The 57,671-nt window shown below is 70.7% G+C and carries 39 protein-coding genes, 1 tRNA gene, 1 pseudogene and 1 riboswitch; of the genes and pseudogenes, 27 read left to right on the top strand and 14 right to left on the bottom strand.

Annotated elements, in window-relative coordinates:
- Positions 1–135: 135 nt before the first annotated feature.
- Both KF823_06355 and KF823_06350 read right to left on the bottom strand, forming a co-directional pair.
- Complete coding sequence (locus KF823_06355) at positions 136–855, bottom strand: nucleotidyltransferase family protein (GenBank protein ID MBX3725523.1); 720 nt, start codon at positions 853–855, stop codon at positions 136–138.
- Positions 852–1,880: a phosphotransferase gene (locus tag KF823_06350; protein ID MBX3725522.1), complete on the bottom strand. Its 1,029-nt coding sequence runs from the start codon at positions 1,878–1,880 to the stop codon at positions 852–854. Before KF823_06350 ends, KF823_06355 begins: the two co-directional genes overlap by 4 nt.
- Before the next feature lie 240 nt (positions 1,881–2,120).
- Between KF823_06350 and KF823_06345 the strand changes: the two genes are divergently transcribed.
- Both KF823_06345 and KF823_06340 read left to right on the top strand, forming a co-directional pair.
- Entirely contained in the window at positions 2,121–3,050 is a 930-nt protein-coding gene (locus KF823_06345) for a hypothetical protein (GenBank protein MBX3725521.1), read from the top strand.
- Positions 3,051–3,459: 409 nt separating this feature from the next.
- Complete coding sequence (locus KF823_06340; GenBank protein ID MBX3725520.1) at positions 3,460–4,800, top strand: hypothetical protein; 1,341 nt, start codon at positions 3,460–3,462, stop codon at positions 4,798–4,800.
- A 98-nt stretch (positions 4,801–4,898) separates the two neighbouring features.
- Here the strand turns inward: KF823_06340 and KF823_06335 are convergent, their stop codons facing one another.
- A complete protein-coding gene (locus KF823_06335) occupies positions 4,899–5,105 on the bottom strand; it encodes a DUF3185 family protein (GenBank protein MBX3725519.1) in 207 nt (68 codons plus the stop codon).
- 364 nt (positions 5,106–5,469) lie between these two features.
- On the opposite strand from KF823_06335, the gene KF823_06330 reads away from it, so the two are divergent.
- The 7 genes from KF823_06330 to KF823_06300 are packed head-to-tail and all read left to right on the top strand — an operon-like array spanning position 5,470 to position 12,082.
- Positions 5,470–5,919, top strand: coding sequence for an SUF system Fe-S cluster assembly regulator (locus KF823_06330; protein MBX3725518.1), 450 nt, complete (start codon positions 5,470–5,472; stop codon positions 5,917–5,919).
- Between the two features lie 21 nt (positions 5,920–5,940).
- A complete protein-coding gene (sufB, locus tag KF823_06325) occupies positions 5,941–7,386 on the top strand; it encodes a Fe-S cluster assembly protein SufB (GenBank protein ID MBX3725517.1) in 1,446 nt (481 codons plus the stop codon).
- Positions 7,383–7,724: a DUF3703 domain-containing protein gene (locus KF823_06320; protein ID MBX3725516.1), complete on the top strand. Its 342-nt coding sequence runs from the start codon at positions 7,383–7,385 to the stop codon at positions 7,722–7,724. The genes sufB and KF823_06320 overlap by 4 nt, the downstream gene beginning before the upstream one ends.
- Positions 7,725–7,738: 14 nt before the next feature.
- On the top strand, positions 7,739–8,500 hold the full coding sequence (gene sufC / locus KF823_06315; protein ID MBX3725515.1) for a Fe-S cluster assembly ATPase SufC: 762 nt from the start codon (positions 7,739–7,741) through the stop codon (positions 8,498–8,500).
- On the top strand, positions 8,500–9,696 hold the full coding sequence (gene sufD, locus KF823_06310; protein ID MBX3725514.1) for a Fe-S cluster assembly protein SufD: 1,197 nt from the start codon (positions 8,500–8,502) through the stop codon (positions 9,694–9,696). Before sufC ends, sufD begins: the two co-directional genes overlap by 1 nt.
- Positions 9,693–10,940: a cysteine desulfurase gene (locus KF823_06305; protein MBX3725513.1), complete on the top strand. Its 1,248-nt coding sequence runs from the start codon at positions 9,693–9,695 to the stop codon at positions 10,938–10,940. Before sufD ends, KF823_06305 begins: the two co-directional genes overlap by 4 nt.
- Positions 10,937–12,082 (top strand): GNAT family N-acetyltransferase, encoded by a 1,146-nt coding sequence (locus tag KF823_06300; protein MBX3725512.1) that lies wholly within the window; start codon positions 10,937–10,939, stop codon positions 12,080–12,082. Before KF823_06305 ends, KF823_06300 begins: the two co-directional genes overlap by 4 nt.
- Positions 12,083–12,268: 186 nt before the next feature.
- On the opposite strand, the gene KF823_06295 is transcribed toward KF823_06300, so the two are convergent.
- Positions 12,269–14,974 carry a serine/threonine protein kinase gene (locus KF823_06295; GenBank protein ID MBX3725511.1) on the bottom strand — a complete coding sequence of 902 codons (2,706 nt, stop codon included), beginning with the start codon at positions 14,972–14,974 and terminating at the stop codon, positions 12,269–12,271.
- A complete protein-coding gene (locus KF823_06290) occupies positions 14,964–16,652 on the bottom strand; it encodes a sigma 54-interacting transcriptional regulator (GenBank protein ID MBX3725510.1) in 1,689 nt (562 codons plus the stop codon). Before KF823_06290 ends, KF823_06295 begins: the two co-directional genes overlap by 11 nt.
- A 752-nt stretch (positions 16,653–17,404) precedes the next feature.
- Here KF823_06290 and KF823_06285 point away from each other — a divergent pair.
- The 10 genes and pseudogenes from KF823_06285 (at position 17,405) to KF823_06240 (ending at position 29,506) form a co-directional block, all read left to right on the top strand.
- The gene (locus KF823_06285) at positions 17,405–19,201 is read left to right on the top strand and encodes a PKD domain-containing protein (GenBank protein ID MBX3725509.1); all 1,797 of its coding nucleotides are present in this window, start codon (positions 17,405–17,407) and stop codon (positions 19,199–19,201) included.
- A 136-nt stretch (positions 19,202–19,337) separates the two neighbouring features.
- A complete protein-coding gene (locus KF823_06280; protein ID MBX3725508.1) occupies positions 19,338–21,506 on the top strand; it encodes a S46 family peptidase in 2,169 nt (722 codons plus the stop codon).
- 31 nt (positions 21,507–21,537) lie between these two features.
- Positions 21,538–22,536: a tRNA (adenosine(37)-N6)-dimethylallyltransferase MiaA gene (gene miaA / locus KF823_06275; protein ID MBX3725507.1), complete on the top strand. Its 999-nt coding sequence runs from the start codon at positions 21,538–21,540 to the stop codon at positions 22,534–22,536.
- Positions 22,537–23,046: 510 nt separating this feature from the next.
- Positions 23,047–23,256 (top strand): annotated as a pseudogene (gene hfq, locus KF823_06270) (RNA chaperone Hfq).
- 80 nt (positions 23,257–23,336) lie between these two features.
- Positions 23,337–24,689, top strand: a complete 1,353-nt coding sequence (gene hflX / locus KF823_06265) for a GTPase HflX (protein MBX3725506.1) — start codon at positions 23,337–23,339, stop codon at positions 24,687–24,689.
- A gap of 142 nt (positions 24,690–24,831) precedes the next feature.
- On the top strand, positions 24,832–26,019 hold the full coding sequence (hflK, locus tag KF823_06260; GenBank protein MBX3725505.1) for an FtsH protease activity modulator HflK: 1,188 nt from the start codon (positions 24,832–24,834) through the stop codon (positions 26,017–26,019).
- On the top strand, positions 26,016–26,885 hold the full coding sequence (gene hflC / locus KF823_06255; protein MBX3725504.1) for a protease modulator HflC: 870 nt from the start codon (positions 26,016–26,018) through the stop codon (positions 26,883–26,885). The genes hflK and hflC overlap by 4 nt, the downstream gene beginning before the upstream one ends.
- 9 nt (positions 26,886–26,894) lie before the next feature.
- A complete protein-coding gene (locus KF823_06250; protein MBX3725503.1) occupies positions 26,895–27,080 on the top strand; it encodes a DUF2065 domain-containing protein in 186 nt (61 codons plus the stop codon).
- A gap of 261 nt (positions 27,081–27,341) precedes the next feature.
- Positions 27,342–28,634 carry an adenylosuccinate synthase gene (locus KF823_06245; GenBank protein MBX3725502.1) on the top strand — a complete coding sequence of 431 codons (1,293 nt, stop codon included), beginning with the start codon at positions 27,342–27,344 and terminating at the stop codon, positions 28,632–28,634.
- Positions 28,635–28,669: 35 nt separating this feature from the next.
- Positions 28,670–29,506, top strand: a complete 837-nt coding sequence (locus tag KF823_06240; GenBank protein MBX3725501.1) for a TlpA family protein disulfide reductase — start codon at positions 28,670–28,672, stop codon at positions 29,504–29,506.
- A 62-nt stretch (positions 29,507–29,568) separates the two neighbouring features.
- Here the strand turns inward: KF823_06240 and KF823_06235 are convergent, their stop codons facing one another.
- The 4 genes from KF823_06235 to KF823_06220 form a co-directional block, all read right to left on the bottom strand.
- Positions 29,569–30,333 carry an alpha/beta hydrolase gene (locus tag KF823_06235; GenBank protein MBX3725500.1) on the bottom strand — a complete coding sequence of 255 codons (765 nt, stop codon included), beginning with the start codon at positions 30,331–30,333 and terminating at the stop codon, positions 29,569–29,571.
- A gap of 241 nt (positions 30,334–30,574) precedes the next feature.
- Positions 30,575–33,478, bottom strand: a complete 2,904-nt coding sequence (gene gcvP, locus KF823_06230; protein ID MBX3725499.1) for an aminomethyl-transferring glycine dehydrogenase — start codon at positions 33,476–33,478, stop codon at positions 30,575–30,577.
- 334 nt (positions 33,479–33,812) lie between these two features.
- A riboswitch (glycine riboswitch) is annotated at positions 33,813–33,904 on the bottom strand.
- 201 nt (positions 33,905–34,105) lie between these two features.
- Positions 34,106–35,905, bottom strand: a complete 1,800-nt coding sequence (locus KF823_06225; GenBank protein ID MBX3725498.1) for a potassium/proton antiporter — start codon at positions 35,903–35,905, stop codon at positions 34,106–34,108.
- Positions 35,906–36,070: 165 nt separating this feature from the next.
- Positions 36,071–36,155, bottom strand: a tRNA-Leu gene (locus KF823_06220).
- Between the two features lie 138 nt (positions 36,156–36,293).
- Here KF823_06220 and rnr point away from each other — a divergent pair.
- Complete coding sequence (rnr, locus tag KF823_06215; GenBank protein ID MBX3725497.1) at positions 36,294–38,828, top strand: ribonuclease R; 2,535 nt, start codon at positions 36,294–36,296, stop codon at positions 38,826–38,828.
- The gene (gene rlmB, locus KF823_06210) at positions 38,825–39,565 is read left to right on the top strand and encodes a 23S rRNA (guanosine(2251)-2'-O)-methyltransferase RlmB (GenBank protein MBX3725496.1); all 741 of its coding nucleotides are present in this window, start codon (positions 38,825–38,827) and stop codon (positions 39,563–39,565) included. Before rnr ends, rlmB begins: the two co-directional genes overlap by 4 nt.
- Before the next feature lie 250 nt (positions 39,566–39,815).
- Here rlmB and KF823_06205 read toward each other — a convergent pair whose 3' ends face one another.
- The 4 genes from KF823_06205 to rnt form a co-directional block, all read right to left on the bottom strand.
- Positions 39,816–40,508, bottom strand: coding sequence for a hemerythrin domain-containing protein (locus KF823_06205; GenBank protein MBX3725495.1), 693 nt, complete (start codon positions 40,506–40,508; stop codon positions 39,816–39,818).
- 119 nt (positions 40,509–40,627) lie between these two features.
- Positions 40,628–42,808, bottom strand: a complete 2,181-nt coding sequence (locus KF823_06200; protein MBX3725494.1) for a S9 family peptidase — start codon at positions 42,806–42,808, stop codon at positions 40,628–40,630.
- A gap of 57 nt (positions 42,809–42,865) precedes the next feature.
- Positions 42,866–43,150 (bottom strand): zinc ribbon domain-containing protein, encoded by a 285-nt coding sequence (locus KF823_06195; GenBank protein MBX3725493.1) that lies wholly within the window; start codon positions 43,148–43,150, stop codon positions 42,866–42,868.
- 163 nt (positions 43,151–43,313) lie between these two features.
- Positions 43,314–43,979, bottom strand: coding sequence for a ribonuclease T (rnt, locus tag KF823_06190; GenBank protein MBX3725492.1), 666 nt, complete (start codon positions 43,977–43,979; stop codon positions 43,314–43,316).
- A gap of 267 nt (positions 43,980–44,246) precedes the next feature.
- Here rnt and mutL point away from each other — a divergent pair, with 267 nt between their 5' ends.
- From mutL to tsaB, 5 genes are all read left to right on the top strand, one after another.
- The gene (mutL, locus tag KF823_06185; GenBank protein MBX3725491.1) at positions 44,247–46,022 is read left to right on the top strand and encodes a DNA mismatch repair endonuclease MutL; all 1,776 of its coding nucleotides are present in this window, start codon (positions 44,247–44,249) and stop codon (positions 46,020–46,022) included.
- A gap of 44 nt (positions 46,023–46,066) precedes the next feature.
- Entirely contained in the window at positions 46,067–46,981 is a 915-nt protein-coding gene (locus KF823_06180; GenBank protein MBX3725490.1) for a DUF1684 domain-containing protein, read from the top strand.
- Positions 46,982–46,988: 7 nt separating this feature from the next.
- The gene (locus tag KF823_06175; GenBank protein MBX3725489.1) at positions 46,989–48,983 is read left to right on the top strand and encodes a hypothetical protein; all 1,995 of its coding nucleotides are present in this window, start codon (positions 46,989–46,991) and stop codon (positions 48,981–48,983) included.
- 398 nt (positions 48,984–49,381) lie between these two features.
- The gene (locus KF823_06170; GenBank protein MBX3725488.1) at positions 49,382–53,764 is read left to right on the top strand and encodes a choice-of-anchor J domain-containing protein; all 4,383 of its coding nucleotides are present in this window, start codon (positions 49,382–49,384) and stop codon (positions 53,762–53,764) included.
- A gap of 349 nt (positions 53,765–54,113) precedes the next feature.
- Positions 54,114–54,770: a tRNA (adenosine(37)-N6)-threonylcarbamoyltransferase complex dimerization subunit type 1 TsaB gene (gene tsaB, locus KF823_06165; GenBank protein ID MBX3725487.1), complete on the top strand. Its 657-nt coding sequence runs from the start codon at positions 54,114–54,116 to the stop codon at positions 54,768–54,770.
- 289 nt (positions 54,771–55,059) lie between these two features.
- On the opposite strand, the gene KF823_06160 is transcribed toward tsaB, so the two are convergent.
- Positions 55,060–55,974: a DMT family transporter gene (locus KF823_06160; protein MBX3725486.1), complete on the bottom strand. Its 915-nt coding sequence runs from the start codon at positions 55,972–55,974 to the stop codon at positions 55,060–55,062.
- A gap of 231 nt (positions 55,975–56,205) precedes the next feature.
- Between KF823_06160 and KF823_06155 the strand changes: the two genes are divergently transcribed.
- Positions 56,206–57,420: a threonine/serine exporter family protein gene (locus tag KF823_06155; GenBank protein ID MBX3725485.1), complete on the top strand. Its 1,215-nt coding sequence runs from the start codon at positions 56,206–56,208 to the stop codon at positions 57,418–57,420.
- Positions 57,421–57,671: the final 251 nt, after the last annotated feature.

Genomic DNA, 57,671 nt, shown 5'->3' with positions numbered 1-57,671 from the left:
TTAAAAACTGCGGGTTCCGGTAATTCACACCTGCCGGTCAATGGTCTCGAGCCCGCAGCGGGCTGGCCACGAACACACGATCGCCAGCGTTGCGGACGGCGCCCCGGGGATGAAACCCCGCCGGGGGCAGAGGCGTCAGGACAGGCCTGTCAGCAGCCGGTCCAGGCTGGCCAGGCGACCGGGGGTGCCGACATCGCACCAGCGGCCGGCATGGTGGCGGCCCGATACCTGGCCCTTGCGCATCGCCGCGCGCAGCAACGGCGCGAGCGGAAACCTCGGCGGCATGTCGCGCGCCCCGGGCGCGTGGCCGATCACGGCGCGCCAACCCTGCAGGATCTCCGGCCGGTAGACGCCCACCCCGGCGTAGGTGAGGCGCTTCGCGCCCTCGGGCGGGGAGTCGTCCAGAACCTGGTCATCCGCGGTCAGCCAGAAGTCGCCTGCGGCGTGGTGATCCGGATTGTCGACCAGGACCAGGTTGGCCAATCCGGAGGGTTCGTCCGGAAGGCTGCCGTAATCGACGTCGCTCCAGACATCGGCGTTGACCAACAAGAAGGGTTCGCCACCGAGCATCGGAAGGGCCTGCAGAAGACCGCCACCGGTCTCGAGCGGCAGGGGTCCCTCATCGCTGTAGGCGATTCTCAGTCCCCAACGGCCGCCGTCGCCCAGCGCCGTGCGTACCACGGATGCCAGATGCGACAGGTTGATAACCACGTCCCGGATGCCTCGTGCGGCCAGCTTCTCCAGATGCCAGACGACCAGCGGCCTGCCGGCTACCGCGAGCAGCGGCTTGGGCACCGTGTCGGTGAGCGGTCGCATGCGCTCGCCACGACCGGCGGCGAACACCATCGCCTTCATGGCGATGGCGATTGCGGGGGCGAAGACGCGGGCCGGGTCAGGTCTCGGCGGCCGATGGCGCCGGCCATCTGCTCGCGAAGCTCCGCGAACTCGGGGTACTGGTCCATGACGTCCAGGCAATAGCGCCAGACCAGGGGCAGGTCGCCGAGGTAGCCGGACTTGCCGTCCCGGTACCACAGACGGCAGAAGATGCCGAGAACCTTCAGATGCCGTTGCAGGCCCATGAGGTCGAACCAGCGCCGGAAGCGCCGCGGATCCGCGTCCGTCGCTCCGCCCTCGACCAGTCGTTGCCGGTACTGTTCCACCCAGGCATCGACCCGCTGCGCCGGCCATGCCACGTAGCAATCGCGCAGCAGAGAGACCAGGTCGTAGGTGATCGGACCGCGTACGGCGTCCTGGAAATCGATGACGCCCGGGTTGTCCTGGCCGGTCACCAGCAGGTTGCGGGAGTGGAAGTCGCGGTGCACGAACACCTGGGGCTGGTCCAGGGCATTGCCCGCCAGGCGCGCGAAGGCATCGTCGATCGCCTTGTGGTCGAAGCCGTCCGGATCGGCGCCGAGGTGGCGGTGCAGGAACCACGTCGGCATCAGCGCCATCTCGGCCACCAGCCGTGTCTCGTCGTAGTCGGACAGCCCGTGGGTGGCGCCGCCGCGCTGCATCCGCCACAGCGCCTCGAGTGCGTCGCCGTAGAGCCTGCCTACGGTGGCATCGGTCAAGGCCGCCAGGTAGAGGCGCTCGCCCAGGTCCTCCAGCAGCAGGAAGCCAAGCTCGACATCCTGGGCGTGCACCGTGGGCGCATGGACGCCAGCGGCGCGCAGTCGGCGGGCGACGTCGAGCCATGGGCGGACATCCTCCTGCGGGGGGGGCGCGTCCATCAGGATCCGGCTGCCGCCGGCCGCGCCCTGGACCCTCCAGTAGCTGCGGAAGCTGGCATCCGAGGACGCCGGCTCCACGCGCGCGGCATCGCCACAGTGGCGATGCACGAACTGCAGGCGGGCCTCGGCGCGATCGGGGGACTCTGGCATGGATGCGGGATTGTCGGCGACCACAGGGCGGGGCGGCAGTCTAGCCCGGATGCCGGGTCGGGTCGTGCCCCCGGTCGTGGGGCGTGCAGGGCGTCGCGGCATGCCCCGGATCCTGCGACGTTCCCGCAGCGATCCGGATGCACCGGGCCGGACGGTCGTCTCGGCCGCCGGCACGGCTGGATCCGGTGGTTTCGGATCCACATGACCACTACCATGCATGGGTCCGCATGGGAGGAGAACATGGCCCGACGCCGCATGTCGATCGCGTTGCTTGCCGCGCTCTGGCTGGTTGCGCCTGGCCTGCGGGCCTTCCAGCTGCATCCTGACTTTCACTACAGCACCAGCGAAACCGCGATCAATGCCTACGACGACGCGGGCGTCCTGGTCGCGAGTCTGCCCTGGGGCAGCAACCACGACGTCCGTGGCCTGGCGATCGGTCCGGACGGCCTGTTGTACGTCGTAAGAGCGGGCACGCAGGGCCCCTTGCTGACCACGGTCGAGGTGCTGGGGCCGGATGGCCAGTTGATGGCGCGGTTCGGAAACGGCGCCTGGAGCGCCGGCAACCTCAGTCTCGGCAAGATCGCGTTCGCGCCGGACCGCCACGTCTTCTACGTCGGAACGTCCGGTGGCATCTACGAGTTCAACCAGACGACCCGATCTGGGCGACGCCTGGTCGCCGATCCGGCATATGGCCTCGATGTCCTGCCCAACGGTGAACTCCTGGTCGGTGCGGATTCCACGCTCTACCGCCGGACGCCCGGTGGCGCATTCATCCACGCGTTCACGAACATAGACGATCCGGATGGGCTCACGGGTGTCGTCAACCCAAGGATGGTCGGCATCCGCGACGTGGCCTACTCGGCAGCCACCGACCGCACCTACGTGACCATGGGCGGCTACTCGGGCTTCTTCTTCCGTCTGCTCGCCTTCCAGGGCACCAGCAACCGGTTGGTCGCACAGACCTATTTCTGGTACGGCGACGACATTCATGTCGACGACGCAGGAAATCTCCTGGTCGGCAGCCGAACCCAGGCGCCGGCCTGGTTCACGCCCGAGCTGGAGCTGATCGGCCAGTTGGACGGCCCTGCCGCCCGGTTCGTCACCGGGTTCAGGGCGCTGTACTACGAATCCGCGAGGCCGACCCGCCAAGACCGGCAGGCTGTCGAATGACAGCTGGCCGGTTGCGGCCAGAGCTGGTCGGCCGGCGCAGCGGCTGGGAACGCGCTCGACCGGCCGGTCGCCCCTCCGGGCGAGTGCCGGAAGGGCCGACTTGACGATCGGCCGCGACGGTCGTGATTCCACAGGCCGCAGGCGCAGGGCGAAACCGGCCCCGGAGGCTGGCGGGTCCGCCCGCGTCAGGCCAGGGGGCGACACCTGGGTTCCGACGGGATCGCCTGGTCCTGTGAGGAGCGTGCGCTTGCTTCGGCGGGGCGTGTCCTTGCCCTCGGCCCGGTCGCCGCGCAGCTGCGCTGTGGGCGCTCCCGCCCGGAATGCCGGGCGCCGATCATGACCGCTGTCGCGGAAATCCGGCCGCACCGGGGCTAGGGTGGCGGTCCACAATGGACACAGGGGGTGTCTGATGTCGATCCGCTTGCTGGCGGCGGTGGCCGTCCTTGCGCTGTGCGCTCCGGCCCGGGCGGCCGATTTCCACGTCGGGCCGGGACGGCCGTATGCCACGCTCCAGGCGCTCACCGCCGCGGTGACCCTGCAGCCAGGCGACCGCGTGCTGGTCGATCCGGGCAGCTATTCCGGCGGCGTGATCCTGCGCCAGTCCGGCACCGCCGCAGCGCCGATCCGGGTGATCGGGTTGCGCGGCGCCGGTGGCCAGCGGGCGGTGCTCGCCGGCGGCGGCAACAGCATCGAGTTCCGGCGCGCCGACCATGTCGTCCTTGAGGGCTTCGAGATCACCGGCGGCACCTCCAGGTGCGTGTTCGTGAACGCCCGGGACGTGGTGTTGCGCGATCTGCTGGTCCGCGACTGCCCGGCCCAGGGCATCCTCAGCAGCGACCTGTATTCGGGCAACCTGACTCTTGAGTACAGCGAAATCCGCAACGCCGGTGCCGGTTCCAGCCAGCACGCCCTCTACATCCAGAGCGACGAGGTGAGCAATCCGGGCAGCGTGTTCCGGATGCGCTTCAACTACGTGCATTCGGGCAACGGCGGCAACCTGCTCAAGAGCCGGCACGAGCGCAACGAGATCCACTACAACTGGTTCGAGGGCGCCTGGTTCCACGAGATCGAGCTGATCGGGCCCGACCAGTTCACGCAGTTGCCGGGCTGGAGCGTCGGTCTGGTGCGCGAGGATTCCGAGGTGCTTGGCAACGTCATCGTCCATTCCTCGCCGCTGAATCCTTTCGGCGCTGTGATCCGCCTCGGCGGCGACGGCACCGGCGAGAGCCGGGGCCGCTACCGGCTGGTCAACAACACCATCGTGGTGACCGGCAGCAGCAACCCGACCACGGTGCTCCGGCTCTTCGAGGGCATCGAGTCGGTGGAGGCGCACAACAACGTGATCTGGCGCAGCAGCCCGGGCGAGCTGCGTATCGAGCGCACTGTCGAGGCGGTGTGGGCGGCCGGCGGGCGCAGGGTGGCGGGCAGCAACAACTGGATCAATGCAGCCGCGACGGTGGTGCCACCGGAGTGGACGGGCATGCTGACCGGCGCCTCGCCGGGATTCGTCGCGCCGGCGGCGCACGACTACCGCCCAGGGGCGGCAAGCCCCCTGAATGGCGCCGGCAACGGCAACCCGACCAGTCCACCCGCCTGGCCGTTCCCCGCGCCGACCCTGCTGCCGCAGTTCCTGCCGCCGCAGCGGGCGGCGATGGCGCCGGGCAGCGAACGGACGCGGCCCGGACAGGCCCCGCCGACGATCGGCGCCGTGGTGGACGCCGATCCGCTGTTCGCGAACGGCTTCCAGTAACGCGCCCCGGAGGCCGGCCGCCGCTCCGTGCCCGGCTGGCGGGCCGGGCCTCCGATCGCGTGCGTATCGCGGCCCGGCGGACGCCCCGGCGCAAGAACCTACTTGCGGCCGAACAACAGCAGGCCGAGGCCCGCCGCCGCGCTGACGCCGCCACCGATCAGGTACCACATGGTCTGATCGGTGTAGCGCCCGGTGACGCCCTCGACGACCCGCTCCCCGATGCTCTCGGTGGCGGTGAAGCCGAAATACAGCAGGATTCCGCCCAGCACGAGCAGTACCAGTCCCACAAGCTTGGATGCGGCCATCGGTTCCCTCCTGGAAAGTTGTCTGTGGTCGATGTCGTCCGGCCAGCCGCACCTGATGGCGCGGTGGCGGGCCGATCCTAACAGCATGGGGAAAAGGACGATTCAGGTGGTCGCCGGAGTCGCCCGTCCGACGCATCTACGCACGGGCTCGCGGCAAATCAATGGCGTGTGCAGTCGCATCGCCGAGCGGCCGTCCATCGCCGCTGATTGCGGCCAGCGCTCCAACGGTGGCCGCCAGCCCGGCGCAGACGCTGTCCTGGCTGCGCCGCGATGCCGTTCAGGCTGGCCGCTGGCGGGCCGGCCGGTCAATCAGTACAATTCCGGTCCGATTTGCGGTTTTCGCCCCAGCGTCGAGGCGCCAGCCATGCTCAGGGTAAGCAAGCTCACCGACTACGCGACCGTGCTGCTCGGCCTGATGGCCGACGCGCCGGAACGCCTGCGGACGGCTGGCGAACTGGCCGAGGCCGCGCGCCTGGAGTTGCCGACCGCCAGCAAGGTGCTGAAGATGCTGGCCGGCGCCGGCCTGGTCGAGTCCCAGCGCGGCGCAGCAGGTGGCTATCGCCTGGCCCTGCCGCCGGAGCGCATCGCCGTGGCGCGCATCGTCGAGGCCATCGACGGTCCGATCGGGGTGACCGAATGCGCGGTCCACGCCGGGCAGTGCAGCCACGAGGCGCATTGCGGGGTCCGTGGGCCCTGGCAGCGCGTTTCCGACGCGATCGAGCGTGGGCTGCGCGAGCTCAGTCTTGCGCAGATGCTTGCCATGCCTGCACCCGGCGCACGGCACTCCCGCGAAATCTCCATCCGCCTCGCCTGACCGCGCGCCCAGGAACCCACGATGGCAGCCACCCCCCAACAGATCGCCGACCGGCTTGGCCAGCGCTACAGCGCCGGCTTCGTCACCGACATCGAGTCCGACATCGTCCCCCCGGGGCTCGACGAGGACGTGGTGCGCCTGATCTCGGCCAAGAAGGGCGAGCCGGAGTGGCTGACGCAGTGGCGGCTGCAGGCTTTCCGCCACTGGCTGATGCTGCCGATGCCCGACTGGGCCAAGCTGGACATCGCGCCCATCGATTTCCAGGCGGTCAGCTACTACGCGGCGCCGAACCTCAAGAACCGGCCCAAGTCGCTGGACGAGGTCGATCCCAAGCTGCTGGAGACCTTCGACAAGCTCGGCGTGCCCCTGCACGAGCGGGCGCGGCTGGCGGGCGTTGCGGTCGACGCCGTGTTCGATTCGGTCTCGGTCGGCACCACGTTCCGCAAGGAACTCGCCGAGGCAGGCGTGATCTTCTGCTCGTTCTCGGAGGCCGTTCGCGAACATCCGGAACTGGTCCGCAGCTACCTGGGCACCGTGGTGCCGCACACCGACAACTACTTCGCCGCGCTCAACTCGGCGGTGTTCTCGGATGGCAGCTTCGTGTTCATTCCGCGCGGCGTGCGCTGCCCGATGGAGCTGTCCACGTACTTCCGCATCAACGCCCGCGACACCGGCCAGTTCGAGCGCACCCTGATCATCGCGGAGGAAGACAGCCACGTCTCCTATCTCGAGGGTTGCACGGCGCCGATGCGCGACGAGAACCAGCTGCACGCCGCCGTTGTCGAACTGGTCGCCCTGGACCGCGCGCAGATCAAGTACTCGACCGTGCAGAACTGGTATCCCGGCGACGAGAACGGCGTCGGCGGCATCTACAACTTCGTCACCAAGCGCGGTGCCTGCCGCGGCGTGCGCTCGAAGATCTCCTGGACCCAGGTGGAGACCGGCTCGGCGATCACCTGGAAGTACCCCAGTTGCGTGCTGCTCGGCGAGGAGTCGGTGGGCGAGTTCTACTCGGTGGCCCTGACCCACCACCGTCAGCAGGCCGATACCGGTACCAAGATGATCCACCTGGGCCGCAACACGCGCAGCAAGATCGTCGCCAAGGGCATCTCCGCCGGGCGCGGCCAGCAGACCTACCGCGGACTCGTGAAGGTCCAGCCGACTGCGGCCGGCGCCCGCAACCATACGCAGTGCGACTCGCTGCTGATCGGCAAGCAGTGCGGCGCACACACCTTCCCGTACATCGAGGTCCGCCACCCGGACGCGATCGTCGAGCATGAGGCGACCACCTCGAAGATCTCGGAGGACCAGCTGTTCTACTGTCGCGCGCGCGGCATCGGCGAGGAGGACGCGGTGTCGATGATCGTCGACGGCTTCTGTCGCGAGGTGTTCCGGGAGCTGCCGATGGAGTTCGCGGTCGAGGCCAAGCGCCTGCTCGAGGTGTCGCTGGAAGGGGCGGTGGGGTGAGGCTGCGCCCCGACGCCCGCCGCGCCTGGCAGTCCGAGATGGCGGCCGGCCGTGCCGCTTCGACCGCCGGCGACCTCGACGTCGCCTTCCGCCATTTCGAACGCGCCCACGTGATCGGGCAGCGCAACACCTGGGCGCATACCCGCGCGCATCTGGCCATGTTCGCCATCGGCTGGCGTCGCCGCGACCCGCGCGAACTGCTCGGACAGGCCATGCGCATCCCGGCGGCGCTCACCAAGACCCTGCTGTGGGTGCCGCGCGGCAACACCGGCGGTGCCGACGTAGGCGCCTTGCGTTCGCTGCCCGTACCCGCCGACCTCGCCTGCTACCTCGACTGAAAGCCCGGACAGACATGCTGAAGATCGACAACCTGCACGTTTCGGTGGCCGGCAAGGCCATCCTCAAGGGCCTGGACCTCGTCGTCCTGCCGGGCGAGGTGCACGCCATCATGGGCCCGAACGGCGCCGGCAAGAGCACCCTGGCGGCAGTGCTGGCCGGTCGGGAGGGGTATGAGGTGACCGCCGGTTCGGTGCGCTTCAACGGCGTCGACCTGCTGGAAATGCCGCCGGAAGCGCGCGCCGCGGCGGGCGTGTTCCTGGCCTTCCAGTACCCGGTGGAGATTCCGGGCGTCAACAACACCTATTTCCTGCGCGCCGCCTACAACGCCCAGCGAAAGGCGCGCGGCGAGCCGGAACTCGACTCGGTGCAGTTCCTCAAGCGCGTGCGCGACCGCCTCAAGATCCTGTCGTTGCCGGACGACCTGCTGCACCGCGGCGTCAACAGCGGCTTCTCCGGCGGCGAGAAGAAGCGCAACGAGATCTTCCAGATGGCGGTGCTGGAGCCGGCGCTGGCGATCCTTGACGAGACCGACTCCGGGCTCGACATCGATGCCCTGCGGCAGGTGGCCGAGGGCGTCAATGCCCTGCGGTCGCCGGCGCGCGGCTTCGTGCTGATCACCCACTACCAGCGTCTGCTGGACTACGTGGTGCCCGACCGGGTGCATGTGCTGGCCGATGGCCGCATCGTCGAATCCGGCGATCACACGCTGGCCGGCGAACTCGAGGCGCACGGCTACGCCTGGGTCGCCGAGCGCAAGGTTCGCGGGGCTGCCTGATGGCCACGCCGCTGCAGCAGGCGCTCGATTCCGCCGACCTGCCGGCCGACCAGCCGGCCAGGCGCCAGGCGCTGGAAGCGGCGCGCGCCGCCGCCTGGCCGGCGCGCCGCCAGGAACACTGGCGCTACACCTCCCTGCATGCCCTGGGTGAGCGCACGCCACGCCCGGCCTCGCTCGCCCCCCCGGAGCCGGTGCCGGCCAGGACCCTGCTGTTCCGCGATGGCCGGTGCACAGGAAACGGCGTGTCCGGAGCGCAACCGGGCTTCCGGGTGGACACCGGCGCGCCGCCGCCAGGAGATGCAGCCGCCGACGTCTTCGACCATCTCAATCGGGCTTTCGCCATCGACGGCGCCGACCTGCGGCTCGACGCCGACGGCGATGCCGGCGACTGGCTGGTGATCGCGCACCGGTCGGGCGCCGGTGCGGACGATCGCGCCTGGCACCTGCGGCACCGCATCGAGCTTGGCGCCGGGTCCAGGGCGCGCATCCTCTTCGATTTCGACGGCGCCGGCACGCCGGCCCTGGCCACGGTGGCGAGCGCCATTTCGCTGGCGCAGGGCGCCGAACTGGACCTTGCGTTCGTGAACGCGCCGGCGCCGGGCCTGTCGCTGCTGTTGCGCACCGGGATCACGCTGGCCGCTGGTGCCCGCCTGCGCCTGCAGGCGCTCGACGCCGGCGCGGCGCCGTCCCGCCATGAGCTGGCCGTCGATCTCGCGGGTGCGGGCGCCAGTGCCGAACTGGGTGGCGCCTTCGTGCTTGCCGGCCGCCAGCACGCCGACGTGCAAATGCGCCTGCGCCACCTCGCGCCGGACTGTTCCAGCACCACCACCTGGCGTGCGCTGGCCGACGACCGCGCGCGCGCAGTGTTCGACGGCCAGATCCTGGTCGCCACCGGTGCCGATGGCACCGACGCGCGGCTGGAGTGCAAGAGCCTGCTGGGCTCGTCCCAGGCGGAGATCGACGTCAAGCCGGTCCTGGAAATCCACGCCGACGATGTGCGCTGCGCGCACGGCGCCACCATCGGCCAGCTCGATCCCCTGGCACTGTTCTACCTGCGCAGCCGAGGCATCGACGCCGAGGCCGCGCGCGCCCTGCTGGTCCGTGCCTTCGCCGCTGAAGCGCTGGCCGGTTTCGCCGGCGACTGGCCGGTGCCGGGGCGCCTGGCTGCCCTGACCGGCCAGGCGGCGGCTGCATGAGCGCGAACCCGGCAGTCGCCACGGGGCCCGACTGGCGACGGCTGCGCGCCGACTTCCCCGCGCTGGGCCGCCGGGTCCACGGCAAGCCGCTGGTCTATCTGGACAATGCCAACACCGCGCAGCGCCCGGAGCCGGTGCTGGTGGCCATGGACCGCTACTACCGGGAGTACAACGCCAACGTCTCGCGTGCCGTGCACACGCTCGGCAGCGAGGCCACCGCCGCCTACGAGGCCGTCCGCGACGTCCTGGCAGCGTTCCTCAACGCGCCCTCGCGCGAGGGCGTCGTGCTGACCCGCGGCACCACCGAGGCGATCAACCTGGTGGCGCACAGCTGGGGCAGCAGCCACCTGCGGCCTGGCGACGCCGTGCTGCTGACCGGCATGGAGCACCACGCCAACATCGTGCCCTGGCAGTTGGCCTGCGAGCGCGCCGGAGCGCACCTGAAGGTGGTGCCGGTGACCGATGCCGGCGAACTCGACATGGACGCGCTGCCGGCGCTCCTGACCCCGGACGTCCGGCTGTTCGCGTTCGTGCATGTCTCCAACGCCCTGGGCACCGTCAACCCGGCGCGGGCGCTGTGCGCGATGGCACGCGAGCGCGGCGTGCCGACGCTGGTCGACGGCTCCCAGGCGGCGCCGCATCTGCCGGTCGACGTCCAGGCGATCGGCTGCGATTTCTACGTCATCACCGGCCACAAGATGTTCGGCCCCACCGGCAGCGGCGCCCTTTGGGGGCGCCCGGAGCTGCTCGCCGCGATGCCACCGTTCATGGGCGGCGGCGAAATGATCCGCGAGGTGCGCTTCGAGGGCAGCACCTACGCCGATCCGCCCCACCGGTTCGAGGCAGGCACCCCGAACATCGCCGGGCTGATCGGTCTTGGCGCGGCGGCCGGCTACCTGGCGGGCATCGGCATGGAGGCCATCGCCGATCGCGAGCGCGAACTCGGCGCCCATGCCCGACGTTGCCTGTCCCGGGTTCCCGGCCTGCGCCTGATCGGGGCCGATGCCGCCGAGCGGGTGCCGGTATTCTCCTTCGTCGTGGACGGCGCCCAGGCCCAGGATGTCGCCACCCTGATCGACCTCGACGGCATCGCGGTGCGCTCCGGGCACCACTGCACGCACCCGCTCATGCGGCGTTTCGGGGTTCCGGCCACCTGCCGTGCCTCGCTGGCCTTCTACAACACCGAGGCCGAGGTCGACGCCCTGGCCGAGGCCCTGGAACGGGCGCGATCGCTGCTGGCATGAGGCGGCGCGTCGCCCTGCTGGTCTATCCAGACGTCGAGGTGCTCGACTTTGCCGGGCCGTTCGAGGTGTTCTCGGTGGCTTCGGAACTGCACGGACACGACCTGTTCGAGGTGCGGCTGGTGGCGGAGCGGCCCGGCCCGGTGATCGCCGTCAACGGCCTGCAGGTGTTCGCCGACGCCGGCCGGGACGAGGTATCGCCTGCCCAGGTGCTGATCGTGCCGGGCGGCAGCGGCAGCCGCCGGGTCGCGGGCGATCCGGCCTGGCTGGACTGGCTGCGCGCCCGCGCAGGCACTGCCGAGGCGGTGTTGTCGGTCTGCACGGGCGCGCGCGCGATGGCTGCCGCCGGACTGCTGGCGGGTCGGCGCTTCACCACCCATCACCAGGCCTGGGACGAGCTGGGCCAGGTCGCCGGGGCGACCCTGGTGCGCGGCGTGCGCTACACCAGCGACGGTCCGCTGGTCTGCGCGGCCGGAATCAGCGCCGGTATCGACGCCGCCCTGCACGTGGTGGCGCGCCTGGCCGGCGAGACGGTGGCCGCGGCGACCGCCTGCTACATGGAGTACGACTGGCGGTACCGATTGCCCGAGTGGCTTCCGCAGGTCGGCGGCCTGGATGTCCGATACGCGACGCCCGATGACATCGGGGCCGTCGTCGCGCTGGCGCATTCGGCCTATCGCGGCGAGGCCAGCCGCGCAGGCTGGACCACCGAAGCCGACTTCCTCGATGGCCAGCGCACCGACGCCGAGGCGGTCGCGGCGATGCTGGCGGGCGGGCAGGCCGTGCTGCTCGCGCACCGGCAGGGCATGCCGGTCGGCTGTTGCCACATCGCGCGCGAGGGCGATGACTGCTGGTTCGGTCTGTTCGCGGTGGCGCCGGGACTGCAGGGCCAGGGCATCGGCGACGCCCTGCTGGCGGAGGCGGAGCGGCGCGCCTGGCAGGATTTCGATGCCCGGCGCATGCGTATGAAGGTGATCTGGCTGCGCGACAGCCTGATCTCCTGGTATCTGCGCCGCGGCTACGCAGACACTGGGCGCAGCCATCCCTTCCCCTACGGGCAGGCGCGTTTCGGCGTGCCGCTTCGCGACGACCTGCACTTCATCGAGCTGGAGAAGGGCCTGCCGGACAGGGCGGCCGGCCCCTGATCCGGTAGCGCTCGCAGCCGGCTGTTTCCTGGGGCCGCTGCTGCGGCTGCCGATCTGCGCGCCATGGCGCGGTCTGCCGCCGTCGGCCGGATCGACGCTGACTCGAATGCGCCTTCATTGCCCAACGGTCCGCTGCCCGCACCACGATGCGATCCTGGCGGCCTCGCGAGATATCCGGGGCGAGGCTCAACGGCGGGCGAGATCCCGGCGGATGGCGTCCAGCGCCCGCGCCTCGTCGTTGCCGAACTCGCGCGCATCGAGCCGGTCCAGCGCCGGGCGCAGGCTGGTGTCGCGCAGGCGATCCGCCTCGGCGCTGCGACCACCGCCCTGCAGTGCCTGGACGAGCAGCCAGTCCGCCAACAGCCGATAGACGTGCCCTTCGGCGAACACGCGATGGGCGTCGCCGCGCAAGGTCGACAGTTGCTCCAGCGGCACCGAGGTCGGGTCGGCCTCGAACGCCTTCTGCAGGCGCGCCAGGCGGAATCCCAGGCAGGTGGAGTTGTCCTGGCCGTGGGCCTGTTCGCAGGTGGCCTCGGCCTCGGCCAGCGCGCCGGATCCTGCAGATGCCCGATCCGCCCGGAACAGGGCGGTGCCCTGGTAGGCCTGACTGAGGTAGCGAACTGCGCCGCGCACATCGTCGCCGCCGAGGCGCGTGGCCAGTTCCTCGTGGCCGGCCAGGGCGAGCGTGTGTTCGCCGCGGCGCGAATGCAGCTCCGCCAGCCCGATCCGGGGCAGCACCGCGAACACCGTGGTCGGACCGGTCAGGCGCTCGCCGCGCTCGGCGGCGTCGGCCAGCGCCGCCTGGACGGCATCATCCAGGCGGCCCGACTCGACCGCCAGGAACAGGGCGGTGGCGCGCATGTACTGGGTGTTGGGATCGTCCTCGCCGCTGTGCTCGCGGATCGCCTGGTAGGCGGCCTCGAAGCTGGTCGCCGCGCTGCGCGAGGCGCCCCTGGACAGGTCGCAGTTGCCCAGGGCCTGGTAGGTGAGCGCACGCTGCCGGGGCGGCAGTCCCGCGGTTTCGGCCTCCGCCATGGAGTCGTGCATGCGTTTCCGCAGGTCCAGATCGCAGCGTCCCTGCAGGGTGATCTCGTTGAGCAGGAGGTGGGCCTCGGTCTGCAGGGCGCGACCGAGTTCGCCGACCTCCCGGAAGCGGGCCGCTGCCTGCTCGGCGTGGCCGCGCGCCTCGTCGAGCCGGTTCAGGTCGCTGAGGACGGCCGACAGCATCAGCTCGGTTTCCGGCAACAGGGTGTCGGGCGGTCCGGGGGGCAGGGCGGCAACCTGGGCCGGGAGCGGCAGCAGGCGCGACAGCGCCTGCTGGAGGTCGCCGCGGCCGCGCTCCGCGGAGGCGCGATCGAGCTCGATCCGCAGTCGTTGCCGGCTGTTGCCGGCGCCATCGGCGTCCAGCTGCGCGGCGGCGAGTTCGAGCTGCTCCAGGGACTGGGAGAACAGGGCGAGATCCAGCAGGGTCCGACCCAGCGACGCGCGCAGGGCCGCCTGCACCCGCGGCTGATCCGCGTACTGCCCGGCGATGACCTCGGCCGCCGGTTGCAGCACCGCCTGCAGCAGGGTCTGGCGCGACACGTCGACGACCGGCAGGGCAGCCAGCGCCGCACGCAGATCCTCCGGCGCGATCCGCCGCTCGTCGCTGGCGGCCTGCGCCGCGCGTTCGACCAGGCCCTCAACCCAACCGGACGCGAACCGTCGCACGTCCAGGCCGCCCAGGAGGCGCTGCTGGAACGCCACCACCTGCTCGAGATCCTGTCCCCGCGCGCTGGCCACGGCTGCCTGGCGCTCCGCTTCGCGCAGGCCGCCATACAGGCCGGCGACGCCCAGCGCCAGGGCCAGCGTGGCGAGCACCGCCAGCGTCGTCGCCAACGCGTTGCGCCGCGCCAGGCAGCGCAGCCTGTAGAGCGCGCCGCCGGCCATCGCCTCGACCGGCGCATGCTCCAACCAGCGCTGCAGGTCGGCGGCGAGCGCCTCGGCGCCCTGATAGCGCTGCTCCGGCGCGGTCGCCGTGGCCCGCGCGATGATTTCGCCCAGCTCGCGCGCGCGCACGGCGGGCAAGTGCGGGCGGTTCCCGGCGGCGGCCAGTCGTGCCGGACCGGCCGCCTCGATGCGTCGACGCATGTCGTCGGTGCCGAGCCCTGTCAGGCCCTCGACATCGTGCCAGCGCCGGCCGGCGATGGCCTCATAGAGGACCAGACCCAGGCTGTAGACGTCGCTGCGGGTATCGATGCGGCGGGAATCGCCGGCCTGCTCCGGGCTCATGTAACCCGGGGTACCGCTGCCGTCGCCCGCCAGCGAAACATGGCCGGGGCCGCGGGCGATGCCGAAATCGATGATCTTCGGGCGTGGCTGGCCGTCGATGCGGGTGACCAGGATGTTTCCGGGCTTGAGGTCGCAGTGGACGATGCCGCGACGGTGGGCGTGCGCGACGCCCAGGCAGGCGTCGCGCAGCAGGGCGACGCACTGCGGAATCGACGGCCGTTCGCGGACCAGCCAGTCCGACAGGGTCTGGCCCTCGACGAACTCCATCACCAGGTAGGGCACGCCAGTGGCGGTGGCGCCAGCGTCGAACACCTGGGCGATCGCCGGATGCGCCATGTGCGCCAACGCCTGGCGCTCGAGCGCGAACAGCGCCAGCCGATCGCCGTCCAGACGGCGTCCGGCGACCAGCTTGATGGCGACCCGACGCTGCACCGGCTCGGTCTGTTCGGCCAGGTAGACGGCGCCCATGCCGCCACTGCCGAGCAGGCCAAGCACGCGGTAGCGACCGAACCGGCTGCCGACCATCTGCGACGGATCGCCGGAAAGGCCGGATGCCAGTCCTTCGGCGAGCTGGGTCAGCGCCTGCCGCTCGAGTCGCTCGGTCGGCTGCTCAGTCGTCATCGGGGTCCCCCTGTCGCGACAGGCCGTGACTGCGCAGCAGCTTGTAGAACGTGGTCTTGCCGATGCCCAGGAGATCGCGGGCACGACGGTGGTCGCCGCCGGCCACCGCCAATGCCTGCAACAGAGCGCCGTGCTCGGCGCGGGCGAGTGCCGCTGCCAGGGTCAGGTCGCTGGCCCGCGGCCCCTCGCCGCGCAGTGCCGTGGGCAGATGCTGGCGGCTGAGCGCCTCGCCCGGTGCCAGCATGGCGACCGCGCCCTCGATGGCCTGGCGCAGCTCCCGGACGTTTCCCGGCCAGTGCCACCGCTGCAGGCACAGCAGCGCTTCGGCACCGATGCCCGGACTGCGGACCGTCGCGGCCCGGACCGCGCGTGCGAAGAAGCCGATCGCAAGCGTGGCGATGTCCTCCGGTCGCTCGCGCAGGGGCGGGATCTGCAGTTCGATGCCGGCGACGCGATGGTAGAGATCGAGCCGGAACCGCCGCTCGGCTATGGCCTGGGCCAGGTCCTGATGGGTGGCCGCCAGCAGGCGGACATCGACCTCGACCTGTTGCCGGCCGCCGACCCGCATCACCCGACCGTCCTCGAGCGCGCGCAACAGCCGGACCTGGGTTTCCAGGGGCATGTCGCCCAGCTCATCCAGGAACAGGGTGCCACCGTCGGCCCGTTCGAGCAGGCCTGGCCGGGCCTCGACGCCGGTCGCAGCGCCCTTCTCGACGCCGAACAGTTCCGCCTCCAGCAGGTCCCGGGGCAGGGCGGCGCAGTTGACCGCCACGAAGGCGCCCGCGCCTCGCGGCGACGCGGAATGGATCCAGCGCGCCAGCACCTCCTTGCCCACGCCGGTTTCGCCACGCAGCAGGATCGCCACCCGGCTGCGTGCGGCGCGCGCAGCGGTCTCCAGCACGGTACGCATCGCCGGATTGGCCGTGCCCGGCGCGCCCGACAACGCGTCCGCCGCCGATGCCGGACCTGCGGCGCCGACGCCACAGGCGGCCGGCAACCAGGACAGCACGGCGACCAGGCGCGTCGACACCGTTCGCAGGCGGGCCGCGGATCCGGCATCGGCGGCGAGTTGCCAGTCACCGGTCATGACCACGACCTCCCATGTCGCGGCCTCGCCCGCCTGGGCCAGGACCCTGCCCTCGCTGTCGGCGAGGCGCAGGCCGCTGGCCGACAGGGGGGACAACCATTCCTGCAGCACCCGGGAAAGCGGACCGGCCAGCAGCATGCCGTCCGGCAGGGCGGCCAGTGCAGCCTCGCGAAGCTGGTCGAACAGGGCGAGTGCGCGGGTCTGCCCCGGGGCAAGCGTGGCCGGCCGGGGGGCGGTCTGCTCGTCTTCGCCCGGCATGACGAAGGCCAATGCATCGATGCCGGGGGTGTGCTCCCGCAGGCGCAGCCGCGCGGCGCCGAGGTCGAGTTCGAAATCGCCGGCCAGGGCCAGCGCCGAGACCGGCCGGCCATCGACGCGACAACCGTTGGTCGATCCCAGGTCGCGCAGCGCGAGGCCGCCATCGGGGAACACCTCGATCTCCAGGTGCTGGCGCGAAATGCCGGCGATGTCCAGGCGGATCTCGCACTCGGCGGAGCGCCCCAGCCGGTAGCGGCCGACATCCAACTGGGTGCGGGACAGGATGTCCGCGCTGCCATCCAGGCGTTCGATGCTGTAGCGCAGGCGCTCCATGGCTGCGTCGCTGGCCGGGCCCGGCAGTCGTTCGCCCCACGCCGGGGCTGCGTCGCCGGGTCCGCCATTCCCTCCCGAGATCTGGCTGCGCCCAGCATAGCCCAGGTCCGCGTTCGCGAACCCGGCCCGGCCGGGGTGGGCCAGATCGGACCGGCCGGTGCGTTTCGTGAGGCCTGGTCGGCGCCTGCGAAGCCGATGCGCGCAGGCGCGGCTTGCCGTGGCGCGCCGTTCGGTCCACAGGCTGTGAAGGAACAACCTGCTGGCTGCGGCCATGGACGGCCGCTCGTCGAATCAACTGTGCAAGCAGTTGATTCGACGGGAGCGCGTCCTGACCTGCGCCGGACGGGCGACTGGAAGAGCGACCAGGACGGTCGTTTTTCAACAAGTTGCCAGGTGCCGGTCGGATGCGGGTCCAGCGGCTGGGACCGGCCCGACGGTCGTCGAGGAATAGCCCGCTGGCAGCGGCCTTGGGGGCCGTTCGGCGAATGGGCTGCGCAACCGCATGATTGTTCAAGTACCGTCCGGACATGTGCCAGGAGAGCGAACTGCTTGGTCGTCGGTCGTTGGTCGTCGCAGCTCCTCGTCTTCCCGGCCTTTGCCCCGCGGGCCAAGCGATGTGGTAAATGTCGGGCTTCGCATCGACAGTCCGGCCCTTGTCCACGACGCCCGCACTCCGGACGCTGTCCGGTCGTTTCCCCAGTCTGGCAGCGCTCGTCCTGGCTGCGAGCATTGCCTGCGCCTGGGCTGGGCCCGTGTTCGCCGGTACCGGGCTGGTAGCCCGGATCGAGCCATCGCGCAGCCAGTGCGTCGCGCCCTGCGCGATCCTGCTCGATGCCAGTTCGAGCAGCAGTCCGTCGCCGGACATCGACGCGTTCACCGATCTCGAATACCTGTGGGATTTCGGGGATCCCGACGCCGGCACGTGGTCGCTGGGGGCCTGGCCGATGCCGAAGAACCGGGCCATCGGTCCGATCGCCGGCCATGTCTTCGAGCGCGCCGGCACCTTCCAGGTGGCGGTTCGGGTCTCGACCCCCGACGGTGCCTCGGCGATCGCCACCCGGGTCGTTCAGGTCGCCGACCCCGACCTGGTGTTTGCGGGCCTGGCGACCACCTGCGTGGCCATCGGCGGTGGCGACTGGCAGGGATGTCCGGCAGGCGCAGGGCAGGTCATCGCGCAGGACGCGACCAGTGCCTGGAATGCGCATGGCGGGCCGGGGCGGCGTGTACTGCTGCGTCGTGGCGACCAGTTCGAGGCGCCGGCGCCGATCACCGCCGCAGGCCAGGGCCCGGGCCAGCTCGGCGCGTTCGGCAGCGGCCCGCGACCGATCCTTTCGCAGGGACTGGGCGCCACCTGCCTGAGGGTGGGCTCGACCGGCCAGCCCACCTCGGACTTCAGCTTCCGGCACCTGCACTGCCGCAAGCCGGCTGCGGCATCCGCCGACTTCAGTGGCGCACTCACAACCCACCCGTTCAGCACGGTGCAGGCGATCGAGCACATCCTGTTCGCCGACATCGATGCGCAGTCCTACGGCAGCCTGCAGGGCTGGCCCCTGGACGGGGCGTTGCCGCGCGAGCACGTCAGCCACCTGTTCCTGTACGAGGTCCGCGACCTGCCGCCGCACACGCCGGGTCAGTTCATCATCAACTTCCCGTTCGGGCGCGGCCTGGCCTGGCTGGGGGTGCGCATCGACAGGCAGGCGCAGACCGATTGCACCGGCACGACCTCGGCGTTCCGGACCTCGACGATCCAGCGCTCCGTGATCTCGCAGGCGGAGTTCATGCATACCTGCACGGGTCCGTTGCGTATCCACAGCGCACCCTCGGCGGACCCCGACCGGATGCGGCCGGAAAAGATCGTCGTCACCGGCTCCCGGATCGGTCCGCTGAACATCGCGGGAGCCTTCGGCAGCAACGGCGGGCCGGTCTCGCTGGACCCGGGCGTCGGCCCGGGCGACCAGGTCCGCGACTTCGTGTTCGAGGGCAACCTGGTCCTGTACTCGGCCAACAACAACAACGGCTTCGACTGGAGCGGCCGCAACTTCGTGGCCCGCAACAACGTGTTCGACCTGCGCGGCACGCCCGGCGGCGGCGGCGCGTACGCGGTATTCGTCAAGAACGGCGGCGACCACGGCAACACCAGCCGCATCCGCTTCCTTCACAACACCGTGTACCAGCTGCAGGGCCAGGCCGGGAGCTGGCATGGCGCGTTCACCAGCAGCGAAGGCGCCAGCGATGTGGCGGTGATCAACAACGCCCTGCGAACCACGGGAGGCGCGGCCAGCGGCCAGCTCGCCGCGGGCGACATCGCCTGGTCGCTCGGCAACGTGGTGGCAGGGCCCGCGGTGCCGGAGCCCCTGCTGGCTGCCGTCCCCTCCACGGCGGCCATGGAGGGATTCTGTCCGCGTCAGGGCGGCATGTTCGACGGTGGGGCGGGCGCCGCCCAGGGTGTGAGCGATTTCTTCCAGAGGCCCCGCGACGGCGCCTCGCCCAGCCCCGGGGCATGCGAGGTGCGGGTCGACACGGTGTTCGCGGACGGTTTCGAGGGCTGACCCCGCCGCCCGGCTCGGCAGGGTGCTGCCTGCGACGGGCGGCAGGCGGCGCTGGCCGACCGGAACGCGACGCCCATGCCGGCGGGGGGGAGGGGCTGCGATAATCCCTGCTCCGCCCGACACCGACGATCCGCCGATGACCCGATCCAATGCGCTGCTGTCCGCCCTCGTGCTTGCAGGCCTGTGTTGCCTGGCCCACGCCGACGAAGGCATGTGGCAGCCCGCCCAGCTCCCCGACATCTCCGCGCAGCTGCAGGCCCGCGGTCTGCAGATGGCGCCGGAGGACCTGGCACGCCTGACCGAACACCCGCTCGGTGCCGTGGTCGGCTTCGGATTCTGCACGGCCTCCTTCGTCTCGCCGGAGGGCCTGGTGGTGACCAACCACCACTGCGCCTACGGCGCCATCCAGTACAACTCCACGGCGCAGCGCAACCTGCTCACCGAAGGCTTCCTGGCGGCGACCCCGGCCGATGAGCTGCCCGCCGAGCCCAACATGCGCATCTTCGTCACCGAGTCGATCGAGGATGTCACCGCGCGCGTCAACGCCGGGTTGCGCCGCGGCATGGACGGAGCGGCGCGCTTCGATGCGGTCGACCGCGCCAGCAAGGCCATCGTCGCGGAGTGCGAAGCCACGCCAGGCTATCGCTGCGACGTCTACGTCTTCCACCAGGGGCTGTCGTTCCAGCTCGTGCGTCAGCTCGAGATCCGGGACGTTCGGCTGGTCCATGCACCGAAAGAGGCGATCGGCAAGTTCGGCGGCGACATCGACAACTGGATGTGGCCTCGCCATACCGGCGACTACACCTTCTTCCGGGCCTACGTCGGGCCGGATGGCCGGCCGGCCGCGTTCGCGGCCGAGAACGTGCCGTATCGCCCGCGTCACCACCTGAAGCTGCAGCCCGGCGGCGTCCGCGCCGGCGAATTCGTGATGGTGACGGGCTATCCCGGTACCACCAACCGGTATCGGCTCGGCGAAGAGGTCGGCGACGCGATCGACTGGCGCTATCCGACCATGACTTCGCTTTTCCAGCGCTACGTGGAGATCGTCGAGGCCCATCCCGATGAGGCGACGCGGCTCAAGTACGCGGGCTCGATCGCTTCGTGGAACAACGCGCTCAAGAATTACGGCGGCCAGGTGGAGGGTCTGGCGCGAGCCGGCGCGCTCGACCTCAAGGCGAGCACCGAGTCCGCATTGTCGGACTGGCTCGACGCACAGGGCCGGGCCGGGCGGGAGCAGTCCCGTGCGATCGCGTCCCTGCGCGGCCACCTGGCGGTGGCGCGGGCCAGCCGGGACCGCAACCTGCTGGTCGGACAGCTCGCCAACCTCGGCCTGTTCCGGGGTGCCCGCGACATCTACCGGCTGGCCCTGGAGCGCGAGAAGCCGGACCTGGAGCGGGAATTCGGCTACCAGGCGCGCGACGAGGTGCGCATCGAGGGCAACCTGCGGCAGATCGAGCGCCGGGTCGATCCGGCCATCGAGCAGCAGCTGGTCACCGAGCTGCTCGTCCGGCATGGCGCTTTGCCGCGCGAGCAGCGCCTGCCCGAACTCGACGCCTGGCTGGACGGTGCCGCAAGCCGCCAGGCCATCGCCGCCCGGGTCGCGACCCTCTACCAGGACACGACGCTGACCGACACCGAGGAGCGCCTGAAGTGGTTCGCCGCCGATCGCGCCGCGATCGAGGCGTCCGACGATCCGTACCTGCGCCTGGCCGTCGCCTTCATGCCGGGCTGGCTGCGCATGGAAGCCGAGCGCAAGGAGTTCGACGGGCGGGGCTTCGAGCTCCGGCCGCAATACATGCAGGCGATGATCGATTTCAATCGCGCCCAGGGCCGGGCGATCTACCCCGACGCCAACAATTCCCTGCGCGTGAGCTATGGCCAGGTGATCGGCTACTCCCCCCGCGACGGCGTCCGCTACGAGCCCTTCACCCGACTGGAGGGGCTGGCCGCCAAGCACACCGGGGAGGATCCGTTCGACGCCACCCAGGGCCAGCTCGAGCTGATCGCCGGGCGCCGCCACGGTCCCTACCGGGACGCCGGACTCGACTCGGTGCCGGTCAACTTCCTCGCGGACCTGGACATCACCGGCGGCAACTCCGGGTCGCCGACCCTCAACGGCAGTGGCGAACTGGTCGGACTCGCGTTCGACGGCAATATCGAGTCGGTGAGCGCGGACTGGGTCTTCGAGGAGCCGATCACACGTTCCATCCATGTCGACGTTCGCTACATGCTGTGGGTCATGGACTACCTGGACGGTGCCGGCCACCTGATCCGCGAGATGGGCCTGACGCCGGCCGCCGACTGACCGGCGCCGGCAACGCAGGGGTCTTGGCGCGATGGCCGCGGCGGGCAGGTGGGCACAGTCGCCGAACGTGGCCGCTGCCGTGGACCGCCGGCCGCCGGCCGTGCTGCTGATGGGTCCGACCGCGTCCGGCAAGACCGACCTCGCGATCGCGCTGGCCCGACGCTTCCCGCTCGGCCTGGTCAGCGCCGATTCCGCCCTGGTCTACCGGGGCCTGGACATCGGTGCGGCGAAGCCCGACCGCGCGACGTTGGCCCGTTGGCCGCATGCGCTGGTCGACATCCGCGATCCCGACCAGCCGTTTTCCGCCGGCGAGTTCCGCCACGCCGCGTTGTCCGAGATGGCGCGGATCAGCGCGGCGGGCGACATTCCCCTGCTGGTGGGCGGGACGGGGCTGTATTTCCGCGCCCTGACACGGGGCCTGGCGGACCTGCCGGCCGCCGATCCCGCGTTGCGCGAGCGTCTCGCCGAAGAGGGTGAGCGCCTAGGCTGGCCGGCTCTGCACGCCCGGCTGGCCAGGGTCGATCCGTCGGCCGCGCACCGGATCAGGCCCTCCGACCCGCAGCGCATCCAGCGCGCACTGGAAGTCTGGCACCTGACCGGGCAGCCGATCAGCACCTTGCAGCAGGCCCGGCCCGCCGCCGTGCCGTACCGGCTGCTCAGAGTGGCGCTGCTGCCGGCCGACCGTGCCGCGCTGCACAGGCGCATCGCCACGCGCTGCGACCTGATGCTGGAAGCAGGCCTGCTGGACGAAGTACGGCGGTTGCGCGCCGACCCCACCCTGCACCCGGATCTTCCCGCGTTGCGGGCGGTGGGCTACCGGCAGGCCTGGCGCCACCTGGACGGTGTCACCGACCTCGAGAGCTTCCGCCGCGAGACGATCGAGGCCACCCGACAACTGGCCAAGCGCCAGTTCACCTGGTTCCGGGGCGAGCGCGCAGCCTTCCTCGAAGAGCCATTTGCGCCGGACCTGGAAGGACGCTGCGCGCGGCGCCTTTCGCTGTTCCTGGGGCCGGCCCGGGGCAAGGACTAGCAGGCCGTTGAAAAACAGCCTGCTGGCGGCGGCCATAGGTGGCCGCTCGGCGAAGCAAGTGCGTAAGCAGTTGATTCGACGGGAGCCCGTCCGGACCTGCGCCGGACGGACGACTTGAAAAACGACCAGGAAGGTCGTTTTTCAACAAGCTGCTGGACGGCTCCGTCAGGCCGCGGGGTCCAGATCCGGGCCTTGGCGACCCGAAGCCACCCTGATCGCGATTCGCCGACCCGGCCGCAGCGCGGCGACCCGGCCCCGACTGCGTGCCGCCGGCGGCCTGGGACGGGCCGAACGCCATCAGGAAACCGCTTCCGGATCAGCAGGATGAACGCAGGCTGTCGGGTCGGCGGGCGCGCGCTCCCAAGGTCCCGGACGCGCCCGGCTGGCGTCGCCTTGACCTATACTGGCCGAGATCTTGAAAAAGCCGCGCGGCGCCTTAGGTCGGTTTCACGATTTCGACCCGTCGCGGGCAGAAAAATCATAGTGTTGCAACATAACAGGAGAACCGCCATGTCGAAGGGTCAGTCCTTGCAGGATCCGTTCCTGAATGCGCTGCGCAAGGAGCGTGTGCCGGTTTCGGTTTACCTCGTCAACGGCATCAAGCTGCAGGGGACCATCGAGTCCTTCGACCAGTTCGTGGTGCTGCTGCGCAACCAGGTCAACCAGATGGTCTACAAGCACGCCATTTCCACGGTGGTGCCGGCGCGCAACGTGCGCATGACCGAACATGGCCCGCAGGTGGCCTCGACCGGAGCCGGCCACGGCCAGGACAGCGGCGCGGCCGCGAGCAGCAGCGACGATTGAACGGTCCCGTCCGACCCTCGCCAGCCCCGGACTCCACCCGGCCCGATCCCGCGTCCGACCCGTTCAGTCGCGCCCGGCGTGGCGAGCGTGCGCTGCTGCTGATCCCGCTGCGCCAGACCGACGACGCCGACGCGGAGACCGCGGAGTTCTCGGAACTGGCGCGCTCGGCCGGCGCCGAGGTGGTCGCCACCGTAACCGCCCGCGTGCAACGGCCGCATCCGGCGACCTATGTCGGTGAGGGCAAGGTCGAGGAGGTGGCCGCGCTGCGCGAGGCAGAGGGATGCGACCTGGTGCTGGTCGACCACCCGCTGTCGCCGGTCCAGGAGCGCAACCTCGAGCGCCTGTGCAAGTGCCGGGTGCTCGACCGGACCGGACTGATCCTCGACATCTTCGCCCAGCGCGCACGCAGCTTCGAGGGCAAGCTGCAGGTCGAGCTCGCGCAGTTGCGCCACATGGCCACCCGCCTGGTGCGCGGCTGGACCCATCTCGAGCGGCAGCGGGGCGGCAGCATCGGCCTGCGCGGCCCGGGCGAGACCCAGCTCGAGACCGATCGCCGCCTGCTCGCTGAGCGCGTGAAAATCCTGCGCCGGCGCCTCGAGCAGGTGCAGGTGCAGCGCGGCCAGTCGCGCCGGGCGCGCAGCCGCGGCGAACTGCCGACGGTGGCCCTGGTGGGCTACACCAATGCCGGCAAGTCGACCCTGTTCAACCGCCTGACCGGCGCCGGCGTCTACGCCGCCGATCAGTTGTTCGCCACCCTGGATCCCACCCTGCGGCGGATCGAGGGACTGTCCTGCGGACCCCTGCTGCTGGCCGATACGGTCGGTTTCATCCGCGAATTGCCTCATGAAGTGGTTGCCGCGTTCCGTTCGACCCTTGCTGAGGCGCGCGACGCCGACCTGCTCCTGCACGTGGTCGATGCCGCGGATCCCGAGCATCCCGAGCGCATCCGCCAGGTCGATGCGGTACTGGAGGAGATCGGTGCCGGCGACTTGCCGCGCATCCTGGTGATGAACAAGGTCGACAGCACCGGCCAGCCGGCCCGCGCCGATGCCATCGACGGCGGCGACCAGCCCAGGGTCTGGCTGTCCGCCGCCACCGGCCAGGGCATCGACCTGCTGTTCGATGCGCTGGCGGGGCACTTCGCCGCCCTGCGCAGTCGCTACGAGGTGTTCCTGCCCCACCAGGCGGCGTCGCTCCGCGCCGCCCTGTTCCGTCGTCACGCCGTGGAATCGGAACGGGCCACAGAGGCTGGCTGGCTGTTGACCACGCGGCTCGGCGCCGCGGAGCTGGGCCGGCTGCAGGGCGAGCGGTCGGTGGAGGGCCTGCGCGTGCGGGCCCTTCCGGACTGAAAGGGCGGACTTCGAGTAATCCGGATCTGCGCGGCTTCGCCACCCGGCTACAATCGCGGCATCGAATCGATGTGGGTCGTCCCGGGGACGGCCCGCGCCCAGGCGACCGGCACGGCCGGTCGCGGTTTTCTTGGAGAGCTTCATGGCCTGGAATGAACCCGGTGGCGGCAAGCAGCGGGACCCGTGGTCCGGCGGTGGTGGTGGCGCAGGCGGGGGCGGCCCCGACTTCGAGCGCTGGCTGAAGAACCTCAACGAGCGGATCGGCCGCATCTTCGGGGGCGGCCGGCGCGGCGCCGGGAACGGCGGCGGAAGCGCCGGCGCGGGTGCCGGCGGCATCATCCTGCTGCTGGTCGGCGCCCTGTTGCTGTGGTCGGCCTTCGATGCGTTCACGGTGATCGAGGAGCGCGAGCGCGGCGTGGTGCTGCGTTTCGGCCAGGCCCAGCGGCTGATGAATCCCGGCCTCAACTTCAAGTGGCCGAGGCCCATCGAGGAAGTGCGCCGGGTGGATTTCACCTCGGTCCGCTCGGTCACCGAGCAAGCGCGCATGCTGACCCGTGACGAGAACCTGGTGGTGCTCAAGTTCAACGTCCAGTACCGGGTCGCCGATCCCAACCTTTTCCTGTTCGGAACCCGCAATCCAGACGATGGCCTGCGCCTGGCCACCGAGGCCGCCGTCCGCCAGGTGATCGGCGCCAACACCCTGGACGAGATCCTGATCGGCCAGCGCGCCGTGCTGGTCGCCGAGGTCCGCCAGGTCCTGCAGACCATGCTGGCCGACTACGGCACCGGTCTGGAGCTGACCGACGTCAACTTCCAGGAGGTCGAGCCGCCGCAGGAGGTCAAGGCCGCCTTCGACGATGCGATCGCGGCGCGCGAGGACCGCGAACGCCTGGTCCGCGAGGCCGAGGCCTACGCCAGCCGGGTGGTGCCCGAAGCACGCGGCGAGGCCGCGCGCATCACGCTCGAGTCCGAGGGCTACAAGGAGGTCACGATCGCCCGCGCAACCGGCGCCGCGGCCCGCTTCAGCCTGCTGGTGGCCGAGTACCGCAAGGCCCCGGAAGTGACCCGCAAGCGCCTCCTTCTGGAGACCATGCAGGACGTCCTGGCACGCAGTCCGAAGGTGATGATCGACGTCCGCGAGGGCGGCCAGTCCCTGATGTACCTGCCGCTCGACCGCATCCTCAGGGAGCGCGGCATCGACGCGGGTGGCGAGGGCCTGGGCTCCGCCTCGCCGGTCCAGGGCGCTGCCCGCACCGAATCGGCCCGGACGCCCGTCGCGCCCGACCCCCGTCGTGATGGCCGCGTCGCCGGCCGGGAGAGCCGTCGATGAAGACCGGAATCGTTGTCCTGCTTGCGGCGGTGCTGCTGCTGGTCGCCAACAGCCTGTTCGTGGTCCGGGAGCACGAGTTCGCCGCCCTGTTCCGGCTGGGCGCGATCACTCGCGCGGACTTCCAGCCCGGATTGCACTTCAAGGTTCCCTTCATCGAGTCGGTTCGCCGTTTCGACCGCCGCCTGCTCACGCTCGACGCGCAGCCCGAGCGTTACCTGACCAGCGAGAAGAAGGACGTCAGTGTCGACTTCTTCGTGCGCTGGCGAATCGCCGACGTCTCGCGCTTCTACCAGGCCACCGGCGGCAACGAGGAAAACGCCCTGGCGCGCCTCAACCCGATCGTCAAGGAAGCGGTCCGCAACGAGTTCAACCAGCGGACCCTGCAGGAGGTCGTGGCCGACATTCGCACCAACCTCACCGACGTGCTGACCACCAAGTCCGACGAGTCGGCGACCCAGCTCGGCATCAAGATCGTCGACCTGCGCATCAAGCGGATCGAGCTGCCCGAGGACAGCGAGGTGATCGACTCGGTGTTCCGGCGCATGCGCGAGGAGCGCCGGCGGGTCGCAAACGAGCTGCGCGCCGAAGGCGGCGAGGCGGCGCAACGGGTCAGTGCCGATGCCGACCGGCAGCGCAACGTGATCATGGCCCAGGCCGAGCGCGACGCGCAGCGCCTGCGCGGCGAAGGCGATGCCACCGCGGCGGAGATCTACTCCCAGGCCTACGGGGCCGATGCCGAGTTCTACGGCTTCCACCGCAGCCTGGAGGCCTACCGCGAGGCGTTCGCCACCGGCACCGACGTGCTGGTGCTGGATCGCAACTCCGAGTTCTTCCGCTACTTCGGCGAAGGCGGCCGCGGTCGCTGAGGACGGAACATGTCCGACCTGTGGGCCGCGTTGTGCCTGGTCCTCGTCATCGAGGGCCTGGTGCTGTTCGTGGCGCCGGCCGGCTGGCAGCAGGTGGCCCGGCGCCTGCAGGAGATCGAGCCGCGCCAGCTGCGGGTGGGCGGTGCGGTGATGGTGGTCCTCGGGCTGCTCAGCCTGCATCTCGTACGGGGCTGAACGTCGCGACCCCGGCGGTGGCCCGGCGGCACGGAAATCCGGATAATGCCGAAAAGCCGGCGGGGCGTCCCACCGGCTTTTCTCGCGTCTGGCCGCCGGAAATCGCGGCGGGAACGGCGAGGGCAGGCGACAGCACGGCGCCTTCGCGACCGCCGGCCGGCCGACCTGGCGAGGCCAGGAAGGCCGAGCCTGGTCGGTGACGTCGCGCCGCTGCGCGCGGCGGTCGTGTTGGATGGTGGTGGGAACAATCAGGAGAGCGAGATGGGTCAGTCGGTCGTGGTGTTGGGCGCGCAGTGGGGCGACGAAGGCAAGGGCAAGATCGTCGACCTGCTCACCGAGAAGATCGGCGCCGTGGTCCGATTCCAGGGCGGCCACAACGCCGGGCACACCCTGGTCATCGGCGGCCGCAAGACGGTCCTGCACCTGATACCGTCGGGCATTCTGCGGGAAGGCGCGCTGTGCCTGATCGGCAACGGGGTGGTGCTGTCGCCGGCGGCGCTGCGCAAGGAGATCGACGAGCTCGAGGGCAACGGCGTCGAGGTTCGCTCGCGCCTGAAGATCAGCCCCGCCACGCCGCTGATCATGCCCTACCACATCGCCCTGGACCAGGCGCGAGAGCGCGCCGCGGGCGGCAAGGCGATCGGCACCACCGGGCGCGGCATCGGCCCCGCCTACGAGGACAAGGTGGCGCGGCGCGGCATTCGCGTCGCCGACCTGCACTATCCAGACCAGCTCGCCGAAAAGCTGCGGGTCGCGCTCGATTACCACAACTTCGTGCTGACCCGTTACCTGGGTGCCGAGGCGGTCGACTTCCAAGCCATGCTCGATGAGGCGCTGGCGTTCGGCGACTACGTCGAGCCAATGAAGTCCGACGTCGCGGGCATCCTGCACGACCTGCGCCGGCAGGGCCAGCGCGTGCTGTTCGAGGGCGCCCAGGGCTCGCTGCTGGACATCGACCACGGCACCTATCCGTACGTGACCAGCTCGAACACCACGGTGGGTGGTGCCTTGGCCGGTACCGGCGTCGGCGCCGATGCCATCGATTATGTGCTGGGCATCGCCAAGGCCTACGCCACGCGGGTCGGCGGCGGTCCCTTTCCGACCGAGCTGGACGACGAGGTCGGCCAGGGCATCCGCGACCGCGGCCAGGAGTATGGCGCCACCACCGGCAGACCGCGCCGCTGCGGCTGGATCGACATCGTCGCACTCAAGCGTGCGGTCGCCATCAACGGCATCAGCGGCCTGTGCATCACCAAGCTCGACGTGCTCGACGGCATGAAGACCCTGAAGGTGTGCATCGCCTACGAGTACCGCGGCAAGCGCACCGAATACGCACCCCTGGATGCCGCCGGCTGGGACGAGTGCACGCCGGTGTACCTGGAGTTCCCCGGCTGGGAGGAGAACACCCACGGCGTCACCGAGTGGGAGCGGCTGCCCCCCGCGGCGCGCGCCTACCTGCGCGCGCTGGAGGAACTGGCCGGCTGCCAGCTCGCCGTGGTCAGCACCGGGCCCGACCGCGACCACACCATCGTCCTGCGCGATCCCTTCGCGTGAGCGCCAGCGGCTGACGCCGGCCCGGACGCGGCGCCGTGCCGAGCCTGGGGCCGCTGCCCTGGACCGTGCTCGAGGTCGGCCTGGCCGCGGCAGTTGCGCTGGTCCTCGGCCACTGTCTGGCCGGCCCGGAACCCGGCGACCGCCGTCGCGCGCGAGACCTGATCCTCAACCTGGCGCTGCTCGCGGTGCTGGCGGCGCGGCTGTCCTTCGTCGCCGTTCATGCCGGTGACTATCTCGTCGAGCCGACCGCTCTGCTGCGCATCGGCGATGGCGGCTTCCTGCCTTGGGTGGGAATCGGCGTCGCGCTGCTGGCCGGGATCTGGTTCACGCGTGGCAACGGACGACTGCGTCAGGCGGCGGCCCTGGCCGCCACGGCCGGCCTGCTGGCGTGGTTGCTGGCCGGACTGGCGACCGCGCGCCTGCAGGTGTCTGCCGCGCTGCCGGACCTGCTCCTGACGCGAGTGGCGGGGGAGCCGGCACGCCTCGCGGCCCTGGCCGACGGCCGGCCCCTGGTGGTGAACCTCTGGGCCACCTGGTGTCCACCCTGTCGCCGGGAACTGCCGGTGCTGGCAAGGGCCCAGGGGAGCCATCCCGACATCGCCATCGTCCTGGTGAACCAGGGCGAGTCCGAGCAGGAGGTCCGCGCTTTTCTTGCCGGCGAGCCGTCCGCGCCGGACAACGCGCTCATGTTGATCGACACCGGATCTTCGATGATGGCGGCACTGGGTGCCCGGGCCCTGCCGGTCACGCTCTTTTTCGACGCCGAAGGCCGGCAGGTCGGCAGCCATGTCGGGGAGCTGACCCGGGCGACGCTCGCCGTTCGCCTCCAGCGCCTGCGTGAAGCGGCGCGCGGTCCCCGGCCGCAGCGCTGAGGACCGGCTCGCGGCGAACGTTCCCGGCCCGGGGACCGGGGCCTCGCGGTCTGCAATCGGTCTTACCGGGTCAGGAAGGCACGCAGCGAAGCCAGGATCGCCGGGTTGCGCAGATCGACGTTGTGGTCCGCGTCCGGCAGGTCCAGGATGCGGGGCGGCACCGGCAGCGCGGCGGCCAGGGCGTCTGTGCGTGCAGCGGGCACGATGCTGTCCCGGCCGGCCCTCACCACCAGCACCGGGCCGGAATGCCCGGCCAGGTGCCTGGCCGATTCGTAGCGCTCGCGGAGCAACCAGCGGACCGGCAGCCACGGGTAATGGTGGGCAGCCACCTCGGTCATGCTGTCGAAAGGCGTCACCAGGACCAGCCTGTCGACATCGCGTTGGCCGGCCAGGAAGGCGGCCACACCACTGCCCAGGCTGCGCCCGACCACCGCGATGCGCGCCTGGGGACGACGGGTCCGGACATGGTCGTACAAGGCGATCGCATCGGCGCCGAGGCTGGCTTCGTCGGGGCGTCCGTCGCTGGCGCCGTAGCCGCGATAGGCGACCAGGAAGACGGCATGCCCCGGGAACAGCGCCAGGGCGTCGGCGCGCAGGTGACCGATCTGCTCGGCATTGCCGCCGAAGTACAGCAGGACATCGGGCTGGTCCGGGGCCACCAGCCAGCCGCGCAGGATCACGCCGTCCGCGCGCGGCAGTTCGAAATCGGTCTCGGAAACCCGGGCCCGCGTGTACTGGGGCATGTAGATGAGACTGCTCTGCTGCAGAAACAACAGCAGACAGAGCAGCCCGTAGATGCCGATCAAGGTCACGGCGGTGGCGACCATGCGCGGCGATCGAAAGGCCATCGATGCGTCTCCGGGAATGGACCTCGGACCGAACAGCAACCTACAAGCGAGTGAACTGCATCTGTGCGCGCCCCGCCCTGACGCCCTGGCGTTTGGTCCGGCGGCGGGAGCCGGTCAGGTTGCCGGAGCCCGCCAACGGCGGATTCCCATTGGCCGCCGCATGGGAGCGGTCGAGCCGACCCGACGGCACTCCGCGGTATGCGCGCATGCTTGCAAGGCCTCAGGTCCGGGCGGGCTCCTGGTATGCGTGAATCGGGATGCACGCGCAGAACACGTTCTTGTCGCCATGCACGTTGTCGACGCGCGCCACCGGCGGCCAGTACTTGTGCTGCATAAGCACCGGCAGCGGGAACACGGCCAGCTCACGCGGGTAGGCATGCCGCCATTCGCCGGCAATCGCCATGGTCGCGGTGTGCGGGGCGTTGCGCAGCGGGTTGTCCTCGCGATCCAGGCGGCCGTCCTCGATCGCCCGGATCTCGTCGCGGATCTGGATCATCGCATCGATGAAGCGGTCGAGTTCGTGCAGGCTCTCGCTCTCGGTCGGCTCGACCATCAAGGTGCCGGCGACCGGGAAGCTCAGGGTCGGCGCGTGGAAGCCGAAGTCGATCAGGCGCTTGGCCACGTCTTCGGCGCTGACGCCGGTCGCCTTCTCCAGGGGACGCAGATCCAGGATGCACTCGTGCGCCACCAGGTCGTTGCGGCCGGCGTAGAGCGTGCGGTAGTGGTCGGCCAGGCGCCTGGACACGTAGTTGGCGCTCAGCAGCGCGACCTGCGTGGCGCGGCGCAGGCCGGCCGCGCCCATCAGGGTGATGTACATCCAGCTGATCGGCAGGATCGAGGCAGACCCGAAACTTGCTGCGGAGACCATGCCCACCTCGCCCTCGCCGCCGAAGGTGCGCGGCAGGTAGGGCGCCAGGTGCGCCTTCACCGCGCAGGGGCCGACGCCCGGTCCGCCGCCGCCGTGCGGGATGCAGAAGGTCTTGTGCAGGTTGAGGTGGCTGACGTCCGAACCCCACTGGCCGGGCTTGGCGACGCCGACCAGGGCATTGAGGTTGGCGCCGTCGGTGTACACCTGGCCGCCGTGACCGTGGATGATCTCGCAGATCTCGACGATGTCCTCCTCGAACACGCCGTGTGTGGACGGGTAGGTGACCATCAGGGCGGCCAGGCGGTCGGCGTGCCTGGCGGCCTTCTCGCGCAGGTCGGCGACATCGACGTTGCCGCGCGCGTCGCACTTGGTCACCACCACCGTCATCCCGCACATCTGGGCGCTGGCGGGGTTGGTGCCATGTGCCGATTCCGGGATCAGGCAGATGTCGCGTTGCGGCTGGCCATTGGCCTTGTGGTAGGCGCGGATCGCAAGCAGACCGGCGTACTCGCCCTGGGCGCCCGAGTTGGGCTGCAGGCTGACCGCGTCGTAGCCGGTGCACTCCACCAGCATGGCCTCGAGTTCGCCGATGAGCTGGCGGTAACCCTCGGTCTGCCAGGCCGGGGCCAGCGGATGGATATTGGCGAACTCAGGCCAGGTGACCGGGATCATCTCCGCGGTGGCGTTGAGCTTCATGGTGCACGAGCCCAGCGGGATCATGGTCCGGTCCATGGCCAGGTCCTTGTCGGCCAGGGCGCGCATGTAGCGCAGCATCTCGTGCTCGCTATGGTGGGTGTTGAACACCGGGTGCTGCAGGAATGTCGAGCGCCGGCGCAGCGACTCGGGGATCAGGTCGGGGGCGGTGCCGTCGAGGGCATCCACCGACGGCAGGACGGCATCGTCGGAGGGCGCGAAGATGCGCCAGAGCAGGGCGATGTCCTCGCGGGTGGTGGTCTCGTCGAGCGAGATGCAGATCGAACCGTCGCCGCGCACGCGCAGGTTGGCGCGGTTCGACTCGACGCGGGCCAGAATGCCCGGGCCGGCGTCGCCGGGCGCGATGCACAGGGTGTCGAAGGCGCTGCCGTGCACCACTGAATGGCCCAGCTCGCGCAGGCCGGCGGCCAGGATGGCGGTGAGGCGCGAGACGCGCCGTGCGATGCGTGCCAGGCCCTCCGGGCCGTGGTAGACCGCGTACATGGAGGCCATCACCGCAAGCAGCACCTGCGCGGTGCAGATGTTGGACGTGGCCTTCTCGCGGCGGATGTGCTGCTCGCGGGTCTGCAGGGTGAGCCGGTAGGCGGGCTTGCCCTCGGCGTCGACGGAGACGCCGATCAGGCGCCCTGGCATCGAGCGCTTGAACGCGTCCTTGCACGCCATGAAGGCGGCATGGGGTCCGCCGAAGCCGAATGGCACGCCGAAGCGCTGCGAGTTGCCGACCACGATGTCGGCGCCCATCTCACCGGGCGGCTTGAGCAGGGTCAGCGCCAGCAGGTCGGTGGCGACCACGAACAGCGCGTCGTGCGAGTGGATGACCTCGGCGTCGCGGCTCCAGTCCTCGATCCAGCCGCTGGAGGCCGGGTACTGGACCAGCACGCCGAAATAGTCGCCCTCGGCGAGGGCGGCGTGGAAAGCCTCCGTGGAGCGCACCACCTCGAGCGAGATGCCCAGCGGCTCGGCGCGGGTGCGAAGCACCTCCAGGGTCTGCGGATGGGTGTCGCCGGCGACCAGGAAAGTATCCGACTTCGACCTCGCGGAACGCCTGGCCAGGGTCATGGCCTCGGCCGCCGCGGTGCCCTCGTCGAGCAGGGAGGCGTTGGCGATCTCCATGCCCGTGAGTTCCGCGCACATGGTCTGGAAGTTGATCAGCGCCTCCATGCGGCCCTGCGAGATCTCCGCCTGGTAGGGCGTGTAGGCCGTGTACCAGGCCGGGTTCTCGAGGATGTTGCGCAGGATGACGTTGGGGGTGTGGGTGCCGTAGTAGCCCTGGCCGATGAAGCTTCGGAACACCTGGTTGCGCGCGGCGATGGCGCGGATCTTGGCGATCGCCTCGACCTCGGTGACCGGCGCGGGCAGGTCGAGCGGCCTCGCGGACTTGATGGAGGCGGGAACGATGGCATCGGTCATCGCCTCCAGCGAGTCGTAGCCGATCACGCCGAGCATGTGCGCGATTTCGGCGTCGTTCGGGCCGATGTGGCGCTCGACGAAGCCGTCGTGGTGTTCCAGGTCCCGCAGGGTGGTGTGGCTCATCGTTGGCATCCGGCAAAGTGTCCGCGCGCACGCCGCGCGCCTGGCGGTGGGTCGACCGGCCGGCGCGTTCGCGACGCACCGGCGGCAGCGGGACTCCCACCCGTGGCATGCGCCACAGGAAAGCCTGCGTTCCGGCCGCCGCGCTTGCATGCGCGCCGGCGCTCGCAGGCTCGTGGCTGACGCCACTCGAAAGCCCTGCTCGTTCCGGCCGTCGCGCTTGCATGCGCGCCGGCGCTCGCAGGCTCGTGGCTGACGCCACTCGAGAGCCCTGCTCGTTCCGGCCGCCGCGCTTGCATGCGCGTCGGCGCTCGCAGGCTCGTGGCTTGCGCCACTCGAAAGCCCTGCTCGCCCCTCTGTCCTTTTGCCTGAGAGTTTGGGGGCGTGGGCCCCGTGCCCCTTCGGCGCCGGTCAACCGGTCTCTCCAGAGTCTTTGCCGCGCGTGCTGGTACCTGGGCCTGAGCGATTGCGGGCGTTTGCGCCTTCGGCAGCGGGTCGCCCCGCTTCTCCCACCACGTGCCGGCCAATGATAGCGGGCCGGGCCGCCACGCGTCGCTCCAGCGCGGCGCGGGCAGGTCCCGCGTCGGTCGGGTCGGGTTGCGTCTGCAGGGTGCCGCCAAGGGCGCAGCCGCCCCCCGATCATGCGCCGGTCGGTGGCGTACCGCTGTCGCGCCTGCGGGCCTTTCGGCCGCGCATGCCCGGCGGCAGTCCCAGCCGCAGCTCGCCGGGTGGACCCAGGAGCAGCCCGACCCGGCCGACCCGCTCGTCCTCCATCGCCTGGACCACGAGCGTGGCGATGCCGACCTCGATGCGGTCGCCGATATGCGGTGCATCGTCGAAGTGGGCGGCGAACAGCTCGGCGAGGCTGAGTTCGGCGAGGTGCCCGGGTATCTCGACGTGAAAATGCCGGCCCAGCGTGCGCAGGTGCAGGCTGCCACGCACGCTGGTCACGCCGATCAGTTCGTGGGCGGCGGCGCGGGCGTCCTCGGGGGCGGCGAACAGCCAGTCCAGGCGGCTCACGCTGCCCGGGGGCGCCAGATAGTAGGCATAGTCCTCGGCCTGCAGCGGCAAGGCGGGGCCCGGTTCCAGCACCTGGCCGCCGCGCACCACCATGCTTGGCCGCGCCCACGCGGGGACCGGCGCGCCACGCAGCACCGCGCTGCCGGGGGCAACCCGGTAGCCCACCATCTCCTGCTCGAGCTGGCCGGGCAGGTCCAGTTCGACGCGCCGGAACGGCGGGTCGCGGCGGGGCAGGGCCACGTCGAGGCGTCCGGCCAGCCAGCCCAGGCTCCAGCCCTGAACCAGCAGCGAGCTGAGCACGACCACGAACGCGACGTTGAAGTACAGCTCGGCGCCGGGCAACTGCACGAGCATCGGGATGGAGGCGAGGAAGATGCCCACCGCCCCGCGCAGCCCGACCCAGGAGATGTAGGCGGTTTCGCGCTTGCTGTACCGGTAGGGCAGCAGGCACAGGGCCACCGCCAGCGGCCGCGCGACGACCATCAGAAAGGCCGCCAGCGCCAGCCCGGGCAGCAGGGAGTCAAGCAGACGGCTGGGGGTCACCAGCAGGCCCAGCACCAGGAACATCAGCAGCTGCGCCAGCCAGGTCACCGCGTCCTGCACCGCCACCACGCTGGCATAAGCGCGCACCGGGCGGTTGCCGACCACCAGGCCGGCCAGGTAGACGGCCAGGAAGCCACTGCCGCCGAGGATCGCGGTCAGCGCGAACACGGTCACGGCGCCAGCCAGGGCGAGCAGCGGATGCAGCCCCCCCGGCAGGTCCAGACGATTGAGCGCATGGGCCAGGAGCCAGCCGCCTGCCAGTCCCAGGACCGTGCCCAGGCCCGCCTGCCGGACCAGGTTGACCAGAAACCCGGAGGCGCTGGTCGCGCCCTCGCTGGCGATCCAGGCGGTCAGGGCCAGGGTGAGGAACACCGCAACCGGGTCGTTGCTGCCCGATTCGACCTCGAGGGTCGCACCGACCCGCTTGCGCAGGTGCAGCCCGCCCGCCCGCAGCAGGAAGAACACCGCGGCGGCGTCGGTGGATGCGACGATCGCGCCCAGCAGCAGACCTTCTGCGGGGGACAGTCCCAGCAGAGGGATCGCGGCAAGTCCGGTGAGGCCGGCGGTGACAACCACGCCGACGGTGGCCAGGGTCGCCGCGGGCGCCAGGACGCCGGCGACCTCGGACAGTCGGGTGCGCAGTCCACCGTCGAACAGAATCACCGACAGCGCCAGCGAACCGACCAGAAAGGTCGCCTGGTAGTTGGCGAAGGCGATGCCGCCCGGGCCGTCCTCGCCGAGCAGCATGCCCAGGCCCAGGAACACCAGCAGCAGAGGCGCGCCGAACCTGCGGGCCAGCAGGCTCGAGGCGATGCCGGCCAGCACCAGGGCGGCGCCGGCCAGCAGGATCAGGTTGGCCTGGTCCAGGGCTTCCACGTTGGCAGCTGTCCTCCACGCGGGCTCGCGGGCGCAGATCGGATACGGAGCCGGCAGGGCGTCATGATGCCGGTTGGCGCTGTCGGGACGCTATCGCCCCGAAACGAAAAACCCCGCCAGCGGCGGGGTTGGTCGCATCATCGGCAGCAGGCCGACGGTGTGTCATGGTGCCCAGGAGAGGACTCGAACCTCCACGGTTTTACCCGCTAGTACCTGAAACTAGTGCGTCTACCAATTCCGCCACCTGGGCAGGTGCCGAGCGCCCGGCAGGGCGCAGGGGGCGCAACTTTAGGCAGTCGCGCAGGCCTTGTCAATGTCGGTGGGGCCAGACGCCCCGGCGCGTGCGTCGATCGGGCCGTGGTCGGGGACGCCGGGGTACCATTGCGCCATGACAAGAACCAGCAAGAGCAAGAGCGGCGGCAGTCGCGGCAGGGGCACCGGCAGTTCGGCAGGCAAGTCCGGCGGGCCTGCCGGAAAGGCCGGGACACGGACCGCGTCCGGCAAGGGCGCCCCGAAGGCAGGCCCGGGTGCGCGCGGCGCAGGCGGCAGGACGGCCAAGGGAACTGCCCCTGGCGGCGCGGCGACGAAGAAGCGGACCCCGGCTGCGTCGGGGTCGGCAAAGGCACCATGGTTGCCCCCGGTGTTTCCGGAAGCAGGTCGCGGCGGTTCCGCGGCCAAGGCCGCGCGCCGCGGCGCAGCGGCCACGCGTCCTGCGTCTTCCGCGGTCGCCGATCCGTACGCCGAGCGAGAGCAACGGCGTTACGAGAACCCGATCCCCAGTCGCGAGGCGATCCTGACCTTTCTCGGCGCGCAGGGTCGGCTGATGCAGGCCGACGACATCGCTGCCGGCCTGGGGCTGACCGATCCGGAACGCTTCGACGCCCTGGGCAAGCGCCTGGCGGCGATGCTGCGCGATGGCCAGTTGCACATGAACCGGCGCGGCGGCTACGGCGTCGCCGACCGCCTGCAACTGATCGCCGGCCGGGTGCTGGGCAAGGAAGACGGGTTCGGCTTCCTCAGGCCGGATGCCGGCGGCGACGACGTGTTCCTGCCACCGGCGCAGATGCGGCGCGTGCTGCACGGCGACCGGGCCATGGTCTCGGTCACCGGCCTGGACCGCCGGGGCCGCCCGGAAGGCGTCATCGTCGAGATCCTCGATCGCCGCGCGGCACGCCTGGTCGGCACCTACAGCGAAAAGGCCGGCATCGGCACGGTGGCGCCGGACGACACCCGCATCCACATGGAGGTGGTGATCCCCGCCGATGCCCGCGGCGAGGCCCGGAACGGCCAGCTGGTGGTCTGCGAGATCACCGAGCAGCCGACCGGCTGGCGGCCGCCGATGGGGCGCGTGGTGGCCGTCCTGGGCGACCGCCTGACCGCCTCCCTGGTGGTGCAGACCGCGATCCACAGCCACGGCATCCCCGACGAATGGCCCGCCGAGGTGTTGTGCGAGGCCGCCGACACCCCGCAGCTGGTGCTGGCCACCGACCACGAGGGTCGCGTCGACCTGCGCCAGCTGCCTCTGGTCACCATCGACGGCGAGGACGCCAAGGACTTCGACGACGCCGTCTACTGCGAGCCGCACCGGGATGGCTACATCCTGATCGTGGCGATCGCCGACGTCTCCCACTATGTCCGGCCGGGATCGCCGCTCGACGAGGAGGCACGCAACCGGGCGACCTCGGTGTACTTCCCCGGCTACGTGGTGCCGATGCTCCCGGAGACCCTGTCCAACGGCATCTGCTCGTTGCGTCCCGAGGTCGAGCGGCTGTGCATGGTCTGCGAGATGGTGGTCGACGGCGACGGCGAGGTGACCAAGTCGCGCTTCTACCCCGGTGTCATGCGTTCCCACGCACGGCTCACCTATACCCAGGTCTGGCAGGCGGTCGGCGAGAAGGATCCGGCCGCGATCGAACGGCTCGGTCCGATGCTGGGCCCGGTGCGGCAGCTGTTCCGGCTGTACCGGCTGTTCGCGAAGCGTCGGACGGCGCGAGGCGCGCTGGATTTCGAATCGACCGAGGTCAGCTTCCGGCTGGCGCCGTCCGGCGAGGTCGTGTCGATGGGCGCCTACGAGCGCAACGACGCCCACAAGCTGATCGAGGAATGCATGATCGCGGCCAACGTGCAGGCCGCGAAGTTCCTGCTGAAGAAGAAGGTGCCGGCCCCGTACCGCGTGCACGACCGGCCGCCGGAGGGCAAGTTCGCCGAGCTCAGCGAGTTTCTGGTCGAGTTCGGCCTTTCGCTGCCGGCACACGCGACGGTCACCCCGCTGGACTACGCCAACCTGCTCAAGAAGGTCCGCAAGCGCGCCGATGCCACGCTGTTGGAGTCGGTGCTGTTGCGCTCGATGAGCCTGGCCGTGTACCAGCCTCAGAACATCGGGCATTTCGGCCTGGCGCTGGACGCCTACGCGCACTTCACCTCGCCGATCAGGCGCTACGCCGACCTGCTGGTGCACCGGGCGATCCGGCACGCCCTGGCCGGCGGCAAGGCCACCGACTACCACTACGCGGCGCACGACATCGCCACCCTCTCGACGCACTGCTCGGAAAACGCGCGCCGCGCCGAGGAGGCCGAACGCGACGTCGACGAGCGCTACAAGTGCGCCTGGATGGAGAAGCACGTCGGCAGCACCTTCGAGGGCACGATCAGCGGCGTGACCAGCTTCGGCCTGTTCGTGGAGCTGGACGAATCCCGGGTCACCGGCCTGGTGCACGTCACCCAGCTGCCCAATGACTACTACCACTTCGATCCGGTGCGCAAGATGATGACCGGCGAGCGCCGGCGGCTCGGTTTCCGGCTGGGCGACCGGGTCAAGGTGCTGGTGCTGCGCGCCAGTCTCGAGGACCGCAAGATCGACTTCCGGCTGGTCGAGGACACCGGTCCGGTGGTGGCGACGCGGGCGCGCAAGGCGAAGTCGTGAGCGGCAGCGACTGGATCGGCGGCATCCATGCCGTCGCCGCGCTGCTGGACAGGGATCCGGCGGCGGTCCTGGAACTGATGTTGGCCCGCGAGGCGCGCAACCCGCGCCTGGACGAGATCGCCGCCCAGGCGCGCGCCGCCGGCATCGCCGTGCAGCGCGCACCGCGGTCCACCCTGGAGCGCCTTGCCGCCGGACTGCGCCACCAGGATGTGCTGGCCAACGTCCGCACACCTGCCGCCGTCGATGAGCGCGATCTGCCGGACCTGGTCGCGGCAGCCGGGGCGCAGGCGCTGCTGCTGGTGCTCGACGGTGTCACCGATCCGCACAACCTGGGCGCCTGCCTGCGCTCGGCCGCGGCCGCCGGTGCCACGGCCGTGGTCCTGCCCAAGGACCGCAGCGCGCCGCTGAACGCTGCTGCGCGCAAGGCCGCGGCCGGCGGCGCCGAGTCGGTGCCGCTGGTGCGCGTCACCAATCTCGCCAGGGCCATGGAACAGCTTCGCCGCGACGGCGTGTGGATCGTCGGACTGGCGGGCGAGGCCGAGCAGTCCCTCTACCAGCGCGATCTGACCGGCCCCCTGGCTCTGGTGCTCGGTGCCGAGGGCGAGGGCATGCGCAGACTGACCCGCGAACACTGCGATTTCCTGGTGCGCATCCCCATCGATGCCGCGATGGAGAGTCTCAATGTCTCGGTGGCCGCCGGCATCTGCCTGTTCGAGGCCCGCCGCCAGCGCGGCTGATCACTCGTCGAGAGCCGGGACCCGGGACCCGGGATTCGGGATTCGGGATTCGGGATTCGGGATTCGGGATTCGGGATTCGGGGCTCGGGACTCGGGGCTCGGGACTCGGGACTCGGGACTCGGGACTCGGGACTCGGGACTCGGGACTCGGGACTCGGGACTCGGGACTCGGGACTCGGGACTCGGGACTCGGAGCAGGAGCGCTGGCCTGGAAAGGTCAGAAGCCGGGACAGTCGCGTCCGGGGCGCCTTCAGGCCGCCCGGGCGGCGGCCGGATCGGCGAGGCGGGCCAGCAACCGCTGCCACGGCTGGGGTGCCAGGCAGCCGGTGAGGCTGCCGACCAGGGCCTCGAACACGGGCGGCGGCAGGGTGGCCTGGAGGTCGGCAAGCAGCGCGTGCCGCTCGCCGGGGTTGAAGGCGGGCAGCATCAGGCGCAGCACCTCGATCATCTCCTGCGGCGGGATCGAGGCAACCAGGTCCCGGTGCAGGTCGGCCAGCTCCACATCGCTGTACAGGGCCCAAAGTGCGGCGTTGTTGTCGCGTTCCTCGACGCGCATGTGGGCGAGGTTGTCCTGCACGAAATCCGCCAGTTCGTCGTACAGCCGGTCGGCAAGCGGCGGACGGGCGGCCGGGCCGGTCACGCGCAGGCGCTGCACCTGCGCGGCCAGCCGGTCGATCTGCAGGATATGGTGGTCATGGTCTTCCGCGGTCGCCAGGGCCACGACCGGCCGGCGCCGCAGCAGGGCGGCGTGGATGAAGGCGTTCTCGTGCTCGAGATGCCGGCGGCAGAGGGTCAGCAGCGCCTCCACGGCATCGAGATCGGCGGCGAGCGCGGCCTCGTCCTCGACATCGAGGGCGCCAACGCCGACCAGGGTGTCGGCGAACACCTTGCGCAGGGCCTTGTGGATGCCGCGGTACAGGTCGAGGCGGGGCTTGGGGGTCATGCGGGAAGTACTCCATGTGGATGTACTCCCCGAAACGCGAAGCGCAGCCGCCGCCCTCAACCGGCGGCCGGCTGTCGTTGCCGGCCGTTCAGGCCGGCGCCGCGACTGGCGGGCCGGTGCTACTCGGGGACCGGCGCCGCCGGCAGGTCCAGGCCGGTGTGGTGCGCCGCGAACGCCAGGATGTCGGTCCACTCGGCGATCTGCTTGTCGGTCGGCTTGCCGGCGCCATGGCCGGCGCGCACGTCGATGCGGATCAGCGCCGGGCGCGGCGGCGCGACCGCCTGCAGGGCCGCGGCGAACTTGAAGCTGTGCGCGGGGTAGACGCGGTCGTCGTGGTCGCCGGTGGTGATCAGGAAGGCCGGGTAGTCGACCCCCTCGCGCAGGTTGTGCAGCGGCGAGTACGCGCGCAGCGCGCGGTACTCGTCGGCATCCAGGACCGAGCCGTAGTCGCTTTCCCAGGCCCAGCCGATGGTGAACTCGCGGAAGCGCAGCATGTCCAGCACGCCGACCCCGGGCACCGAGGCGGCGAACAGCTCCGGGCGCTGCATGGCCACGGCCGCGGCCAGCAGGCCGCCGTTGGAGCGGCCGTGGATGACCAGGTGTTGCGGCGCGGTGACGCCGCCGGCGATCAGGTGTTCGGCCGCCGCCGCCATGTCGTCGAAGACGTTCTGGCGGTTGCGCTTGATGCCTGCCTCGTGCCAGTCGCGGCCGTACTCGCCGCCGCCGCGCAGGTTGACAGAGGCATAAATGCCGCCCATTTCCAGCCAGGCCAGCGTGTAAGGGGTGAACGCCGGCGTCAACGGGATGTTGAAGCCGCCATAGCCGTACAGGAAGGTCGGACGTGGCCCCGCCGGCAGGCCGCGACGACTGACCACGAACATCGGCACCCGGGTGCCGTCCTTGCTCTGGAAGAACTCCTGGCGCGTCTCGTACTCGGCGGGATCGAAGGCCAGCGCCGGGGCCCGGAACGGCGACACCTGGCCGGTCGCGACGTCGAGCCGGTAGATGGCGCCCGGCTGGCTGAAGCTGCTGAAGGAGAAGAAGGTCTCGTTGCCATCGGTGCTGCGCGGGAAGCCGCCTGCGCTGCCCAGGCCGGGCAGGGAGACGTCGCCAGCAGGGCTGCCGTCGAGTCCGAACAGGCGGACCTCACTGGCCGCATCGCGCAGGTACTGGGCGACGAAGCGGTCGCCCACCCGGCTGACCGCCCGCAGGGTGGCGTCGGATTCGGCGACCAGCTCACGCCAGTTCGCCGGCTCCGGGCGGGCCAGGTCGATCGCGACAAGCCGCTGCCTCGCCGCGCCGTGGTCGGTGCGGAAGAACAGGGTGTCGCCCTCATTGCCCACGAAATCGTAGGCGTGCTCGAACTCGCCGATCAGTTCGACGACCGGCGCGTCCGGGCGGTCCAGCGGCTTGACCAGCACCAGGTTGCGTTCCTCGGTGCCCCGCCACACGGCGATCACCAGGAAGCGCCCGTCGTCGGACCGGGCGGGTGCGAAGCCCCAGTCGGGCTGGTCCTGGCGCTCGTAGACCAGGGCGTCTTCGTCCTGGCCGGTGCCGAGCCGATGGAAGTACAGCTTCTGGAACTTGTTGACCGCCTTGAGGGCATGCTCGCCCTCCGGCGCGTCGTACCGGCCATACCAGAAGCCGGAGCCGTCGGCGGCCCAGACCGGCTGGCTGAACTTCACCCAGCGCACCAGGTCGGGCAGGTCCTCGCCGCTGTCGATGTCGCGGATCCGGTATTCCTGCCAGTCGGAGCCACCCGAGGAGGTGCCCCAGGCCAGGTAGCGGCCGTCGCGACTGATTTCGGCACCGGTCAGGGCGATGGTGCCATCGGCCGACAGGGCGTTGGGGTCGAGCAGCACCCGCGGCTCGCCGTCCAGGCCGTCCTGCACCATCAGCCGTGGCTGGTTGGCCAGGCCGTCGTTCCAGGTGTAGAAGTAGCGGTCACCGCTGCGCTCGGGCACGCCGAAGCGCTCGTAGTTCCAGAGCGCGGTGAGGCGTGCGTTGAGCCGGTCGCGCCCGTCGATCGCCTCCAGGTGCGCCGAGGTGATCGTGTTCTGCGCCTCGATCCAGGCCAGGGTGTCGGCCGAGTCGATGTCCTCCAGCCAGCGGTACGGATCGGCCACGGACTCGCCGTGGTAGGAGTCGGCGTGCTCGACGGTACGGCTGCTCGGATAGCTCATCGGGGTTTCGGAAGCGCGCGGAGCATCGGTGCCGGCCGGGGGCGCGGCGGGATTGGAACAGGCGGTCAGCGCGGCGGCGCAGGCCGCGGCCAGCAGGACGCGGAGGCTGGGATTCATGGCAGGTCCGGGTGGGGGATGCGGGCCGGTCACCTTAGCGGCTGCGGCCCGGCCGCCTCAATCCCCGGGGTCGGAGATGATCGCCGGCCCCTTGCCGGCAGTCTTCTCGTAGACGCCCTTGCCCAGGCGCTTGTACTGGGTGAAGCCACGCTCGCTGAAATGCTTTTCCTTGAGCGTGTGTGCCTGGCCCATGGTCACGCTCGGCGCCGACAGCAGACGCACGGCCGGGTGGCCGCAGGCCGGGCAGGGTGCGTCCGGGTCGGACAGGCGCTGCAGCTTCTCGAAGCGCTGGCCCTGCTGTCCACAGTCGGGCTGTTCGCAGCGGTACTCGTAGATCGGCATGCCGACAGGGTGGGGGCCGGGTGGGGCCGGGTCAAGCCGGTCCGGGCGCGTCGCTGGCGTTCCGCCAGCCCGGATGCAGCTCGGGGACGCGTCGCGAGATCGTCGAAAAGATCGGCGGCCGCTGCAGCGGTGCCATGAATCATCCAGGCAAGGTGTCTTGCGCTCAGGCGGCGTCGGCGCGGCCCGGCTGCAGCCAGCCGCCCAGGGCCCGGAAGCGGTTGACGATGCCGCAGAACAGGGCGGACGTGCGCTCGGCATCGTAACGGGCCGAATGCGCCTCGGTGCTGTCCCAGTCCAGGCCGGCAGCCTGCAGGGCGCGGCTGAGCACGGTCTGGCCATAGGCCAGCCCGGACAGGGTGGCGGTGTCGAACACGGTGAAGGCATGGAACGGATTGCGCTTGTGGCCGGTCCTGCGCACCGCAGCGTTCAGGAACGCCAGGTCGAAATGGGCGTTGTGGCCGACCAGGATGGCGCGCTGGCAGCCGGCGGCCTGGATGGCCACCCGGATCGGCTTGAAAACGAAATCCAGCGCGGCCCGTTCCTGGCGCGCGGCGCGCAGGGGGTGGTGCGGGTCGATGCCGTTGACGGCAAGCGAGCGCGGATCCAGTTCGCCGCCCTCATGCGGAATCACATGGGTGCTGGTGATCTCCCCGGGTACCAGGATGCCGTCTTCGGTCATCGCCAGCGGTTGCACCGCGATTTCCAGCAGGGCATGGCGGCCGGGATCGAAGCCGCCGGTCTCGACATCCACCACCACCGGCAGGAAGCCCCGGAAGCGCTCGGCCAGGGGATTTCGGGGGGGTGTGGCTGCGGTCATGGGCCCAATCATAGCCCAGGCGCGCGGCCGGCTGACCCGGACCGACCGCAGAGATCGACGTGCCCGTCTATAAAAAACAAGGGCATGACGACAATTCTTGAGGCATGGGTCCAGCCAGTGGCGACGCAGCCGGGCTCTGGCTGCCTGCTCGCCCGGATGTTGGGTGAGCACGCGTTGCGAGGCCATCGAACTGCGCGCCGTGGCGCGTAGTTCGACGGCCGCAGTAGCGGTCTCATCCATCAACTGGGCTAAAGTCGCGTGCCAGCAACGCCCCAGCCGATGGCCATCCGCGTCCTGCCCGACCCCCTGATCAACCAGATCGCCGCCGGCGAGGTCGTGGAGCGGCCTGCCGCCGTGGTCCGGGAACTGCTGGACAACGCGCTCGACGCCGGCGCCGATCGCATCGATGTCGACCTCGAGGCCGGCGGCAGCCGCCTGGTGCGTGTGCGCGACAATGGCGCCGGCATCGGTTCCGACGAGCTCGCACTGGCGCTGACCCGGCACGCGACCAGCAAGATCGCCACCCTGGACGACCTGCTGCGGGTCGGCAGCCTCGGATTCCGGGGCGAGGCGCTGCCCTCGATCGCCTCGGTCTCGCGCTTCGCCCTGGTGTCCCGAACGGCAGGCGATGAACACGGCTGGCGGATCGAGGCCGAGCACGGCCGCATTGGCGCGCCGGCGCCGGCGGCCCACCCGCCGGGCACCACGGTCGAAGTCCGCGATCTGTTTTTCAACGTCCCGGCGCGCCGCAAGTTCCTGCGCACCGAGCGCACCGAGTTCGGCCACGTCGAGCACTGGCTGCGCACGGTGGCCCTGGGCCGTCCCGGGGTGGCGTTCCGGCTGACCCACAACGGCCGTGCCACGCTCATCCTGAAGCCGGCCGCGACACCCTTCGACGCGCAACGCCTGGACGCCCTGCTCGATGCCGGCTTCGTCGAGGCCGCCGTCCAGGTCGACGTCGCTGTGGCGGGCATGCGGCTGCACGGCCTGCTCGGCGCCCCGGCCAGTGCCCGCGGCCAGGCCGACCTGCAGTACTTCTACGTCAACGGCCGGCCGGTGCGGGACCGCGTGGTTGCGCATGCCGTGCGCCAGGCCTATGCCGACGTCCTGCATCACGGCCGCCATCCGGCCTACGTCCTGTTCCTGGAACTCGATCCCGCGGCGGTGGACGTCAACGTCCATCCGGCCAAGGCCGAGGTGCGCTTCCGCGACAGTCGCCTGGTCCACGACGTGCTGTTCCGGAGCCTGCACGAAGCCCTGGCCGGCACCCGTGCCGGGCAGGCCGCGACCGCCGCGCCCGCGGCTGCGCTGGCCTGGCCGGGTGCGGCCGCCGCGGCGAGCGGCGCCGCCTGGAACCCGGGCCGCCAGGGTGGTCTCGGACTGCAGGTGGCCGAAGTGCTGCCGGCCTGGGCCAGCCTCTACGGGTCCTCCGACCGCGCGCCTCTCCCGCTCCAGGCCGCAGAGGGCGAGCCGCCACCGCTGGGCTATGCGCTGGCCCAGCTCCATGGCATCTATGTGCTTGCCCAGAACAGCCGCGGCCTGGTCCTGGTCGACATGCACGCCGCCCACGAGCGCATCACCTACGAGCGCCTCAAGCACCAGCACGACGCCCGCGCCGTGATTGGCCAGCGCCTGCTGGTGCCGGTCGCCATCGAACCCGGCCCGCGTGCCCTGGCGGCGCTCGACGAGCATGCCGAGACGCTTGCCAGCCTGGGTTTCGACATCGTCGCGAGCGGCCCCGGGCAGGCCCGGGTGCTGGGCGTGCCGACCCTGCTGGCCGGCGGCGATGTCGCCGACCTGGCGGTGCGCGTACTGTCCGACCTGGCCGAGCACGGCAGCAGCCGGATCGGCGAGGAGGCGCGCAACGAACTGCTGTCGACCATGGCCTGCCATGGCTCGGTGCGCGCAAACCGCGCGCTCACCGTGGCCGAGATGAATGCCTTGCTGCGCGACATGGAAGCCACCGAGCGCTCCGGCCAGTGCAATCATGGCCGCCCGACCTGGGTGGAACTGCCGGTCGCCGATCTCGACCGGCTGTTCCTGCGCGGGCGCTGAGCCGCGCACGCACCGGGCGCCGGCTGGCGGCTACACTCGCTGCCATGAACACCCGTCTGCGAATTTCGTTGGCGTACATCGCCGCCTGCCTCGTGGCCGCTCCGGGCGCGCCGCTGTCGGCGGCGGACTGGCGTGCCGAGCTTGACGGCTGGCGCGCACAACGCGCGGCCGGGCTCGCGGCGCCGACCGGTTGGCTGAACCTGATCGGCCTGCACTGGCTGGATGGCAGGCCGGTGGTGCTGGGCGCCATCGGTGCCGACCTGGTCGTCGAGGATCTGCCGCCCGTGCTGGGCACGCTGTCGCGCGATGCCGCCGGCGAGTGGACGCTTGCGCTTGCCGAGGGTGTGCAGGCCGAGGTCGACGGTGCGACTGTGACCGGCCCGGTCGCCATGACCAGCGACCGCGGCGCCAGCCCGGAACGCCCGCAGACCCGCCTGCGCCATGGCCCGGTGCGCATGGCCCTGATCGAGCGCGGCACGCGCACCGGCCTGCGCATTTGGCATGCGGACGCGGCGGCGAAGGCTGGCCATGCCGGGCTGACCTGGTATCCGCCCGATCCGGACTGGCGCCTGGAGGCGCGATGGCAGGCCCATCCCCCCGGCCGCACCCTGGACATCGCGACCGTGATCGACACCATCGAGCCGATGGCCAATCCCGGCGCCCTGGTCTTCGAGCACGGCGGCCGCAGCCATCGCATCGAGACGCTGCGCGAGGAGGGCTCGGAGCAGCTGTTCCTGATCTTCGCCGACCGCACCAGCGGACGGGCCACCTACGGCGCCGGACGCTACCTGTACACCGCACTGCCCGACGACCAGGGCCGGGTGGCGCTGGACTTCAACCGCGCCTACAACCCGCCGTGCGCCTACACGGCCTTCGCCACCTGCCCTTTGCCGCCGCCGGAGAACCGCCTGGACCTGCGCATCGAGGCCGGCGAGCGGGCCTACGGCAAGCCCGAGTAGACCGGCCATGGCAGGCAAGCGACGCGGTCCGCGCCCCGCAGCGCCGGCACCGGTGGACCCGGCGCCGGCGGCGCTGCCGCGGGCCCGCTGGCTGCTGCCTGCACTGGGCCTGCTGGTCGCGGCCGGGCTGCTGATACTCCTTGCCGCACTGTTCGTCGAGCGTCGGGCGCTCAATGCGCCGTTCGATCCCGCCACAGCGCACTTCACCGGCTCTGCGGCCTGCCAGGATTGCCATGGCGACCGTCATGAGACCTGGTACGCCACCTATCACCGGACCATGACCCAAGAGGCCACCGCCGAGACCGTGCAGGGCCGCTTCGATGGCCAGGCCCTGGACTACTGGGGCGTGCGGGTGCGGCCGGTGACCCGCGACGGCGCGTTCTGGTTCGACTACGAGGACCTCGACACCGGCGAATCGCTGGGCAGCCAGCGGATCGTCCGCACGGTCGGCTCGCACCGCTACCAGCAGTACCTCAGCCGCCTGTCGGAGGACGAGACCCACGTCCGGCTGCACTACCTGTGGCATGCCGGCGAGCAGCGCTGGGTGCACATGAACGCCGCCTTCCTCGGGCCGGACGACCAGGACTTCAACGCCAACGTCGCGATCTGGAACCAGAACTGCATCTTCTGCCACAACACCGGGCCGCAGCCCAACATCAGCAACTACGACGAAATGCGCCGGCGCGCCGCCGCCGGCGAACCGGTCAACGTCGGCACCGACAGCCGCTTCGACTCGAAGGTCGCCGAGCTGGGCATCTCCTGCGAGACCTGCCACGGCCCGGGCAGCGAACACGTCGAACGGGCCGGCAGCGCCTTCACCCGGCTGGCGATGCGCGCCAACCGCGGCCGCGACGCCAGCATCGTCAACCCGGACAACATCGACCCGGTGCGCGCCACCGAGGTCTGCGGCCAGTGCCATGGCCAGCGCACTCCCAAGCCGCACCTGGTGCGGACCTGGGTGGAGACCGGTCCCACCTATCGCGCCGGACAGGACCTGCATGCGCATGTCGATGCGGTCTGGAAGCACACCCGGGCGCCGGTGGCCGGCCAGGAGGACCTGTTCGCCCTGCGCTTCTGGGGCGACGGCACCCCCCGGTTGAGCGCCTACGAGTATCAGGGCCTGCTGCTGTCGGCCTGCCACCAGCAGGCCCAGCTGTCCTGCATCGATTGCCACACCGTTCACGGCGGCGATCCGGCCGGACAGATCACCGATCGCAACCGCGGCAACGCGCCCTGCCTGGACTGCCATCGTGAGTACCGGCCGGAGGCGGCGCTGGCCGAGCACACCCGCCATGCACCCGACGGCGAAGGCTCGCTCTGCTATGGATGTCACATGCCACAGGTGAAGTACGGCGTGATGACCATCCATCGCAGCCACCGCATCGAGGTGCCCGACGCCGCCCGCGATGCCGCCGCCGGCCGCCCCAACGCCTGTCTCAACTGCCACCTGGAGCAGTCGGCGCAGTGGGCCGCGGACACGCTGGCGGCCTGGGCCGGCCGCCCTGTGGCCAGCCTGCCCGGCCGCGCGGACGGCCTGGATCCCGGCAGCGCCGAGGCGGCGGCGATCCTTGCCGGCGATCCCGTGCAGAAGGCGGTGCTCGCCTTCCAGGCGGGTCGGCTGCCCGACGGCGTCAGCGGCCGCGACCGGGCGTTCCTGGTGCCCTTCCTGCTCGAGGCGATGGCCGACATCTATCCGTCCAGCCGCCGCTTCGCCTGGCACAGCCTGGCTTCGCTGCTGGACGCCTGGCCGGCGCCGGTGCCGGCGGACGTTGCGGCGATGCGCACCCGCCTGGCCGAGTTCGACTACATAGGGCCGCTCGCCGGCCGCGAGGCGGTGCGAAACCACCTGGTCGGTCACTGGCAGGCGCTTGATCGCGCCGACTGGCCGCCCCCTCCGCCAGCCACCGGGCTGGACGACGGCTGGCTTCTGGACCCGGCGACCAGCGCGAGGCTGGTGGAACTGGGCCGCCGCCAGGACAAGATGATCAACATCGGCGAGTAGCGCGGCCCGCGATCTGCTTGGGGTCGGGTCTGAGCCTATGGTCCGGGAGCGGGGAGCAGGGAGCTAGGGAGCAGGGAGCCGCGCCAGCCACGCGCAGGCGCGCCCTGGCGGGGTAGGCCCCGTTTCGTTTCGTCCCGCCATTCGCCCGGTCTGGCGCATCGACAGCCTACCGGCTCTACGAGGCGGCTCGTCGAAGGCCTGTCCTGACGTGGCTCAAAGGTCCAGAGCGCTCGACAGGCCAGCCTGAACCAGAACTTGCTGCATCGCAGCAACACACCTTGTGATTCAGTTGGTGTTATAAGACGTGCTGGCCGCGAAGGGGTACCAGCCCCGGGCAGGCCCTGTCGTCCGTGTTTCGGGCGTTCGTGCGTTCCAGATCAAGTCGAGGGACAAGTCAGATGCGCAATTTCCTGCGAGGTAGTTTGTTGGCCGCCGCGATGGGCGTCGGCCTTGGTGGAGGGGCGATTACCGTCGGCACTGCGCACGCGCAGCTGCAGGCCAACCCGGCCCTCCAGACGTGGCTGATCGAGTTCGTCGAGCCGGGTCTCGTCGAATTCCAACGCGACCTGCGTGGCATCAGCGGCGACAAGTTCAATCCGCGCGAGCCCAACACCCAGGCCTACATGAGTGAGCTGATGGCCATCCAGGCCGAGCGCAAGGCCGACCTGGAGCGCGCCGCCGGCCGCAGCATCGAGTTCACCCACCACTACCTCGCCACCCACAGCGGTGTCGCGGCGCGCCTGAGCGCCGACGAGGCAGAGGCCCTGCGTGGCCTTCCCGGCGTCGCCCGCGTCGAGATCGACGTGCCGCAGCAGCTCGACACCTTCAACGGCCCGACCTTCATCGGCGCCGGCGGCATCTGGGACGGCAGCAACGTGCCCTCCGGTGCGAACGCCCGCGGCAATGGCATGGTCGCGGCGATCCTGGACAGCGGCCTGGTCTCGGTGACCCACCCGTCCTTCGCCAACGACGCCGCCTGCGGATTCAGCGCCAGCAATCCGAAGGTCCTGTCCAACCTGGACTGCTCCAGCACCGACGGCACCGGCCTGTGCAACGGCGGCAACCCGACCGACACAAACGGCCACGGTTCGCACACCGCCAGCACCGTCGCCGGCAACGTTGTGACTGCCGCCGCCACCCCGGCGCCGGTCCTGCCGCCGGGCTTCACCTACATCTCGGGTGTCGCGCCCTGCGCGAAGATCCGCTCCTACAAGACCTGCCCCGGCACCAACTGCCCGGGTGCCGACATCCAGGCGGGCATGAACAGCGTGCTGCTGCATGGCGACGCCGATGTCATGAACTTCTCGATCTCCGGCGGCACCAGCCCCTGGACCGACAACGACCGCCGCAAGCTCGATCTGGTCGACGCCGGCGTGTTCGTTGCGGCTTCGGCCGGCAACACCAGCGCCGCTGTGCCAAACCCGATCGGCCAGGTGAACCACCGCGGCCCGTGGGTTCTGAGCGTCGCCGCATCGACCCATGATGCGCAGTCCAGCATGCTGGTCTCGGCCAGCGGTCCGGGCACGCCCCCGGGCAACACCCAGAACATCGCCGCCAGCAAGGGCAGCGAGTCGCCGAACGCATCCAGCGCCACCAACCTGCCGATCCGTCGCTTCACCGGCCAGCCCGAGGCCTTCGAAGGCTGCACCGCCGGTGCCGATGGCGCGCCCGGCGACCTGACGCCGTTCCCGGCCGGCTTCTTCAACGGCGCCGCCGCGCTGATCAGCCGTGGTACCTGCCCGTTCACCACCAAGATCACCAACGCGTTCAACGCCGGCGCGGCCCTGGTCATCATCCGCAACAACCAGGCTGCCGCGTTCAGCATGAACACCGCCGGCCAGCCGAACGTCCCGGCCTACTCGATCGAGCAGGCGCCGGGCAATGCCCTGCGCGACTTCGTGACCGCCAACCCGACCACGGCGACCATCAATACCGACGTCGTCAATGGCGACGTGCTGGCGGGCTTCAGCCTGCGCGGCCCGACCCCGGCGCCGCTGGCCGACCTGACCAAGCCGGACATCACCGCGCCGGGCGTCAGCATCTACGCCGCCTACGTCGGTGCGGCGGGCTACGCCTCGATCAGCGGCACCTCGATGTCCGGTCCGCATGCGGCCGGCTCGGCCCTGCTGATCAAGCAGGTGCAGCCGACCTGGACCGATGCCGAGATCAAGTCGGCGCTGATGATGACCGCCGTGAAGGCGGGTCGTAAGGACAACATCCTGAGCGACTGGGACTGGGATGACGTCGGCAGCGGCCGCGTCGACCTGACCAAGGCGGCCCGTGCCGGCCTGGTCATGCACGAGACCACCGCCAACTACCTGGCCGCCAACCCGGCACTCGCGGGCGACGTCAAGACCCTGAACATCGCGGCCGTGCGCAACATGAACTGCACGCCGAGCTGCTCCTGGACCCGTACCGTGCGCAACACCCTGCCGGGTGCCAGCAGCTGGACCGCGGCCGGTGCCAACATCACCCCGGGCTTCGACATCACTGTTGCGCCGAGCAGCTTCAGCTTCACCGGCGCCGGCATCCGTCCGGTCGATACCGTGTTCTTCAACGGCTTCGATCAGCCGGCGGCCGTCGAGACCCAGGTCCTGACCATCACCGCGACCCCGACCACCAACCTGACCGCTGCGGTCGCCTTCGGCGAGGTCAACCTGACCGAGACCGGGGCCCGCTCGCCGCAGCAGCACATCACCGTCGCCATCCGTGGCGAGGGTGGCGCCGGTTCGCCGCAGATCCAGGTGACCCCGGCCAGCGTGGCGGCGACCGGCGATGCCGGCGGCGCAACGGTGACGGCACCGCTGAGCATCGGCAACGTCGGCGGCGGCACCCTGAACTGGAGCATCGCCGAGGCGCCGGCCAACAGCATCGTGCTGTCGCTGGATGGCGAAAAGGGCACCAATGGCGCGGTTCCCGCCGGCGGCTCGCCGATCACCCTGCAAGTCGACGACGGGTCGGCTGAGAACGGCATCGGCCTTACCGGTGGCGCACAGTTCCTGTGGTTCAATCGCTTCACCCCGACACCGGGTGACTTCCCGATCACGCTGAACCAGGTGCAGATCCTGTTCCGTACCGCCGATGCGGTGCCGGTGGGGAGCAACTTCGACGTCTACATCTACAGCGACGCCGATGGCAACCCGGCCAATGGTGCGACCTTCGTGGCCGGCGTCACCGGCAACGCGATCACCGCGCTGGACGTGTTCAACACCGTCAATCTGCCTGCCGGGACGACCATCAATGGCCCGGGAGATATTCTTGTCGGCGTGGTCAACCGCTCCGGCATGGATCAGGCGAGCCAGTTCCCGGCGTCCATCGACCAGACCGCCAGCCAGGGTCGCTCCTGGGCAGGCTTCGGCGCCGTGCCTGCCAATCCGCCGGTACTGCCGATGCCGACCATGGGTGTGATCGATACTTTGGCGCCCTCGCTGGCCGGCAACTGGATGGTGCGCGCCACCGGTACCACCAGCGGCGGCCCCGGCCTGCCCTGCGACAACCCGGCTGACGTGCCGTGGCTGAGCGTGTCCCCGACCGCGGGTGCCACCGCTGGTGGTGCCAGCAGCCCGGTCACCGTCAGCATGAACCCGGCCAGCCTCACCGCCGGCACCTACAACGCCAACCTGTGCGTGACCAGCAACGACGCGGCTACCCCGCTGGTGTCGGTGCCGGTGGTGTTCACCGTCGAGTCTGGCGGCGAGCCGCCGGAGATCGTGGTGTTCGACAACGTCAACTTCGCTCCGCCCGCCACAGCGGTCGGCGGCTCGATCCAGTGGTCGACCGGCGACACCTGCGCCTGCGACACCACGCCGTATGACTTCAACGTGTGGCTGTCCGGCGGCAACGTGGCGTTCTTCTGGCCGGGCACCGCCACCCGTGGCGGCGTGGTCGACGGCACCGAGTACCGCATCCTGGTGCCGGGCGACACGATCGATGCCGCCTCGACCTTCGGCACCGCGCTGGGTGCGGCGAATGCGATCCGCTGGCGTGCCGGAGCCGATGGCTACCTGGGCTTCCGCTTCGTGAACCCGACGACCAGCGCGGTCAACTACGGCTACGCCCGGATCCAGAGCACCGGCCCGACTGGCTTCCCGCTGACCATCGTCAGCTACGCCTACAACCGCCTGGGCAATCCGATCACGATTCCCTCGCCGTCGGTGACCCTGGACGAGGGCTTCGAGGACATCACCACCCTGCCGGGTGATGGCTGGATCATCCAGAACAACTCGGTGCCCGCGGGTACCGCGTCCTGGTTCCAGGGCAACGGCGGCGTCTTCCCCGCCCACCAGGGTGGCCCGACCGAATACATCGGCGTGAACTTCAACAGCGTTGGCGGTGCCAACACCATCAGCAACTGGCTGGTGTCGCCGCTGCTGACCTTCAACAACGCCTCTTCGGTCAGCTTCTGGACCCGCCGCGTCACCGATGAGAGCTTCCCGGACCGCATGCAGGTTCGGCTGTGCACCACGGCGCCGTGCACCGATCTCGGTGCCGGTGCGGCGGGCGTAGGCGGGTTCACCACCATGCTCCTGGAGATCAACCCGACCCAGACCGCCGGTGGCTTCCCGACTGCGTGGACGCAGTTCACGCTGACCACGGTGGACGGGCTGCCCACGTCCGGCCAGGGCCGCGTGGCGTTCCGCTACTACGTGGAGAATGGTGGACCGTCGGGCACGGCGTCCGACTACATCGGCATCGACACGGTGTCGATCACGGCCGGTGCGATCTCGAACGTCGGTGGCGAGATCCGCGGGTCGGTGGCGAATGTGGGCGACGCCCGCTGACGCTTAGCTGACATCGAGTGTCCTTCGGGGCGGGGAGAAATCCCCGCCCCGTTTTGTTTGTGGGATTGCGAACCGCCGCGGTCCTTCGCCCCGCCCTGGCAGACGCGTCCGGTCCGGCTGCGACATCGGCACACCGACGCCGGGACGCACCGGATGCCGCCCCTCGTCGCCGTCTCCGGCCGCACTCGCCCAGCTGCGGCCCTCGGCAAGCGCCCGGCATCGCCGCCACCCTCGGCCGTTGTGGCACGCTTGCGAACCTGCCCGGCGCCGCCTGGCGTTGCCAGCAATGCGGGAGGCGAGACGGATGGGCGTGGTTCTGGCGATCGAAACCGGGGGAGAACACAGCTCCGTGGCCCTGCTCCGCGAAGGGCAGGTGCTGGGCCAGACACAGCTGGGCGAGCCTCGGGAGCAGTCCAGGCGGCTGCTGCCCTGCATCGAGCACCTGCTGTCTCATGCGTCGGTTGCGCACACCGGACTCGAGGCCGTCGCAGTCGCGATCGGCCCGGGTGCCTTCACCGGCATTCGGCTGGGCCTGTCGGTGGCGCAGGGTCTGGCCCTGGCCTGGCAGGTGCCGCTGCGGCCGGTCTCCAGCCTGGCCGGGCTGGCCTGGCCGGGTCGGAACGGTGACCTCCCGGTCCTGGCCGTGCTCGATGCCCGGATGGGCGAGGTCTATGCCGCGTGGTACCGCGCCGATGCCAGCGGCGGTATCGCCCTTCACGGCGGCGAACTTCTGTGCCGACCCGAGGAGGTCGACGCTGGCCCAGCGCAACAGGGCTGGCGGGTAGCGGGCTCCGGCTGGCCGGCGCATTCCGCTTCGTTGCGTACCCGCCTGGGCGAACCCCTTGAGGTACTCGGCCTCGGAAGTGCGGGGGCGGTCGCGATCGGCGCAATCGCCTTGCACCTGGGCGCTGCGCTGAACCGGGATCCAGGCCGGATCGAGCCAGCCTACCTGCGCGACAAGGTCGCCCTGACCACCGCCGAGCGCGCTGCCGAACCCCGGGGCTGAGCAAGCCTCCTGGTTGCGAATGCGTTGTCCGGAGCGCGACGCGGCACGATGGCTGCGCCTTCACATCGTCCTTCCGGCGCCTGTCGTGCTGTCGGCGCGTCGAATCCAGGTGCTGCTCCCTCGGCAAGCCGCCCCGAACGGCCGAAGCCAGCAGGCTGCCCTCGACGACTCGCCGTCCTCGACCGACGGGCCGGCGTTGCGGTTCGCCACCAGACAAGGACTTCCGTCGCTCCGGCTGCGGCGTCCCTCGGTGGGAGCCCACGACCTGACGGTCAGGGGGTTGGCATGCTCACCGGACCATCAGCACCACCCCGGCAAGCGTGACCAGCACGCCAAGCACGCGCCGGCGGCTGAGCGCCTCGCCCAGGAACATGGCGGCGAACACGACGATGAAGATCGACGCGGTCTCGTTGAGGATCGAGGCCACCGAGGCATCGGTGTACTTGTAACCGCCCAGCCACATCGCCATCGACAGGTATTGCCCGACCAGGGCGGCGACCAACAGCACCGCCCAGCGGGTTGGCGCGCCGCCGCCTGCCGCCTGCCTGCGCAGGGTGGGCGAGATCGCGACCAGGGCCAGCAGGCCGAGCACGGCGCCCAGCACGCGCAGCAGGACGATCCACCAGAACGGCTCGGTTTCCAGCACGCGCTTGACCATGACGATGGCGACGGCCATCAGCGCCACCGACAGCGCGCCGGTCGCCACGCCGCGCCGGACCTGGGCCGGGGTCAGCGTTGACAGGCGATCCGGCGTGTTGACCAGCAGCACGCCGGCCATGACCAGGACGAAGCCGGCCACCTGCCAGAACCCCAGGCGTTCGCCAAGGAACACGAAGGACAGCGCAATGACGAACGGGCTGTACAGGTTGCCGACCACGCCCATGCGACCCGCACCCAGGGTGTTGAGCGCCTTGAGGTACAGCGTGTCGGCGACGGCGATGCCGATCACGCCGCTGGCCAGCACGGTGACCAGCACCTGCGGCGACAACCGCGGCCAGGTCAGCGGCGTCAGACCCAGCCACGACGCCAGGGGCGAGGCCAGCAGCGCCACGGTCAGCGCGGACAGGGCGAGTACGATCAGGTTCTTGAGCAGGCACAGGCGCAGCGGCGGCAGGTGCTCGCCCAGCCGTTTGTAGATAATGACGCCCACCGCCCACGCCAGCGCGCAACCGAGCGACAGGGCCTCGCCGAGACCGATGACCATGACCGCGGCACGCTATCTCATCCGCCCCGGCGCGGCCATCGCCGCGCGCGGCACGGGGCGGGTCGGTCCCGCTCGGGGTCGCGCCTTGCAGGCGGCCGGGGCCGGCCGCCTGCGCCGGGCGCCGGCACCGGTCGCCCGGCCATGAAGCCCTGGCTGCCCGGCTGGTCCCCTGCGCCGCGCCGGCCATCCGCCGGACGCGGCGAGCCCGGCCTGAGCGCCCGCCAGGCCGATATGGTGCGCCGCGTGCGCTTCATCGTGGAAATGGCGCGCAGCCTGCATCGCTACGGAACCCCAGCGCCGCGCCTGGAGAATGCGGTCAGCCAGGTCGCCGACACCATCGGTCTGGTCTGCAACATCAATTCCAACCCGACCTCCCTGCTGTTCTCGTTCCGGGAGCAGGGTGGCCCGGAGACCGTGCTCGAGGAGGTCACCCGCGTGGTTCGGCTGGAACCGGGCGGCCTGGACCTCAAGCGACTGACCCTGGCCGATGCCGTGGTCGAAAGCGTGCTTGCCGGGGCATTGGATGTCGACGACGGGTATGCCCGCCTGCTGGAGATCGAGGCGATGTCCGGCATGGACGGTCGCCTGGTGCTGGCCGCCTACGGCCTGATCGGCGCGGCACTGGCGGTCCTGCTCGCGCGCGGCTGGGCGGACGTGCTGGCCGCCGGCGCCATCAGCCTGGTGGTGGGCGTGGTGGCGGAGGCCTGTGCGCGGCGCCCCAACCTGGCGCCGTCCACCGAGGCGGTGTGCGCGCTGGTCGCCACGGTCCTGGCCTACGGGGTCAGCGAGCTGGTCCAGCCGCTGTCCGTGCAGACCGTGGTGCTGTCCAGCCTGATCGTGCTGCTGCCCGGCCTGGCATTGACCACGGCGATCAACGAGTTGGCGACCCAGCACCTGGTCTCCGGCGTCGCCCGGTTCGCCGGCGCGTTCGCGGTCCTGCTCAAGCTGACCTTCGGCGTGGTCGCCGGCACCCAGGTCTGCCACCTGATGGGCTGGACCACGGCGGCCAGCGACGTGGCGGCGGTGCCGGGCTGGGTGCTGTGGCCGGCACTGGCCGGCGCCGCATTCGGGTTCGCGGTCAGCTTCCGCGCGGCCTGGCGGGATTTTCCGCTGGTCATGGCCGCGGCGATCGGCAGCTACCTGCTGACCCGCTGGTTCGGCAGCAGCATCGGCAATGGCGCGGGCGTGTTCATCGCCGCCCTGGTGGCCTGCGCCGCCGGCAACCTCTACGCCCGGCTCTGGCGACGTCCCGGCGCCCTGATCCGCCTGCCCGGCATCATCCTCCTGGTGCCCGGCAGCGTCGGCTTCCGCAGCCTCACCCACGCCTTCGAGCGCGACATCTTCCTCAGCCTCGACACCGGCTTCACCCTGCTGTCGATCCTTATCACCCTGGTCGCAGGCCTGCTGTTCGGCAACCTGCTGGTGCCACCGCGGCGGTCGTTGTGAGGGGTGGGGACCGGGGACCGGGGACCGGGGACCGGGGACCAGGGACCAGGGACCAGGGACCAGGGACCAGGGACCAGGGACCAGGGACCAGGGACCAGGGACCAGGGACCAGGGACCAGGGACCAGGGGCCAGGGGCCAGGGGCCAGGGGCCAGGGGCCAGGGGCCAGGGGCCAGGGGCCAGGGGCCAGGGGCCAGGGGAGCAGGGAGCAGGGAGCAGGGAGCAGGGAGCAGGGAGCAGGGAGCAGGGAGC

The organism is Lysobacterales bacterium (assembly GCA_019634735.1).
In the GTDB taxonomy this organism is placed as follows: Bacteria; Pseudomonadota; Gammaproteobacteria; order Xanthomonadales; family UBA2363; genus Pseudofulvimonas.
The sequence above is the reverse complement of the archived record's forward strand: the minus strand, read 5'-3'. Positions and strand labels throughout refer to the sequence as shown.

Coding starts and splice junctions, on each gene's coding strand:
- KF823_06160 (MBX3725486.1), bottom strand. CDS start 55,974: ATGGTCATCGGTCTCGGCGAGGCCCTGTCGCTCGGTTGCGCGCTGGCG.
- KF823_06180 (MBX3725490.1), top strand. CDS start 46,067: ATGAACACCCGTCTGCGAATTTCGTTGGCGTACATCGCCGCCTGCCTC.
- KF823_06305 (MBX3725513.1), top strand. CDS start 9,693: ATGAGCGCGAACCCGGCAGTCGCCACGGGGCCCGACTGGCGACGGCTG.
- mutL (MBX3725491.1), top strand. CDS start 44,247: ATGGCCATCCGCGTCCTGCCCGACCCCCTGATCAACCAGATCGCCGCC.
- sufC (MBX3725515.1), top strand. CDS start 7,739: ATGCTGAAGATCGACAACCTGCACGTTTCGGTGGCCGGCAAGGCCATC.
- KF823_06250 (MBX3725503.1), top strand. CDS start 26,895: ATGTCCGACCTGTGGGCCGCGTTGTGCCTGGTCCTCGTCATCGAGGGC.
- KF823_06295 (MBX3725511.1), bottom strand. CDS start 14,974: ATGACGACTGAGCAGCCGACCGAGCGACTCGAGCGGCAGGCGCTGACC.
- sufB (MBX3725517.1), top strand. CDS start 5,941: ATGGCAGCCACCCCCCAACAGATCGCCGACCGGCTTGGCCAGCGCTAC.
- KF823_06200 (MBX3725494.1), bottom strand. CDS start 42,808: ATGAATCCCAGCCTCCGCGTCCTGCTGGCCGCGGCCTGCGCCGCCGCG.
- KF823_06175 (MBX3725489.1), top strand. CDS start 46,989: ATGGCAGGCAAGCGACGCGGTCCGCGCCCCGCAGCGCCGGCACCGGTG.
- KF823_06300 (MBX3725512.1), top strand. CDS start 10,937: ATGAGGCGGCGCGTCGCCCTGCTGGTCTATCCAGACGTCGAGGTGCTC.
- hflC (MBX3725504.1), top strand. CDS start 26,016: ATGAAGACCGGAATCGTTGTCCTGCTTGCGGCGGTGCTGCTGCTGGTC.
- KF823_06245 (MBX3725502.1), top strand. CDS start 27,342: ATGGGTCAGTCGGTCGTGGTGTTGGGCGCGCAGTGGGGCGACGAAGGC.
- KF823_06340 (MBX3725520.1), top strand. CDS start 3,460: ATGTCGATCCGCTTGCTGGCGGCGGTGGCCGTCCTTGCGCTGTGCGCT.
- KF823_06155 (MBX3725485.1), top strand. CDS start 56,206: ATGGTGCGCCGCGTGCGCTTCATCGTGGAAATGGCGCGCAGCCTGCAT.
- KF823_06280 (MBX3725508.1), top strand. CDS start 19,338: ATGACCCGATCCAATGCGCTGCTGTCCGCCCTCGTGCTTGCAGGCCTG.
- KF823_06345 (MBX3725521.1), top strand. CDS start 2,121: ATGGCCCGACGCCGCATGTCGATCGCGTTGCTTGCCGCGCTCTGGCTG.
- miaA (MBX3725507.1), top strand. CDS start 21,538: ATGGCCGCGGCGGGCAGGTGGGCACAGTCGCCGAACGTGGCCGCTGCC.
- KF823_06350 (MBX3725522.1), bottom strand. CDS start 1,880: ATGCCAGAGTCCCCCGATCGCGCCGAGGCCCGCCTGCAGTTCGTGCAT.
- KF823_06195 (MBX3725493.1), bottom strand. CDS start 43,150: ATGCCGATCTACGAGTACCGCTGCGAACAGCCCGACTGTGGACAGCAG.
- KF823_06290 (MBX3725510.1), bottom strand. CDS start 16,652: ATGGAGCGCCTGCGCTACAGCATCGAACGCCTGGATGGCAGCGCGGAC.
- KF823_06170 (MBX3725488.1), top strand. CDS start 49,382: ATGCGCAATTTCCTGCGAGGTAGTTTGTTGGCCGCCGCGATGGGCGTC.
- KF823_06235 (MBX3725500.1), bottom strand. CDS start 30,333: ATGGTCGCCACCGCCGTGACCTTGATCGGCATCTACGGGCTGCTCTGT.
- KF823_06335 (MBX3725519.1), bottom strand. CDS start 5,105: ATGGCCGCATCCAAGCTTGTGGGACTGGTACTGCTCGTGCTGGGCGGA.
- sufD (MBX3725514.1), top strand. CDS start 8,500: ATGGCCACGCCGCTGCAGCAGGCGCTCGATTCCGCCGACCTGCCGGCC.
- gcvP (MBX3725499.1), bottom strand. CDS start 33,478: ATGCCAACGATGAGCCACACCACCCTGCGGGACCTGGAACACCACGAC.
- KF823_06205 (MBX3725495.1), bottom strand. CDS start 40,508: ATGACCCCCAAGCCCCGCCTCGACCTGTACCGCGGCATCCACAAGGCC.
- rnr (MBX3725497.1), top strand. CDS start 36,294: ATGACAAGAACCAGCAAGAGCAAGAGCGGCGGCAGTCGCGGCAGGGGC.
- hflK (MBX3725505.1), top strand. CDS start 24,832: ATGGCCTGGAATGAACCCGGTGGCGGCAAGCAGCGGGACCCGTGGTCC.
- KF823_06330 (MBX3725518.1), top strand. CDS start 5,470: ATGCTCAGGGTAAGCAAGCTCACCGACTACGCGACCGTGCTGCTCGGC.
- KF823_06355 (MBX3725523.1), bottom strand. CDS start 855: ATGAAGGCGATGGTGTTCGCCGCCGGTCGTGGCGAGCGCATGCGACCG.
- rnt (MBX3725492.1), bottom strand. CDS start 43,979: ATGATTGGGCCCATGACCGCAGCCACACCCCCCCGAAATCCCCTGGCC.